This window comes from Erythrobacter crassostreae (genome assembly GCF_019204045.1).
Taxonomy (GTDB): domain Bacteria; phylum Pseudomonadota; class Alphaproteobacteria; order Sphingomonadales; family Sphingomonadaceae; genus Erythrobacter; species Erythrobacter crassostreae.
The window spans coordinates 1,583,747-1,641,417 of the sequence record NZ_JAGSPC010000001.1; the positions used below are offsets into that span (position 1 = coordinate 1,583,747).

At 57.1% G+C, this 57,671-nt stretch carries 54 protein-coding genes and 1 tRNA gene (2 of these 55 running past the window's edge); 29 read left to right on the plus strand and 26 right to left on the minus strand.

All coding sequences use genetic code 11. The features are described from left to right. Positions 1-366 carry the 3' end of an alkaline phosphatase D family protein gene (locus KCG46_RS07700; protein WP_218404681.1) on the plus strand. Its footprint begins 819 nt before the window's first position, so the window shows 366 of its 1,185 coding nt (coding positions 820-1,185); its start codon lies off the left edge, out of view; the stop codon is at positions 364-366. A 3-nt stretch (positions 367-369) separates the two neighbouring features. On the opposite strand, the gene KCG46_RS07705 is transcribed toward KCG46_RS07700, so the two are convergent. Together KCG46_RS07705 and KCG46_RS07710 are read right to left on the minus strand one after the other, a co-directional pair. Beyond that, positions 370-1,128 carry an SDR family NAD(P)-dependent oxidoreductase gene (locus KCG46_RS07705; protein ID WP_218404682.1) on the minus strand — a complete coding sequence of 253 codons (759 nt, stop codon included), beginning with the start codon at positions 1,126-1,128 and terminating at the stop codon, positions 370-372. A gap of 32 nt (positions 1,129-1,160) precedes the next feature. Next, positions 1,161-2,630 carry a sigma-54-dependent transcriptional regulator gene (locus KCG46_RS07710; RefSeq protein WP_218404683.1) on the minus strand — a complete coding sequence of 490 codons (1,470 nt, stop codon included), beginning with the start codon at positions 2,628-2,630 and terminating at the stop codon, positions 1,161-1,163. A 254-nt stretch (positions 2,631-2,884) separates the two neighbouring features. Here KCG46_RS07710 and KCG46_RS07715 point away from each other — a divergent pair, with 254 nt between their 5' ends. The 15 genes from KCG46_RS07715 to KCG46_RS07785 all read left to right on the plus strand — a co-directional run bounded on the left by KCG46_RS07715 (position 2,885) and on the right by KCG46_RS07785 (position 15,754). Further along, positions 2,885-3,007: an aa3-type cytochrome c oxidase subunit IV gene (locus KCG46_RS07715; RefSeq protein WP_218404684.1), complete on the plus strand. Its 123-nt coding sequence runs from the start codon at positions 2,885-2,887 to the stop codon at positions 3,005-3,007. A gap of 16 nt (positions 3,008-3,023) precedes the next feature. Continuing rightward, positions 3,024-4,145 (plus strand): NAD(P) transhydrogenase subunit alpha, encoded by a 1,122-nt coding sequence (locus KCG46_RS07720; protein WP_218404685.1) that lies wholly within the window; start codon positions 3,024-3,026, stop codon positions 4,143-4,145. Further along, positions 4,142-4,573: a hypothetical protein gene (locus tag KCG46_RS07725; RefSeq protein WP_218404686.1), complete on the plus strand. Its 432-nt coding sequence runs from the start codon at positions 4,142-4,144 to the stop codon at positions 4,571-4,573. The genes KCG46_RS07720 and KCG46_RS07725 overlap by 4 nt, the downstream gene beginning before the upstream one ends. Continuing rightward, positions 4,573-4,854: an NAD(P) transhydrogenase subunit alpha part 2 gene (locus tag KCG46_RS07730; RefSeq protein ID WP_218404687.1), complete on the plus strand. Its 282-nt coding sequence runs from the start codon at positions 4,573-4,575 to the stop codon at positions 4,852-4,854. Before KCG46_RS07725 ends, KCG46_RS07730 begins: the two co-directional genes overlap by 1 nt. A gap of 3 nt (positions 4,855-4,857) precedes the next feature. After that, positions 4,858-6,315: an NAD(P)(+) transhydrogenase (Re/Si-specific) subunit beta gene (locus KCG46_RS07735; protein WP_218404688.1), complete on the plus strand. Its 1,458-nt coding sequence runs from the start codon at positions 4,858-4,860 to the stop codon at positions 6,313-6,315. Between the two features lie 7 nt (positions 6,316-6,322). After that, positions 6,323-6,715, plus strand: coding sequence for a hypothetical protein (locus KCG46_RS07740; protein WP_255551822.1), 393 nt, complete (start codon positions 6,323-6,325; stop codon positions 6,713-6,715). 75 nt (positions 6,716-6,790) lie between these two features. Further along, the gene (locus KCG46_RS07745; protein WP_218404689.1) at positions 6,791-7,981 is read left to right on the plus strand and encodes a parallel beta-helix domain-containing protein; all 1,191 of its coding nucleotides are present in this window, start codon (positions 6,791-6,793) and stop codon (positions 7,979-7,981) included. Then, a complete protein-coding gene (locus KCG46_RS07750) occupies positions 7,978-8,997 on the plus strand; it encodes an SO2930 family diheme c-type cytochrome (protein WP_369410177.1) in 1,020 nt (339 codons plus the stop codon). Before KCG46_RS07745 ends, KCG46_RS07750 begins: the two co-directional genes overlap by 4 nt. Next, on the plus strand, positions 8,994-9,962 hold the full coding sequence (locus tag KCG46_RS07755) for an alpha/beta fold hydrolase (protein WP_218404690.1): 969 nt from the start codon (positions 8,994-8,996) through the stop codon (positions 9,960-9,962). The genes KCG46_RS07750 and KCG46_RS07755 overlap by 4 nt, the downstream gene beginning before the upstream one ends. A gap of 96 nt (positions 9,963-10,058) precedes the next feature. Next, the gene (locus KCG46_RS07760; RefSeq protein ID WP_218404691.1) at positions 10,059-10,763 is read left to right on the plus strand and encodes an aspartate/glutamate racemase family protein; all 705 of its coding nucleotides are present in this window, start codon (positions 10,059-10,061) and stop codon (positions 10,761-10,763) included. A gap of 334 nt (positions 10,764-11,097) precedes the next feature. Beyond that, on the plus strand, positions 11,098-12,282 hold the full coding sequence (locus KCG46_RS07765) for a deoxyguanosinetriphosphate triphosphohydrolase (RefSeq protein WP_218405367.1): 1,185 nt from the start codon (positions 11,098-11,100) through the stop codon (positions 12,280-12,282). Beyond that, entirely contained in the window at positions 12,275-13,027 is a 753-nt protein-coding gene (locus tag KCG46_RS07770) for an NAD(P)H-binding protein (protein ID WP_255551823.1), read from the plus strand. Before KCG46_RS07765 ends, KCG46_RS07770 begins: the two co-directional genes overlap by 8 nt. Further along, positions 13,027-13,473 (plus strand): ABA4-like family protein, encoded by a 447-nt coding sequence (locus KCG46_RS07775; protein ID WP_218404692.1) that lies wholly within the window; start codon positions 13,027-13,029, stop codon positions 13,471-13,473. The genes KCG46_RS07770 and KCG46_RS07775 overlap by 1 nt, the downstream gene beginning before the upstream one ends. A 102-nt stretch (positions 13,474-13,575) precedes the next feature. Beyond that, complete coding sequence (locus KCG46_RS07780) at positions 13,576-15,141, plus strand: long-chain-fatty-acid--CoA ligase (protein ID WP_218404693.1); 1,566 nt, start codon at positions 13,576-13,578, stop codon at positions 15,139-15,141. A 13-nt stretch (positions 15,142-15,154) separates the two neighbouring features. Continuing rightward, positions 15,155-15,754 carry a DUF938 domain-containing protein gene (locus KCG46_RS07785; RefSeq protein ID WP_218404694.1) on the plus strand — a complete coding sequence of 200 codons (600 nt, stop codon included), beginning with the start codon at positions 15,155-15,157 and terminating at the stop codon, positions 15,752-15,754. 8 nt (positions 15,755-15,762) lie between these two features. Here KCG46_RS07785 and KCG46_RS07790 read toward each other — a convergent pair whose 3' ends face one another. Both KCG46_RS07790 and KCG46_RS07795 read right to left on the minus strand, forming a co-directional pair. Further along, positions 15,763-15,894, minus strand: coding sequence for an entericidin A/B family lipoprotein (locus KCG46_RS07790; protein ID WP_218404695.1), 132 nt, complete (start codon positions 15,892-15,894; stop codon positions 15,763-15,765). Between the two features lie 57 nt (positions 15,895-15,951). Further along, on the minus strand, positions 15,952-16,863 hold the full coding sequence (locus KCG46_RS07795; protein ID WP_218404696.1) for a DMT family transporter: 912 nt from the start codon (positions 16,861-16,863) through the stop codon (positions 15,952-15,954). 84 nt (positions 16,864-16,947) lie between these two features. Here KCG46_RS07795 and KCG46_RS07800 point away from each other — a divergent pair, with 84 nt between their 5' ends. Beyond that, positions 16,948-17,196, plus strand: a complete 249-nt coding sequence (locus tag KCG46_RS07800; protein WP_369410178.1) for a hypothetical protein — start codon at positions 16,948-16,950, stop codon at positions 17,194-17,196. A 10-nt stretch (positions 17,197-17,206) separates the two neighbouring features. On the opposite strand, the gene KCG46_RS07805 is transcribed toward KCG46_RS07800, so the two are convergent. Both KCG46_RS07805 and KCG46_RS07810 read right to left on the minus strand, forming a co-directional pair. Further along, entirely contained in the window at positions 17,207-17,419 is a 213-nt protein-coding gene (locus KCG46_RS07805; RefSeq protein WP_218404698.1) for a hypothetical protein, read from the minus strand. A 20-nt stretch (positions 17,420-17,439) separates the two neighbouring features. Next, positions 17,440-18,975: a TadA family conjugal transfer-associated ATPase gene (locus KCG46_RS07810; protein ID WP_218404699.1), complete on the minus strand. Its 1,536-nt coding sequence runs from the start codon at positions 18,973-18,975 to the stop codon at positions 17,440-17,442. A 193-nt stretch (positions 18,976-19,168) separates the two neighbouring features. On the opposite strand from KCG46_RS07810, the gene KCG46_RS07815 reads away from it, so the two are divergent. Further along, on the plus strand, positions 19,169-20,362 hold the full coding sequence (locus KCG46_RS07815) for a glycosyltransferase (protein WP_218404700.1): 1,194 nt from the start codon (positions 19,169-19,171) through the stop codon (positions 20,360-20,362). Positions 20,363-20,373: 11 nt separating this feature from the next. Here KCG46_RS07815 and KCG46_RS07820 read toward each other — a convergent pair whose 3' ends face one another. From KCG46_RS07820 to KCG46_RS07835, 4 genes are all read right to left on the minus strand, one after another. Beyond that, positions 20,374-21,255, minus strand: coding sequence for an FkbM family methyltransferase (locus tag KCG46_RS07820; protein ID WP_218404701.1), 882 nt, complete (start codon positions 21,253-21,255; stop codon positions 20,374-20,376). A gap of 132 nt (positions 21,256-21,387) precedes the next feature. Next, positions 21,388-22,317, minus strand: coding sequence for a hypothetical protein (locus tag KCG46_RS07825; protein ID WP_218404702.1), 930 nt, complete (start codon positions 22,315-22,317; stop codon positions 21,388-21,390). A gap of 7 nt (positions 22,318-22,324) precedes the next feature. Next, positions 22,325-23,995: an ArnT family glycosyltransferase gene (locus KCG46_RS07830; protein WP_218404703.1), complete on the minus strand. Its 1,671-nt coding sequence runs from the start codon at positions 23,993-23,995 to the stop codon at positions 22,325-22,327. A 2-nt stretch (positions 23,996-23,997) separates the two neighbouring features. Then, entirely contained in the window at positions 23,998-25,023 is a 1,026-nt protein-coding gene (locus KCG46_RS07835) for a glycosyltransferase family 2 protein (RefSeq protein WP_218404704.1), read from the minus strand. Positions 25,024-25,204: 181 nt separating this feature from the next. Here KCG46_RS07835 and KCG46_RS07840 point away from each other — a divergent pair, with 181 nt between their 5' ends. The 3 genes from KCG46_RS07840 to KCG46_RS07850 all read left to right on the plus strand — a co-directional run bounded on the left by KCG46_RS07840 (position 25,205) and on the right by KCG46_RS07850 (position 30,503). After that, entirely contained in the window at positions 25,205-26,119 is a 915-nt protein-coding gene (locus tag KCG46_RS07840) for a DMT family transporter (RefSeq protein ID WP_218404705.1), read from the plus strand. A 112-nt stretch (positions 26,120-26,231) separates the two neighbouring features. Continuing rightward, complete coding sequence (gene glmS / locus KCG46_RS07845; protein WP_218404706.1) at positions 26,232-28,055, plus strand: glutamine--fructose-6-phosphate transaminase (isomerizing); 1,824 nt, start codon at positions 26,232-26,234, stop codon at positions 28,053-28,055. 39 nt (positions 28,056-28,094) lie between these two features. Continuing rightward, positions 28,095-30,503 (plus strand): putative bifunctional diguanylate cyclase/phosphodiesterase, encoded by a 2,409-nt coding sequence (locus tag KCG46_RS07850; protein ID WP_255551824.1) that lies wholly within the window; start codon positions 28,095-28,097, stop codon positions 30,501-30,503. A 32-nt stretch (positions 30,504-30,535) separates the two neighbouring features. On the opposite strand, the gene purQ is transcribed toward KCG46_RS07850, so the two are convergent. The 9 genes from purQ to infA all read right to left on the minus strand — a co-directional run bounded on the left by purQ (position 30,536) and on the right by infA (position 37,908). Further along, on the minus strand, positions 30,536-31,225 hold the full coding sequence (gene purQ / locus KCG46_RS07855) for a phosphoribosylformylglycinamidine synthase subunit PurQ (RefSeq protein WP_218404707.1): 690 nt from the start codon (positions 31,223-31,225) through the stop codon (positions 30,536-30,538). Beyond that, a complete protein-coding gene (gene purS / locus KCG46_RS07860) occupies positions 31,225-31,476 on the minus strand; it encodes a phosphoribosylformylglycinamidine synthase subunit PurS (RefSeq protein ID WP_218404708.1) in 252 nt (83 codons plus the stop codon). Before purS ends, purQ begins: the two co-directional genes overlap by 1 nt. 230 nt (positions 31,477-31,706) lie before the next feature. Next, a complete protein-coding gene (locus KCG46_RS07865) occupies positions 31,707-34,661 on the minus strand; it encodes a M16 family metallopeptidase (RefSeq protein ID WP_255551825.1) in 2,955 nt (984 codons plus the stop codon). A gap of 234 nt (positions 34,662-34,895) precedes the next feature. Next, complete coding sequence (gene purC / locus KCG46_RS07870) at positions 34,896-35,705, minus strand: phosphoribosylaminoimidazolesuccinocarboxamide synthase (RefSeq protein WP_218404709.1); 810 nt, start codon at positions 35,703-35,705, stop codon at positions 34,896-34,898. A gap of 24 nt (positions 35,706-35,729) precedes the next feature. Next, positions 35,730-35,804: transfer RNA gene (locus KCG46_RS07875), tRNA-Phe, on the minus strand. A gap of 120 nt (positions 35,805-35,924) precedes the next feature. Then, positions 35,925-36,113, minus strand: a complete 189-nt coding sequence (gene yacG, locus KCG46_RS07880; RefSeq protein ID WP_218404710.1) for a DNA gyrase inhibitor YacG — start codon at positions 36,111-36,113, stop codon at positions 35,925-35,927. Continuing rightward, positions 36,110-37,066 (minus strand): ribonuclease E/G, encoded by a 957-nt coding sequence (locus KCG46_RS07885; RefSeq protein WP_218404711.1) that lies wholly within the window; start codon positions 37,064-37,066, stop codon positions 36,110-36,112. The genes yacG and KCG46_RS07885 overlap by 4 nt, the downstream gene beginning before the upstream one ends. After that, a complete protein-coding gene (locus tag KCG46_RS07890) occupies positions 37,059-37,631 on the minus strand; it encodes a Maf family protein (protein WP_218404712.1) in 573 nt (190 codons plus the stop codon). The genes KCG46_RS07885 and KCG46_RS07890 overlap by 8 nt, the downstream gene beginning before the upstream one ends. A 16-nt stretch (positions 37,632-37,647) precedes the next feature. Further along, positions 37,648-37,908, minus strand: coding sequence for a translation initiation factor IF-1 (infA, locus tag KCG46_RS07895; protein WP_218404713.1), 261 nt, complete (start codon positions 37,906-37,908; stop codon positions 37,648-37,650). Positions 37,909-38,128: 220 nt separating this feature from the next. On the opposite strand from infA, the gene KCG46_RS07900 reads away from it, so the two are divergent. Then, positions 38,129-41,326 carry a TonB-dependent receptor gene (locus KCG46_RS07900; protein ID WP_218404714.1) on the plus strand — a complete coding sequence of 1,066 codons (3,198 nt, stop codon included), beginning with the start codon at positions 38,129-38,131 and terminating at the stop codon, positions 41,324-41,326. Positions 41,327-41,382: 56 nt separating this feature from the next. Here KCG46_RS07900 and KCG46_RS07905 read toward each other — a convergent pair whose 3' ends face one another. The 4 genes from KCG46_RS07905 to KCG46_RS07920 form a co-directional block, all read right to left on the minus strand. Next, positions 41,383-42,201 (minus strand): alpha/beta fold hydrolase, encoded by an 819-nt coding sequence (locus tag KCG46_RS07905; RefSeq protein WP_218404715.1) that lies wholly within the window; start codon positions 42,199-42,201, stop codon positions 41,383-41,385. Then, positions 42,201-43,796 (minus strand): WS/DGAT/MGAT family O-acyltransferase, encoded by a 1,596-nt coding sequence (locus KCG46_RS07910; protein ID WP_218404716.1) that lies wholly within the window; start codon positions 43,794-43,796, stop codon positions 42,201-42,203. Before KCG46_RS07910 ends, KCG46_RS07905 begins: the two co-directional genes overlap by 1 nt. Positions 43,797-43,974: 178 nt before the next feature. Further along, positions 43,975-44,394 carry a DoxX family protein gene (locus KCG46_RS07915; protein ID WP_218404717.1) on the minus strand — a complete coding sequence of 140 codons (420 nt, stop codon included), beginning with the start codon at positions 44,392-44,394 and terminating at the stop codon, positions 43,975-43,977. A 30-nt stretch (positions 44,395-44,424) separates the two neighbouring features. After that, entirely contained in the window at positions 44,425-45,612 is a 1,188-nt protein-coding gene (locus KCG46_RS07920) for a BaiN/RdsA family NAD(P)/FAD-dependent oxidoreductase (protein WP_218404718.1), read from the minus strand. Positions 45,613-45,678: 66 nt separating this feature from the next. Here KCG46_RS07920 and uvrC point away from each other — a divergent pair, with 66 nt between their 5' ends. From uvrC to KCG46_RS07945, 5 genes are all read left to right on the plus strand, one after another. Then, positions 45,679-47,622, plus strand: coding sequence for an excinuclease ABC subunit UvrC (gene uvrC, locus KCG46_RS07925; protein WP_218404719.1), 1,944 nt, complete (start codon positions 45,679-45,681; stop codon positions 47,620-47,622). Between the two features lie 217 nt (positions 47,623-47,839). Continuing rightward, positions 47,840-48,895: a BLUF domain-containing protein gene (locus tag KCG46_RS07930; RefSeq protein WP_218404720.1), complete on the plus strand. Its 1,056-nt coding sequence runs from the start codon at positions 47,840-47,842 to the stop codon at positions 48,893-48,895. A gap of 226 nt (positions 48,896-49,121) precedes the next feature. After that, the gene (locus KCG46_RS07935; protein WP_218404721.1) at positions 49,122-50,558 is read left to right on the plus strand and encodes a DUF8370 family protein; all 1,437 of its coding nucleotides are present in this window, start codon (positions 49,122-49,124) and stop codon (positions 50,556-50,558) included. A gap of 128 nt (positions 50,559-50,686) precedes the next feature. Further along, the gene (locus KCG46_RS07940; protein WP_218404722.1) at positions 50,687-51,094 is read left to right on the plus strand and encodes a hypothetical protein; all 408 of its coding nucleotides are present in this window, start codon (positions 50,687-50,689) and stop codon (positions 51,092-51,094) included. 142 nt (positions 51,095-51,236) lie between these two features. Then, complete coding sequence (locus tag KCG46_RS07945; RefSeq protein ID WP_218404723.1) at positions 51,237-52,841, plus strand: AbgT family transporter; 1,605 nt, start codon at positions 51,237-51,239, stop codon at positions 52,839-52,841. A 73-nt stretch (positions 52,842-52,914) separates the two neighbouring features. Here the strand turns inward: KCG46_RS07945 and KCG46_RS07950 are convergent, their stop codons facing one another. Beyond that, entirely contained in the window at positions 52,915-53,526 is a 612-nt protein-coding gene (locus tag KCG46_RS07950; RefSeq protein WP_218404724.1) for a superoxide dismutase, read from the minus strand. Between the two features lie 89 nt (positions 53,527-53,615). Beyond that, on the minus strand, positions 53,616-55,109 hold the full coding sequence (locus tag KCG46_RS07955) for a carotenoid oxygenase family protein (RefSeq protein ID WP_218404725.1): 1,494 nt from the start codon (positions 55,107-55,109) through the stop codon (positions 53,616-53,618). 133 nt (positions 55,110-55,242) lie between these two features. On the opposite strand from KCG46_RS07955, the gene KCG46_RS07960 reads away from it, so the two are divergent. Further along, on the plus strand, positions 55,243-56,058 hold the full coding sequence (locus KCG46_RS07960) for a universal stress protein (RefSeq protein ID WP_218404726.1): 816 nt from the start codon (positions 55,243-55,245) through the stop codon (positions 56,056-56,058). On the opposite strand, the gene KCG46_RS07965 is transcribed toward KCG46_RS07960, so the two are convergent. Then, positions 56,055-57,221, minus strand: a complete 1,167-nt coding sequence (locus tag KCG46_RS07965) for a glutathionylspermidine synthase family protein (protein WP_218404727.1) — start codon at positions 57,219-57,221, stop codon at positions 56,055-56,057. The two genes, KCG46_RS07960 and KCG46_RS07965, sit on opposite strands and share 4 nt — an antisense overlap. Positions 57,222-57,326: 105 nt before the next feature. Here KCG46_RS07965 and KCG46_RS07970 point away from each other — a divergent pair, with 105 nt between their 5' ends. Next, positions 57,327-57,671, plus strand: the 5' portion of a protein-coding gene (locus tag KCG46_RS07970) for a DUF1190 domain-containing protein (RefSeq protein WP_218404728.1). The gene runs 333 nt beyond the window's last position; only the first 345 of its 678 coding nucleotides appear in the window; it begins with the start codon at positions 57,327-57,329; its stop codon lies beyond the right edge, outside the window.

Sequence of the window (57,671 nt, forward strand, 5' to 3'; positions counted from 1 at the left end):
CACAATTACGAAAGTTGGGAAGCGCTGCCGATGCAGCGTGAGAAGCTTTACGGAATGCTGGCGGGCCGCGAAGATAGCGGATTGGTGATGCTTTCCGGAGATCGCCACGCAGGCGGTATCTATGCCGATACGCCGGAGGCGGCGGGCGGTGAGAAGCTGTGGGAGCTAACCAGCTCCTCGCTTAACTACTCGTTCTCCTCCACCGAACGGAACACCGCGCGCGAGCCCGATCCCAAGCGCCTGACAGACTTCATCTCGGAAGAGAATTTCGGCCTTGTCGATATCGATTGGGCTGCCAAAACCTTCACCATGAGCATGCGCGGCAGCGAAGGTGAAGTGCGCGTCTCCGAAACTGTGTCTTGGTAGTCGCTAGAGCGTAAAGCCGCCGTCGGACACCATGACGTGTCCGGTCAGGTTCGAGCCTGCATCGGACAGCATGTAGAGGATGTTGTCCGCGATCTCTTCGCTTGAGGCGAAACGTCCAAGCGGGGTCGTAGATGACATGGTTTTGATAGTGGCTTCGCGGCCTTGCGCCTCGACTGAACGTTTGAAATCGTCCGAGCTTTCCCAGATCGCCGTATCGACGCCGCCGGGAGCGATTGCGTTGACGCGAATGTTGTTCGGCGCGCCTTCGAGTGCGGCGATACGCGTCAGATGCGAAACGGCGGCTTTCGCTACGCCATAAGGACCAATGCCCGCGATGGGCTTTAGCCCGGTTGAGCTGGATGTGATAACCGCGCTGCCGCCTTTGTCCTTCATCGCCCGCATGGATGCGCGCATGGTCAGGAAAACGCCGTCGAGATTGATGTCCATCACGCGGCGCCACTCGGCAAAATCAAGTGCGGCAACCTGTCCGTGCCCGCCGACACCGGCATTGGCAATGGAATGATCAAGACCGGTAAGACGCGGCTCCAGATCATTCCAGAGCGCTTCGTTGGCGACGCTGCCGATAACATGCTCGACTTCGCAATCAAGATCGAGCGCGGCAAGGCCTGCTTCGTTGACGTCGAGGAGGATCAGTTTCGCCGCGCCGCGCGCAGCAAGAGCTTTCGCGCAAGCAGCGCCGATGCCGGAACCCGCGCCTGTGACGAGGGCGGTGCGGCCTTTGAAATCTTGAATATCAGTCATGGCCACCGCGCTAGGCGGATCAGGCAGGTCGATCAAGCAGCGTTATCAATGCCCAGATCAGACAGCTTGCGATACAGCGTCGAACGCCCAATACCGAGCCTGCGAGCAACCTCCGTCATGCGGCCGCGATAATGGCCGATGGCAAGGCGAATTACATCTGCTTCAATCTCTTCGAGCGGGCGCAGATTGCCGTCTTCCGTATAGAGCATAACGCCGACACCCTCATGGATGCTGGAGAGCGGGTCGCTTGCAACTTCACCGAGCATCTCGGACAATTGCGGGAAGCTTTCCGCGTTTAGCGTTTGGCCTTCGCAATAGACAGCGGCACGGAATAATACCGATTGCAATTGGCGCACATTACCCGGCCATTCATAGGCAGACAGGAGCGCGAGCGCGCTTTCCGATACAGACAAATGTTTCAGTCCAGGCTGATCCCCGATGCGGCCCAGGAAATGGCGTGCAAGCGCGGGAATGTCGCCGGTCCGCTCTCGCAAGGGAGGAAGAGCGATACGTGTCGCGCCGATTTTTGCAGCAAGCGCCGGATCAAAGTGACCAGCATCAACCAACGCGCCAAGCCCGATATTACTCGCGCACAGGATGCGCACATCAACTCTAAAGCCGTGCGTTGCGCCAACAGGACGGACTATACCGCTGTCAAATGCTTCCGCGAGACGAGCCTGAAGCTCAGGCGTCAAGCGGTCGACTTCATCAAGCACCAAGGTTCCGCCATCGCAGTGCTGCAACGCGCCGATTTGACGGTCAAACGCTCCGGGAAAGGCATTGGGCTCATGGCCGAAGAGGACAGATTCGATAGAATTAGGCGGGACGCTGCCGACATTGATAATTCGGAGTGACTCGTTGGCGCGCGGGCTGGCGGCATGCATTGCGCGCATCAGCATTTCTTTACCCGTACCGGATTCGCCTTCGATCACGGCATGGCCGTGGCCGCGTGCAGCCTTGGCCGCTTGGGCAAGGGCGGTGCGGAACTTAGGCGCAGTGCCGATCATCGCGTCGAAATCGAGCGTGGCCGACATCTTTTCAGTCAGCGGCGCAAGCTCATCACGCGGTGTTTCGCGGGTGGTGACCGTGCGCAGGGCCTCCATCAAACGATCTGGCGAGACTGGCTTGACCAGATAATCGCTCGCACCGGCGCGCATCGCTTCGACAGCGAGCAGCGGCGACGCGCTGGTCGTCAGCATCAAGATCGGCAGAGCTGGACGGCGTTCTTTCAGCTCTGCGATAAGCGAACAGGCATCGTCCCCGGGAACCCACTGGTCGAGCAGGATCGCAGAAAGCTGCATCCCCTCGCGGGTGCCAAGCATGGCAATTGCTGTCTCAGGGTCACTGGCCACAATTGTGCGCCAGCCTTCGCGCGCGGCGATGGCCGAGATCAACCGGCTTTGCGCCGGCTCATCATCAATGAGCATGACCAGACGCATATCGCCGGAATTTTCCGGGCCATCATCAGGCTGTGCTTCAAGGCGCGAGTCGATATCCGCCATAGGTTCGCCGCGTGTCCTTTACCCTCCCCAGCATTCGTCCCAGGGTGAAACGTGCATTCTCCATAGGCACGCGGAGTAAAGACGATATTAAGGCTGACGCGGATCGCGGATCATTTTTGCAAATTTCGGGGTTTTCCGCGCGAAAACGATGGCGGACTTGAGTGAAACGGTCTGGCGCGATACGGGGGCAGTTCAACTTTCCGGCAACTTTTCGCCGGGTTCAACGTTAGGGATCAAACGGGAGCATCCTAGCTATGGCTACGAACGATATCGATAGTGCAAACCAAACCTACAGCGGCTTTATCAGCTCGTTGAAGTGGGCAGTGCCACTGATCGCGGTCATCACACTCTTCGTCATCATGCTAATCGCCGAATAAAGGCAGATAAAACCACGTGAAAATTGCTGTCCTGAAAGAACGCGCAGCCGGGGAAACCCGGGTTGCCGCATCGCCTGAAACGGTCAAGAAATTCATCGCCTTGGGCAATGAATTTGCAGTTGAGGCGGGGGCAGGGGCATCCGCAGCGATCACTGACGAAGCCTATGCAGAGGCCGGCGCGAGCGTCGCCGATGCCAAAGCGGTGGTGAAGGACGCAGACATTGTTCTGGGCATTCAAGCACCTGAAGTTACGCTGTTAAAAGGCGCGGCAAAAGGCGCGTGGGTCGCGGCTTTGTTCGATCCGTTCAGCAAGAAAGACCTTGTCGAGGCATACGCGAAGGCGGGCTTTGAGGCGCTTTCGATGGAATTCATGCCGCGCATCACCCGCGCGCAATCGATGGATGTGCTTTCGAGCCAATCCAACCTTTCCGGCTACAAATCGGTGATCCATTCGGCTGACGTATATGGCCGCGCGTTCCCGATGATGATGACGGCGGCGGGCACAGTGCAAGCTGCGCGCTGCTTTATCATGGGTGTCGGTGTAGCCGGGCTTCAGGCGATTGCCACAGCCAAACGCCTCGGCGCTCAGGTTTCCGCGACCGACGTGCGCTCCGCCACGAAAGAACAAATTCAAAGCCTCGGCGCAAAAGCGATCTTCGTTGAAGATGTCGCTGGCATCGAAGGCGAAGGTTCTGGCGGTTATGCCACCGAAATGAGCGACGAATACAAAGCCGCTCAGGCTAAGCTGGTTTCCGAACACATCGCAAAACAGGACATCGTGATCACGACCGCTCTGATCCCGGGCCGCGCTGCGCCGGTTCTCATCACCGACGCACAAATCGCTACGATGAAAGAAGGCAGTGTGATCTTTGATCTTGCAACAGCGCAAGGCGGCAATGTCGAAGGATCAAAGCCGGATGAGGTAGTCGTAAAGCACGGCGTCAAAATCATCGGCTACGCCAACACACCGGCGCATCTCGCAGCAGACGCATCGGCGCTGTTCGCGCGCAATCACTTCAACTTCCTCAGTGCGTTTTGGGACAAGGAAGCAGGCAAGCCTGAACTCGATGACGAGATCGGCGATGCCGTGCGCCTGACCAAGAATGGTGCGGTTGTGAACGAGAGGTTGAACGGATGAGGGCGCTCTCGGCGACCTGTTTCTTTGCAGCCTTGACGATGACCGTGCCTGCCCACGCGCATGTCGGCAGCGGTTACTTGGATTACCCGTATTCGCTTGAAGACATTCGGGCCGGCGCACAGCTTCGCGCTGAAGCAGCAATCGTGGTCCCGATCGTCTTTGGCCCTTGCGGTCATTCCCCGGCGATGGATCCGGTGCTCGACCGCTACGCTGAGTTTGTCGAGAGTTTGACTGAGATACGTCAGAAAATCGATCTGGATATCGCGTTGGCGGACTATAACTATCAGATGTCGCTTGTAGATATCGCGTGCCCCGAACCCGAAGCTCCCGAGACGCTGGAACGAGAGAAACTCCAAATCTCTGTTGCCGACAGTGTGCTCGATAGAATGGATGCGCTCGTTGAGCGGCAAACCGGACAGGAACAATAATGGACTTTATCTCAATCCTATCCATTTTCGTGCTGGCGTGTTTCGTCGGCTATTATGTGGTCTGGTCGGTTACGCCCGCGCTGCACACGCCTTTGATGGCGGTGACCAACGCGATTTCTTCGGTGATTATCGTTGGCGCGCTGATCGCGGCGGCTGAGGCCGATAGCGATATTGCCAAATATCTCGGCCTGTTCGGTGTTGTGCTCGCCAGTGTGAACATTTTCGGCGGGTTCGCCGTGACGGAGCGGATGCTCGCCATGTACAAGAAAAAGGAGAAGTAAGAGATGACCTTCTCCATCCTTGCAGGCGCCGCGGACGCCGCCACCGGAACACCCGCATGGGCGATGCTCGCCTATCTCGTATCGGGCGTATTTTTCATCCTCGCGCTCCGCGGGCTTTCCTCGCCAGCGACCAGCCGCGCGGGCAACCGCAACGGCATCATCGGTATGCTGATCGCGGTCGCCACGACCCTGATCACGCATGATATCGCCAACATTGTAGAGATCGCGATTGCCATCTTTATCGGTGCGCTCATCGGGGTAACGGTCGCGCGCAAAATCGCGATGACATCCATGCCAGAACTGGTCGCGGGGTTTCACTCGCTGGTCGGTCTGGCCGCCGTTGTCGTGGGCCTCGCCGCGTGGCTTGATCCGGCCAGCTTCGGCATCACGGATCCGGACAATCAGATCTTTATGGTCAGCCGGATTGAGCTGGGCCTGGGCATCGCGATTGGTGCGATCACGTTCTCCGGCTCGATCATCGCCTTCCTGAAATTGTCGGGCAAAATGAGCGGATCGCCGATCCTCTTGCCGATGCGCCACGTCATCAATCTGGGCACACTTACCGCTATCCTCGCGATGATCGGTATTTACGCTGTGTCGCCAGATGGCGGTGCGGGTGAAGGATACCTAATCATTGGTATCACAGTGCTCGCTTTCATCATCGGTTTCCTGCTGATCATCCCGATTGGCGGCGCGGATATGCCGGTCGTTGTTTCGATGCTGAATTCGTATTCGGGTTGGGCTGCGGCGGCGATGGGTTTCACGCTCGGCAACAGCGCGATGATCATCACAGGCGCTCTTGTCGGTTCGTCCGGCGCGATCCTGTCTTACATCATGTGCAAGGCCATGAACCGCAGCTTCATCAGCGTGATTGCAGGCGGCTTTGGCGCGGATGCAGGCGGAGCCGGAGACGGCGAAGCACGTGAACAGCGCCCCTACAAGCAAGGCAGCGCAGACGATGCGGCCTTTATGTTGGAACAGGCGGAAAAGGTCATCATCATTCCGGGCTACGGCATGGCGGTGGCTCAGGCACAGCATGCTTTGCGCGAAATGGCCGATTTGCTCGAAGCCAAAGGTGTCGAAGTCAAATACGCCATCCACCCGGTTGCAGGACGCATGCCGGGGCATATGAACGTGCTGCTTGCCGAAGCCAGCGTTGAATATGACAAAGTGTTTGAGCTGGAGGATATCAACTCCGAATTCGCTCAGGCCGATGTCGCCTTCATCATCGGCGCGAACGACGTGGTGAACCCTGCGGCGAAGACAGACAAATCCTCACCGATCTACGGCATGCCCGTGTTCGACGTGGACAAGGCCAAGCAGGTGTTCTTCATCAAACGTTCGATGGGCGGCGTCGGCTATGCCGGTGTCGACAATGATGTGTTCTATATGGACCAGACGATGATGCTGCTGTCCGATGCCAAGAAGATGGTTGAAGAGATCAACAAGGCGCTGGATTAAGAGACCTATGGCTGAAGCGACAAAGACACACCCCGTGCGTTTGACCGTTATCCTTTTGGCGATTGTCCTTATCGCTGTTGGTGCTTGGTTTACATTCCGCGATGGCGGATGGCTGAATCAGGTGACGGAAGACCGGGTCGAGGATGCTTTGATTATCAACGGTGTTCCTTTGCCCATTGCCGAATGCATGGCCCCAAAACTGACCGAGCGGCTGTCTATCGGACAGCTGCGCTCGCTCGAGAAACTCGCCCCAGCTGAGGGCGAAGAGAGCGTGCCGACCAGCCTTTCGGGTGCGCTTGACCGGCTCAACCGCATTGAAGACGCCGAAGCCGTAAAGCAGCTTGCGGTTGTCGGTGCGCGGTGCGGTTCTGAGAGCCTGCTGCGCGGGCTTTCATTGTAACGACGTAGCGCTGCAGGGCACTTGCCAATTCCCATGCCTTTGCGCAGAGTGCGCGCGAGGGATGGGAGACTTCATATGATCAGAATGACCGTAGCCGCGTTGGCGTTTTGCAGCGCCGCGCCAATTCTTGCCGAGACGCACACCGTATCAGCCGGCGAAGGCGCGCAGGAGCGACTGCAAGAGGCGCTGATCCTTGCCGAGCCGGGCGATGAGGTCGTCCTCGAAGCGGGACGCTACACTCTCACCGACGGGCTAAGCCTGGATGTTGACGGCGTGACATTGCGCGGCGCGGGCATGGATGCCTCGATCCTTGATTTCACCGATCAGGCTGGATCGGGTGAAGGGCTGCTGGTTACTTCTGACAACGTCACGTTGCGTGATTTCGCGGTTGAGAATGCCAAGGGTGACGGGATCAAATCCAAAGGCGCTGACCAGATCGTTTATCACGCATTGCGGGTCGAATGGACCAATGGTCCGGACGCGAGCAATGGTGCCTATGGCATCTATCCGGTCGAGGCATCGAACATTCTCGTGCAGGACAGTTACGTGCGCGGTGCATCCGACGCGGGTATCTATGTGGGTCAATCAGAGAACATCGTCGTGCGCCGCAACCGCGTGGTTGAAAACGTCGCCGGGATTGAGATTGAGAACAGCAACCATGCAGAGGTGACGGAAAACCTCGCGACCAAGAACACCGGCGGCATTCTGGTTTTCGATTTGCCCGGCTTGCCCAAAGTCGGCGGCGGGGATGTGCTGGTTGCTCGCAATGCGGTGATCGACAACAACACCGATAACTTCGCGCCAGAGGGCAATATCGTTGCCAGCGTGCCCGCGGGAACCGGCGTGATGGTAATGGCAAACACACGGGTACAGGTGCTGGAAAACGCTCTGGTCAACAACTCAACCTCGCATGTCATGTTGATCGCTTATAGCCAGCCCTATGACGATGATCGCTATCAACCGCGCCCGGTGCAGGTTGAATTGCGCGACAACATTTATGGTTCCGGCGGCAATGCCCCCGATTTTGCCGGCGGAGACATGATCGCCGCTGCGATGGGCGGTTCCTTGCCGCCGGTCCTGACCGATGGCCTCCATCAAAACCTTGGCAGAAATGATCAGGTGCCCATTCTGACCCTTGGCTTGACCAAAGTGGGGCAACCCTTTGCTGAAGCGCAGCCCAGTCTGCTGCGGCCTGCTCCGATCACCTCAACATGGACAAATGATCCGGTTGTGCTGCCTGAAGAAATGGAAGCGCGTCTGAAGTGAAAAAATCGCTGCTGATCTTTGTAGCTGCGGCGGCTGCGCTGGCTGGTTCGATTACTGTCAATGCCACAGTGATCGATGAGCCTGCTGTCAATGATGCGGCCATTTTGGAAGGCATGCCGCGTACTCTTTCGGAATTCCGTTTCTTTACGGACGGGATGATCCATCATCCCAATTATCAGGTCACTGGATATGAGTTGAACACGCCGCTTTACTCAGATGGCGCGGACAAATTGCGGTTCGTCTACCTGCCGGAAGGGACAGTGCTGATGGGCGAAGGTGGGGGCCTGCTCAAATTCCCCGTTGGAAGCGCGATTATCAAGACCTTCGCGTTTGGTGAGGGCGAAGATCGCCGTCTGATCGAAACGCGTGTTCTCCTCCACCGGACAACCGGATGGGTCGCGCTGCCATACCGGTGGAATGAGGATCAGACCGATGCAAAGCTGGCATTGGCGGGCGCGCGCATCCCAATGACGCGGCCTGATGGCGAAGAGATTAGCTACCGCATTCCGAACAAGAACCAGTGCAAGACCTGCCACAGCAAAGACGGTGAAGTCATTCCGATCGGACCGAAGGCGCGCAACCTGCCAAGCGAATGGCTGGCGCAGATGGTTGATACGGGGCACTTATCGGCGGTGCCGAGCGGTAGCGACGTGCTACCACACTGGACCGACCGTGAAGGCGCCGAAACGGCTGATTTGGCCCGCGCTTATCTGGATGTGAATTGCGCGCATTGCCACCAACCGGGAGGCGGGGCGTCCAATTCGGGTCTCGATCTGCGCTGGGAACAGTATGATCAGACAAAGCTGGGCATTCGCAAACCGCCAGTCGCCGCCGGACGCGGGGCGGGCGGACATGCGGTTTCGATCGCGCCCGGAGATCCCGACGCGTCTATTCTGGTTTACCGAATGAGCTCGACCGAAGCGGGGGTCGCAATGCCTGAATTGGGCCGCTCTACCAATGATCCGGACGGGATTGCGGTGGTCCGCAAATGGATTGAGGAAATGCCTGCATCATGAAATGGCTCGTTCGAATTCTCGCAGTGCTTGCCGCGCTGCTTGTCATTCTGTTTTTCATCTTCCGCACGCCGGATACGGATGCCGCGGAAATGCGCGCGAAGTATGGCGGCGAACCCTCGCAGTTTGTTGCAATCGGCGATGGTGTAACAGTGCATCTTCGCGATGAAGGGCCTCGCGATGCCCCTGTCATCATGCTGCTGCACGGCTCCAATTCAGACCTGCACACATGGGATGAATGGGCCGCTGACCTATCGGAGACTTACCGCGTCGTCCGGTTCGATCAGGTCGGCCACGGCCTTACCGGACCCGATACGAGCGCGGACTACATCCGAGCGAATTATGTCGCGGACATCCGCGAGGTGGCCGATGCTTTAGGGATCGAGAAGTTCGTCCTTGGCGGCAATTCAATGGGCGGCAAACATGCGCTCACTTTTGCTGTGACTTATCCCGACCGGCTGACCGGGCTGGTGCTGGTTGATGCAAGCGGCGGCCCGATGCCAAGGGAAGAAAAGGACGACGACGATAGCGGCAATATCGGTTTCACCATCGCAATGACGCCCGGCATCAACAAAATCGCCGAGCAGATCACTCCGCGCAGTCTGATTGCGCAAAGTCTTGATCAATCTGTCTCGATCAAATCGGTCGTCGATGACGCGATGATTGATCGGTATTGGGAATTGCTGCGCTATCCCGGAAATAGGGCGGCTACGATGGCCCGTTTTGGCGTCGAATATGAACCGCTGACCGAAGCTGAAATCGCGGGTGTTACGGTGCCCACATTGATCCAATGGGGGGATGAGGACCGCCTGATCCCGCTTTCTGCGGGCGAGTGGCTTGATGCAACAATGCCAAGCAGCAGGCTTATTGTTTACCAGGGGATCGGACACCTTCCCCAAAAAGAACATCCCGACCAAACAGCGGCAGATGTGAGAGAGTGGCTCGCTGCCATGGAGCCTGCGGCTTAGACCTCTTCGAAACTTTGGTGCTGCGGCCTATAGACGGCATGCGCGCTTCGCCGCTAAGTCCGTGATCTGAAGACCTCGGGACTTAAGGAAGCATATTTGCGCAAACTTGGAATTATCGGCGGCATGAGCTGGGTGTCGACCGGTATTTATTACGAGCGGATCAATCGGATCATTCAAAAACGCGCAGCACCCATGGCGAGCGCGCCATTGCTGATTGAAAGTGTCGATTTTTGCCAGCTCTATGCGCTTCGTGAAGAGCAAGACTGGAACCGTGCATCCGAAGTTCTATCGGAGAGCGCAAAGCGGCTCGAAGGTGCAGGTGCAGAAGCCCTGCTTATCGGCGCGAATTCAATGCACAAGGTCTATGATGATGTGGCCGAGGCAGTGGATATTCCGATCCTGCATATCGCCGATCAGGTTGCCCTTTCGATTAAGCAGGCCGGACATAAACGGGCTGCACTTATCGGCACGCGCAATGTTATGACGGAGAGTTTCTATCGAAAGCGGCTGATCGCGCATGGCATCGAATTGATGCCGCCGGATATGGCCAATGTCGAAGCGCTGCACGGGATCATTTACGATGAGTTGATGCTGGGCAAGGCGACCCGCGATGCAGAGCGTAAGCTTAAGACGATAATCACGAACAAGGCGCAAGACGGGGCCGATGCTATAGTTTTGGCATGCACCGAACTTAACCTGGTGGTGGATGTGCATGCCAATGTGTTGCCGGTGTTCGATTCCACGCGAACGCACTGCGAGGCAGCGGCTGACTGGATTCTTGGGCAAAAGCAGGCTGACTAGTCTGCGCGCACCAATTCGCGAACGTCTGTTCGTCCCAATGCTATACCGTGTTGCAACATTTTACTTTGTCCTGATGCATAGCTCGACTAAAGAGCTGGGTAAGGATTTGGCATTCTTCAATGTACAAAATCCGGGTCCTCGGGTCGCTAAGACAGAGGTCCTGGGGCCGTTTTCCACCCCCCCAATGCACCCGGAAGACGGCCCCATTCTCTTTTTCGCGAAAAACTGATCGACAATGATCTCGACAGGGCGAGCGCTGTCCACGGCAATCCCACTGGGTTGCTGATCTGTTCCCGTTGAGCGGCGAAGCATCGTCACCTAATCGGGTGGGGTGATAAACCGTGCACCCTACGCTGCTGACCCGCACAATCATGGCGGGCGTGAATTTCAGCCTCAACGGCGTGCGGGCGAAGTGCAAAGCGGCGGCGAGATGCGCGGCCCACGCAGCGACTTTCAGCGTGACCGTGACCGCATCATCCATTCGATGAGCTTTCGCCGGTTAAAGTCTAAAACGCAGGTGTTTATTGCCCCCGACGGGGATCACTACCGGACCCGCCTGACGCACAGTCTTGAAGTGGCGCAAATCGGCCGCGTTCTGGCGCGCACGCTGGGCCTTGATGAAGATCTGACAGAGGCGCTTTGCCTCGCGCATGATTTGGGTCATCCACCATTTGGCCATGCAGGAGAGGCGGCCCTGTCCGATGCGATGCAGCGGCACGGCGGCTTTTGCCACAACGCGCAGGCGCTGCGGACGGTGATGCGGATCGAGAATCCGTACCCTGCAAATGATGGCTTGAACCTGACATGGGATTTGCTTGAAGGCTTGGCCAAGCATAATGGTCCAGTGAATGCGCCGAATTGGGCGCTGGCGGAGCTTGATGCGGCGTTCCCGCTTGATCTGGGCAGCTACGCCTCGCTTGAGGCTCAAATCGCGGCTGTTTCCGATGATATCGCTTATGACAATCACGACATTGATGATGGGCTGCGTGCAGGCTTTCTTGATCTTGATGATTTGATGGAATCTCCATTCCTCCAAGACCAATGGCACGCGGTTGAAAAACGCTTTCCAAATGCTCCGCGAGATCGTTTGCTAAGGGAATTGGTGCGGGACCAGATCGGCTTGATGGTCAATGATGTGATCGAGCATACGGCAGAGCAAGTGAAAGGCATCGGGTCAGTCGAAGAGATACGCGGTGCCAATCGCCAGCTTGGCGGGTTCTCACCGGAAATGGCGCAGCATGAGCGGACGTTGAAGGCGTTCATGTACAAAAAGCTTTATTACCATCCCGAACAAGTCAGCGCGGCAGAGCGTGCGCGTGATGTTATCGCGCGATTGTTCGCCGCGTATTCGCAAGACGCAAAGCTGATGCCCGCCGATTGGCAGGCGCGCCTTCCCGAACAAGACCCGCAGCGCGCCCGCGTTATCGCAGACTTTATTGCGGGCATGAGCGACCGGTTTGCCATGATGGCGTGCGAGCAGATTTACGGTGAACGGCCACAGGGGCTTAGCAATGTCTAACCTGCGCTCAAGAGGCCCCGAACGCCGCACAATGGGGCAAAAAGCACCCGAACGCATCGGGATGGTAGGTGCAACCGGATTGATCGGGCGGCGCGTCATCCAGATATCCAGCGCTAGTGATATGGCGCGCATTGTGGGGATCGCGCGGCGTGAATCCGTTTTGCCCGAAGGTGCGCGGATGGAGATGTTCGTCGCCGAGCCTGAAAAATGGGGTGAGGTGTTCGAAGCGGTAAAGCCGCGCGCTTTGATTTGTGCGCTGGGCACCACTTGGAAGAAAGCCGGGCGAGACGAGGAAGCCTTTCGTGCGGTTGATCAGGACCTGATTTTAAAGACCGCAGAAGCAGCGAAAGCGGCTGGCGTAGTCAATATGGTGCTGGTCAGCGCCGCAGGTGCTAATCGCCAATCCAAATCCTTCTACATGCAAGTGAAGGCCGAGACAGAGGATCTGGTTTCGAAGGTCGGGTTTAAGCGGCTGGACGTGCTGCGCCCTGGCTTGTTGCGCGGAGCGCGCGCGGGTGATTTCCGCTTTGCAGAGAAGGTGGCGATGACGGTTGCTCCTTTGATCGAGCCGCTGCTGCCTTCAAGCTATGAAATGTATCATTCGATTGATGCAGACATCGTAGCGCAGGCGGCATTGGGCCTGGCCATGCGGCGCGCAGCCGGGCGCTTCACCCATGATAACGAAGCAATGAAGCGCGCTGCGAGAGAATGGCGCGCCAAAGCCGAAAAAGACGAGGAAGACTGATGGATTGGAGCTTTGTCTTTAACGCGGTGAATGTCATAGCGCTCATCGCGTGGACCGGCTTGATCGCGCTTCCGCGTTGGCCTGCGCTGCTATCGGCAATTCTTTTTCTCGGCGTCGGGGTGCTTTGCCTTGTCTACACCGTTTTGATGATCAGCGTCCTGACCGGGTTCATACCAGCAGGCGAGGGCGGGGCGGATTTCACCACAATCGAAGGCGTTCGTTCGATCTTTTCCAGCGATGTCGGTGTCACGATCGGCTGGGCGCATTATCTCGCATTTGATCTGTTTGTGGGAATTTGGATCGCACGCGACGCGGATGCCAAGTACTTCTCACGCTGGTTTCAGGCACCGATACTGCTCGCAACTTTTCTGGCGGGGCCCATCGGCTTGTTTATATGGTTGATTATAAGAGAACCGCGTTCGCGCGCATCAGGCCGCTGGTCCTGAAACCCTCCAGATAACTGGCGGGTTTGCTAACCCGATTGATTGCTAGACTGGCGGCTCAAAACCCGTATCTTCCTCTACAAAGAGATTGTGGAGAGAGATATCATGAGCAACCCGTTTCATCACGATTTGACGCATTTTGATGACGTCTTGCGGTTTTGGGTGAACGAACGCCCCGATGCCACTGCTCTTGATCAGGAGGGCCGGAAAACAAGTTACCGCGAGCTTGAAGAGAACACCCGGCGGATCATCGCTGTGTTTGAAGCGCACGGCGTTGGCAAAGGCGACCATGTCGCATGGCTTGGCAAGAACAGCGATCTCTATTGCCAGCTCTATATCGCCTCGGCGCGAATTGGGGTTGTTGTTGCACCGGTCGGCTGGCGATTGGCCCCGCCAGAGATTGCCTATATCCTCAAAGACACAGGCGCCAAGCTGGTCCTTGCGGGCGAAGAATTTGTCGAAACAGCAAAGACCATTGCGCACGGACTGCAAACCAAACCGACCGTTATTGGGGAGATGGAAGCACGCGCAGCCATTGCTGCTCAAACCCCGGCGGAGGGCTTTTCCAAGGCGGATGATGGCGATCCGGTTCTCCAGCTTTACACATCTGGCACGACGGGCAATCCGAAGGGCGTAATGCTCTCGAACGGAAACCTGTTCGCGCTTCGAAATCCGGGCAATGCCGCGGACCTTCCGTGGAATCACTACAACACCGACGATTGCATGCTCGCGGCCATGCCTTGTGCGCATATTGGTGGGACCGGTCTGATCAACATCGCGATTGCCAATGGTATCCGATGCCGCGTGGAGGCCGAGTTTACACCTCTGGGTGTGCTCGAAGCGATTGAAGAGGGCGCGACCCACATGTTCATCGTGCCCGCGGCCTTGCAAATGGTGGTGCAGCACCCGCGCGCGGCAGAAACCGATTTCTCGAACCTGCGCTACATGCTTTATGGCGCAGCTCCAATGCCGCTTGAACTGCTTAAAGAGGTGGTGCGGACTATGCCGGATACCGGTGTGATGCAGGTTTACGGGATGACGGAAACAACCGGCACGGTAACGCATCTTCCGCCCGATGATCATTCGCTGGACGGCAACGAACGCATGCGTTCGGCGGGTAAAGCTGTTCCCGGTGTCGAAATTGAAGTGCGCGGGCCCGATAACAAGCCGGTGCCGGTCGGCGAGATTGGCGAAATTTGCGTCCGCTCACCAACGAATATGGCAGGGTATCACAACCTTCCAGAGGCGACAGCGAGCACCATCGATGCCGAAGGTTGGGTCCACACTGGCGACGCGGCGATCATGGACGATGATGGCTATGTCTACATTCAGGACCGGATCAAAGACATGATCATAACCGGCGGCGAAAATGTCTATCCGGCAGAAGTGGAAAGCGCGATATATGGCCATCCTGCCATTGCAGAGGTCGCCGTGATCGGCATCCCCAGCGAAAAATGGGGCGAGGAAGTAAAAGCCTGCGTCGTGTGCAAACCGGGCCACGATCTCGATGTGAATGATGTGATCGCCTACACTCGTGAACGGGTTGCGCCTTTCAAGACGCCCAAAAGCATCGATGTAATTCCTGAAATGCCGCGTAATCCATCAGGCAAAATCCTGCGGCGGCAATTGCGAGCCCCTTATTGGGAAGGGCAAGATCGGCAGGTTAGCTAGGGCGCTATAAGCGATGAAAAAGCACGCACCCGCGACCGAGCGGAACCGCAAAGCCATTGCCGATATTCTTGCGAAAGAACTGCCATCATCCGGCGTAGTGCTGGAAGTGGCAAGCGGATCGGGTGAGCACGCGGTCTATTTTGCCGAGCGTTTTCCTCAGCTTGATTGGCAGCCAAGCGATTTTGAGAAAGAGGCGCTGGCGTCAATCATCGCGTGGCAGGATGATCGCGAGCTTAGCAATCTGCGCTTTCCGACTGTGATTGATGCGTCGAAACCTGCGGCTTGGGAGGTGAAAAATGCTGATGCAATTTTGTGCAGCAACATGGTTCATATCACCTCGTGGCAAGCGACAGAGGGGCTGTTTGCCGGTGCTGCACAAATCTTGGGCGGCAAAGATTTGCCGCTTATTCTCTACGGCCCATTTTTTGAGCAGGGGATCGAGCCAGCCCCATCAAACCTTCAATTCGACGCAGGGCTACGTGATCGAAACCCGAGTTGGGGCATACGCAGTGCTGAAGAATTAGACAGGCTGGCGCTAAGCCATGGCTTCACGCGAAGCGCTCGTCATGAAATGCCTGCAAACAATCTGATGCTGGTGTATCGCAGGAGCTGACGAAAAGCTTAGTCGATGGCTTTTTCGCCAGCTTCGCCAACCGATTTTATATCTTCGCCCAGACCTTTGACGGTGTTGCAGGCGGTCGCCGTCATAGTGAGGGCGGCGAGTGTCGCGGCGAGAAGTGTTTTGCGCATCATATCTGCTTTCCAAAAATAGCTATGTACGCATCCTATCCGTTCACCGCCTTTATGTTCCTATTCTGCGATAGGTTGAGCCTTGCTTCGGGCTAATTGCCGCTCCCTCCATGCAATCAGCAGACCTGACCCGATGATAAGCGGCGCGCCGAGCCACAATGTTGTCGAGGGCGCGCGATCAAACACCGTAAATCCGTACCACGTTGCCCATAGGAGTGATGTGTAATCGATCAGCAGGATCACACCGGCAGAGCCGAAGCGTAGCGAGCTAGTCAACAAGACCTGCGCCAGCGCACCCGATAGCGCCATCGCAACGATAATCCCCCATGTTTCCGCATCATGCGCACTGGCGAAAAACGGCATCGCGATCAGAAACACTGGTGTGGAAAGCGCGGTGAACCAAAAAATGATGCTCCACGGGCTCTCGGTTTTGTTGAGGTCTTGAATCTGGAAACTGATCATGGCGACCATAGCAGCGGCGCAGAGCGCGACGACCACGCCGAACACGGTGATCTCGTCCCCCATGCTTCCCGGCTGCATGATGACCAATACTCCGCAAAACCCGATGAACACGGCGGCTGAACGATACAAGCCTACCCGCTCTCCAAACATGGTCACGGCAATAACGACAGCAAAGAACGGAGCCGTATAAGAAAGCACAGTCGCCTCCGCCAGCGGCAGCAGCAGCACCGCGCCATAGACAAAGAACATGCAGAAACCGCCGAGCGCCGAACGCGCCGCGTGGCTTTTGATCCGTCTGGTGCGCAGAGTGGCAAGCTTTCCGAACGCGACCAGACCAGCCGTAATCAGCACGAAGGTGATGAATTGCCGCCAGAAAAGCATCTCGACCAGATGGACACCGCGCGTCCCGCCAAGCTTCACCAGCATGCCCATGGTCGCAAAAACCACAGCCGTCATCAGCCGCAATCCGATAGCGAGCAAAGGGCGGGGGCGGGCAACTGATCCATCCATGAATGGCGGGCTTTAAGGCGAAGCAGGGATTGCGCAAGCATGGTAAGTGTTGCGCACGCGCGGGGCATGGCTACATGCGCACTCGTGACACACTTATGGGTCCAGTTTGAATTGCTGAGCGATGCAGCGCAGCTTGCCATTGCCGGTGGCGGTTTCTGGGTGCTCGCTGCCTTTTGTTCGGTTATGGAACGGCTGCGCAACAGGAAACGCGATGTCTCCCAGCTGGAACGGGTTGGCTTTATGCCTTGGACGACGCTGTTCGTACTGTGCGCGATTATCGGTGGCGGTTGCTTAGCGATGAGCCTGCCGGTTGTGCTTGGTAGCTTGGTCTAGTTTCCGTGCTCTAGGAGCTCACGGCCATCAACTTAATCGCCAGGAAATCAACGGACAACACCGCCAAGCCAACGATTGAGGCGAACAATACCCAAACTTTTCGCATCTTTGAACGGTCTTCTCCAAAGCGGCGCTCGACCCACAATGCCGTCGCTGCCATCGGCCCAATGGTAAATGCAACCAAAGTAACCGAAAACCAGACTGGAAGCTCGATCTCTGTCACTACGCACGCCGAAGCCGTTCTTACAAACAAGCCTCAAGATACGCCTGATCGAAACCGTACTGACGCGCTTTTTCAAGCGTGTAGGGACGCAGGCCTGATGCACGGAATTCACCGATGATCTTACCGTCGTCGCTCTCGTCCAGATATTCGAACTTGAACAAGTTCTGCGTCACGATCACGTCGCCCTCCATGCCGATAACCTCGGTGATGTCGGTTGTGCGGCGTGAACCATCGCGCAGACGTTTTACCTGAACGATAATATCGACCGATTCAGCGATCTGGGTTGAAATCGCTTGTTTCGGGATCTTGATATCGCCCATCAAAATCATGTTTTCCATACGGCCAAGGCATTCGCGCGGGCTGTTGGCGTGAAGCGTACACATAGAACCATCGTGGCCCGTGTTCATAGCGGCGAGAAGGTCGAAACATTCTGCCCCGCGAATCTCACCGAGAATGATCCGGTCAGGACGCATACGCAGGGCGTTTTTAACAAGGTCACCAATCGTAATCGCGCCTTGCCCTTCAAGGTTAGGCGGACGTGTTTCAAGCGGCAGCCAGTGCGGCTGCTGCAAACGAAGCTCGGCAGCATCCTCAATCGTGAGAACGCGCTCACCCGGGTCGATCATTTTCGACAGGGCGTTAAGCATGGTCGTTTTACCCGAACCCGTACCGCCGGAAATCACGATGTTCATCCGCGATGCGCCAGCGATTTTCAGGGCCGTACACATCTTCTCGCTCATCGAACCGAAGTCCTTGAGCATGTCGAGCGTGATCGGCTTTTCGGAGAATTTACGAATCGAGATCGCAGTGCCGCGCAGTGACAGAGGCGGAACGATGACGTTCACACGTGAACCGTCTTTCAAACGGGCATCGGCAAGCGGTGTGGTTTGGTCGACACGGCGGCCAACCTGGTTCACGATGCGCTGGGCGATCTGGAAAAGGTGCTGTTCGTCGCGGAACTTAATCGGCGCGATAACCAGCTTACCCTTTTTCTCGATGTAGGTCTGATCAGGGCCGTTGACCATGATATCGGAAATGTCCGGATCATTCAGCAGCTCTTCAAGCGGACCAAAGCCCAGCAGTTCATCGATGAGAACTTTTTCGAGCGCGAATTGCTCACGGCGGTTCAGTGTGACCTTAAGCTCGGCCAACACTTCCATGATGATCGGACGGAATTCTTCCGACAGCTCTTCTTTGGACAGAGTTGCAGCGGCTTCGGGATCAACACGCTCGAGCAGGCGCGGGAGCACCTGTTCTTTAATCTTGTGGACGCTGGCTTCGAATCCGCCTTGTTCTTCCTGAACATGGGTGGCGTTCATGCGCTCGGTCAGGCGCTCCAAAGCCTCTGCAGTTGTTTTCGGCTTACCGTTTCCGGCGGAGCTTTCTTTGGATGCAGCAGGCTCAGAGCTTGGCGCGTCGCCTTCGCCGGGTAGGGGCGGGAATTGCTCTCCGCCTTTGGCGTCTTCACCGGAGCTGCCGCCGCCCTTCATAGGACGGGCAACGCCAAATGCTGGACGTCCGCCGCCCGCGCCACCTTTTTTACCGAATGCGCTCATTCCAAGCCCCCCAGGGGAAAATTCTCAGTTTGGGCGCTACGCTTTTAGAGCGAACGGCGCCTCTCGAAGTTTGGTGAATAAATCGGAAACCTTATTTTTTTCCTAAATTCCGCTTGTAGGTGAACACTCTTTTGCCAGCAGAGCGGTGTCAGGGTTGCCCACGATCCATTTGTACCGTGCGATTGCGCCCCGAATGCCTTCGGTCTTAGAGTCGAAGGGAGATCAGGATACCGGGACTTTCATCGCCGCCATGGCCGCAAAAATAATCGCATTCGGGGGGTATGACACGCGCAAGCCGCGGGTGCGCCTGTTGATTGAGGCGCTGCGGCGAAAGGGCGCTCTGGCGGAAGAGATCCATGTTTCAGGCTGGAAGGATGTTCCGCAAACCAACATACCTTCGCGCATCGCTTTTGTTAAAGTTCTGCTGAAACTGATCATTGGATACCCCCGCGCGCTGTGGCGTCTTGCGAGAAGCGAGAAGGGCGTGGCGGTGCTTTTGCCCTATCCTGGTATTGTAGAAATTTTCGCAATTGCGCCGATTGCCAGACTGATGCGGCGGCAAGTCGTGCTCGACGCATTTCTGCCGATTTATGACACCGTCGTTGTCGATCGCGCGTTGGTGAAATCGCGCGGATTGATCGCCAAACTAATCTGGTGGTTTGAACGAACCGGATTGAGGCTCGCCGACATCATTCTGGTCGATACGGACAGCCATGGGGAATATTTTGCGCAGGAATTCGGATTGGATCATGGCCGGTTTCAGACGGTCTTGGTCGGCGCGGAGAGCCATTTCTCACCTGGCGCAAACAGCGATCCAGTCGAGGATTTGTTGGGGCCGCGCGATGATCGCCCGATTGTACTTTTTTACGGCCAGCTAATCCCTTTGCACGGCGTGCCGACGATTATCGAGGCTGCAAAGCTGTCACGGGGCAAAGGCGCGCGCTGGGTTATTATCGGACGCGGCCAGTTGGAGCCGGTGATGCGCAAAACCATGGCGAGCGAGGGTGGTTCTGCCATAGAGTGGATCGAATGGGTGGATTACGAGCGGCTGCCATCAGTGATAGCGCGCGCCGATATCTGCCTGGGCGTGTTCAGCTCCTCAGACAAAGCCGCGCGCGTCATTCCGAACAAATTGTTTCAGCAGCTGGCAGTTGGCAAACCGGTGATCACTCGCGACAGTCCCGCAGTCGATACGCTCGCGAACGAATTCCCTGCTACTTTGCGCACGGTACCAGCTGATGATCCGCAAGCTTTGGCAGACGCAGTTGATGCAGCGCTGAAAGACAAAAACGCACTGGCACCCCTGCCGCAGCAGTCGCTGAGGGAGCTTAGCCCTGATGCCGGTGTCGATGCGTTGGTCAGCCGGCTCCGGATAACCGGAGTCTAGCCAAGGACATATCAGGGGCGTTCAAAGAACAGTTCGAATGTCCCGCGGTCGCCTTCCTTGATTTGGTCAAGAAATGAACCTTCACGGATCAGCGACATGCCCGGACGGTCATACTGGATGACCAGCGAAGGCTTCAGGCCGCTTTCTTCGATATTGTTCAAGACTTCGCGGATCTCGTCCTCGTTCAAAAGGCTGCCGTGAAGCTCGATAAAGAGGTGACGGATTTTCTTGAGCGTTTCCTTCGCGCCGCGCAGCACTTCAAGCTCGAAACCTTCAACGTCCATTTTGATGAATGTCGGTGTCTCGTTGGCCTCGGCAAAAGTATCGATCCGGTGACAATCGACTTCGATGAAATCGGTTGGTGAACCCGGGTTTTCTTTGGCTGTGTGCCAGTTTGAAAGCTCGGATGTGAAAAGCTTCAGCTTGCCGTCTTCCTCACCGAAACCGGCATGCTGCACTTCGATGTTATCGTAGCCGTTCAGCTCAATATTGCGCTTTAGGCGTTCAACATTTTCGGGATGCGGTTCGATCGCGTAGATCTTTTTACAGCGGCTCGCTTCCATCAAAGCATAATATCCAATGTTCGCACCCACTTCGAGGACGACATCGTCTTCACGCAGGATGGACATGATGTGGCCAGTCGCGACCGGTTCACGGATGCTGTCGAGCAAAAGATCGCGGTCGAGGCCTTCTTTCTCAGGCATCAGTTCCATTTTTGAACCAAGGATTGTGCGCACTTGCGGGCCTTTCAGGCCCATCCGCGCAAAGTCTTTGCGGCGTGATCGATCTTCCCAGCGGGCGCGGGTGAAGTTCACCGTACGCTCCAACGTGGGTTGAATTCCGCGCGACTGCACCATTTCGACTGCGGCGCGAATTTCGTTGGCGTATTTCATCGATCAATCAATCCTGTTCAATTTCCAGCCCATGGGGGCAAAACCTATATTGCCTGTTAACCATAAATCGTTGCCAAAAAGGAAACAGAATTCGAACTTGTGAAATTCTGGGCTTTCACTCGGTAAGCGATTTTACGCAGCGGCCTTTTCAGTCTTTGGCAAAAACGTGATGATCGCCGTGGCGATACCGCTGACGGCAAAGCCGATCAGGCGGTTAATAGCGACAGCAAGGAATGCAGCTTCGGGTGGTATTGTCGAAAGGGTCGCAATCGCGGCGGCGACCGCCTCGCTAATGCCGAGCCCGCCTGGAGCGATCGCTGCAGCGGACCCGAGGATGGCTGCGAAGACAAAAGGGTAGAGGTCGAAAAACGCGATAGGGACGCTGATCACAAGAAAGCCTGCAAGAATACGCAGGCCCGCAATGCCAAGTCCGACAATCCGCATCGCCAAAGCTGCCATTGCTAGAGGAAGACCGGCTTTTGCCCATAGCCATCCGGTGCATGCAACAACGCCCGCTAGGCCTCCGCATGCGATTAACAGCGCAATTGGTCCATCAAGGCCGAGGGCAAGACCCGCTGCCAGTGCAGCGCATGCCACCCAAAGAAGTGCATTGATCATGACGTGAGCCGCAGCGTTCGCGGCTCCCGAGCCATCACGAACTAGCGCGCCGCCCCGTACGATTGCTCCGCCGGGGATCGGCAAAAATTCGGCAAACTGCGCGACACAGGAAACTTTGAAAGCAGGCCAGAACGCGATGTTTTGACCAGCGCCGCGCGCCATAACCATAAAATTGAGCGCGCCGTAGAGGAACGCGATGGGAATGATCAGTCCGGCAGAAAGCAGGATGTAGGGAAGCGACAGGTCGCTCGCCCGCAGGTCCAGACTTGCTGCCGAATAGGCCAGCCCGCCAACGAACACGGCGACGGCGACAATGACAATAATCGCACGGTATTTGCTGGCAAAGCCCTGCAAGGCTTTCAGCATGGCGACCAAACGGCCTGCCAAGCCATTGGCGGCGCTGGTTGCATCGTGAGGAGCGGAGATGACAGGTTCTGTCGTCATAGCGGGCTTAGAACGCCGTCCAGTAAGCATCGGGCGGTGTCATTTCAGACGGTGTGTATCCTTCACCCCACATCAAACCTGCGTCACCGCCGGAAGGATTTTCAAGAGTGTAGCTTCCGCGATCAAGAGTAACAACAGAGCCGTCCGACCATTCGCGACCATCAATCACGAGTGTACCAGTGACGCTGTATGGACCGGGGACGAGCACGTCCCATTCTTTTGTTTCGCCAGCGCGCAACTGTTTGCCGGCCAGAAAGATATCACCCCAAAACCGGACATATGTGCTCGCCAGCGCATCTGCATCGTCAGGGTGGAACGTGCTGCTGTCCGTGCCAAGGATAGCCTTCGAAAATTCGCGGTTGTTGTCGAGCAGGAAAGGCACGGGTGTTTCGCGCATTGTCTGGAGCAGGGTGGGCTCACCAGCGGCAAGATAACGCTCCACGCCGAAACCAGTGCGGAAGGTGTTCTGTTTCGGGAAGGTCGCGATCATGCCGCAGCAATCGAAATAATTGACCGGCTTCTCGAACGTCTGGTGGACGCCGTTCACCAAGACTTGCTGACGCTCGGTCACGCCGCGCGCATCCACGGCCCAGATCATCAGTGCGCTGCCTGCAATGACCGCCGCGATCAGTGCTTCGCTGTAGCGCTGCGCAATCATGCGGAAAGCCCATACGGTCACAATCACCACCGGAGGCAGGATGAACGGATAAAAGTAGGGAAGAGAATTGCGGTAAACCAATGGAGTGAGAACCGGGAGCCACATGGCCGCCAAAGCGACTTTGCGCTGCCAGCTCATCGTGTCCCTTGCGATCACCCATGGAGCAATGACGATTGCAATCGCGAGCGGCAAAGCGGTGAAAAGAGCCTTTCCTGCTGCGCTGAGATGGGGGCTTGATGCGAGACCTAGCATCCCGCTTGAGGAACGGCCAAGAGTGCCCGCTGCCGCTTCGCGCGCCTGATCGGCAAACTCGCTTGAGTGCAGAGTATAGAGGATCGCAAATGTGGCGAGCGCGATGGCGCCGGCGGCGATCCAGCGAAGCGGATAGCGCCAGTCAAAGCTCTCTTCTTCCCAGCGATATAAAGCGAGGCCCGCAAAGGCGGGTGCCCAAAGGACGAATTTGATCGTCACCATAGCGGCAATTCCGATTACGACGCCTAGCGCGACAATCGCGAGCAATCGCAACCGTGTAAGAGCGGCAATCGCAAAGCCAGTTGTTAGAAAAGCGGCAACAATCGGATCAACACGAAAGGCCGTGCCGTGCTGGAGCACGAACCCTGCGCCAAGATACGCGGCAACCGCGATAATTGCTGTGCGGCGGCTCGCAAATTTTTGCGCCGTTAGAAAAATGCCTGCCGATGTCACGACAAGGCATGCGAACATGAACATCCGCGCGATGATAATATGGTCGATGGAATTGCCCGGCATCGCCGGAAGCCACCACGCGAAAAAGCGGGTGTGGATCGTTTGCAACGGCTGGATAAACTCGCCGCGCGCGACAACTTCGACCTGACTGTAAAACCAGAATTCATCCCAGTTGATCGAACGGCCGAACACCATGGAAAGATGCATCGCTGCCAGGACGCCAATCAGCGCATAAAGCCACACGGCCGAACTTGCCGCCGGAAGCGAAAAGCCCGGGCGAACAGGTGTTTCAGCCGTGGTCGCGGCGGCGGGCATGATCAGAAGGCTTTGCGGCGTTCTGGAGCAGTTTCGATACCCTCAAGGGACACTTCTGTCTCTTTCTGTGCCTTCTCAATTGCTTCGAGTTTTTCGTCCATCCGGCGCAGTTTCAGGATACTGGCTTCCATCAATTTGCGGTTGGTCGCGATAAGATCGGCGAGGATGCCAAGCGTCGCAACCAGCACTCCAACGGTCAGCAAGGCGCCGCCGATGACCAGCGATTGGATGTGGCCATCACCTTGGCCGTTCACAAAAAACCAAACGAAACGTGCCATCGGCAAAAGGCCGACAAGTGTCAGCGCCGCGCCAAGCAATGTAAAAACCCGAAGCGCGTTGAATGTCGTGTAAGCGCGGGTAATCGTCATCCCTTGCGACATGATGAAGCGAGGGATCGACTTGAACAGGCGAGAAGGGCGGGTCGCGCTGTTGGTCCGGATTGGGACCGACTTGATAGCGAGCCGTTTGCGGCCCGCCTGGATCAGCATATCGGTGGTGTAGCTGAATTCAGTGGTGATATTGATGCGTTGCACCGCATCGCGCGTCATTGCCCGGAAACCGCTGACAGCGTCTGTAATGTCAGTGGAACTGAGGGTGCGCACAACGTATGAACCAAGGCGTTGAAGAGCCCGTTTGAACGGAGAGAAATGCGCGTTTTCTGCGACCGAACGATCGCCGATGACTATGTCTGCTTCACCTGCAACGACCGGCGCAACGATGGTGGCAATGTCTTCGCCCGCATATTGGCCATCGGCATCGGTGTTGACGATAATATCCGCGCCTTCGGCAAGGCATTTTTCGACACCGTTGCGGAATGCTTCGGCAAGGCCGCGATTGCGGCGATGGCGGACAATGTGATGCACGCCCCAGCGCCGCGCGATGCCCGAAGTATCGTCAGTCGAGCCATCATCGATGATCAGATATTCAATGATATCAATGCCCGGCAGGCTGCGAGGCAGCTTGGCGAGTGTTTCGGGCAGCACTTCGGCTTCGTTAAGGCACGGGATCTGGATGATCAGCTTTGTCATTACGGTCGGTTTGCCCCCGATGTGCGCGGAAAATGCGCCCAAATTTCGTCTGTCTGACGCCTCGATACCGTGAGGGGTTTAATCAAACGTAAACCATGAACATCAGGATTTGAGCGCGGCCTTGCGTTTCCTGCACTGCGGGTTCACGGCGCGGCATGGTTTTGCAGGATGGAATTTCTCAGTGACAGGTGAAGAGCGCGCAGGTTTGGCCTATGCCGTCGCTGGCTTCGCGACGCTGTCTGTCGGCGATGCGGTTGTGAAAAGCATGGCGGGTGATTGGCCGCCCTACGCGGTCGCGGCTTTGCGTTTTGCATTTGGCGCGATCGGGCTATCCGTTCTGCTGCTCAAGAGCGAAGGCGTAAAGGCGTTCAAGCCGACCAATCCATGGCTACAAGTGGCGCGCGGATTTTGCCTAGCCGCAGCGTCTACGTGCTTCTTTTCCGCGATTTATCTGATGCTGCTGGCTGAAGCGATGGCAATCGGATTTCTTGCCCCAGTGCTGACGCAGCTTCTCGCTGGACCATTGCTCGGCGAGAAGGTCAGGCCTGCGGTGTGGGGCGTGTCTTTGGTGGCACTAACTGGGGTGGCGGTCATTCTTCGCCCGAATTTGGCAGAACTTGGCTGGGCCGCGTTTCTGCCGCTTATATCTGCATGTTTCTTCGCGTTGATGATGATCGCGAACCGCGCGAGCGCGGGGCAGGGCAGCGCCCTTTCGATGCAAGTCTTCATCGCCGGTGTCTGTACGCCAATCTTGATCGTTCTGTGCCTCGGTATCAAAGCGACCGGGGTTCCAGAGCTCGATTTCGGCTGGCCGAGCTGGGATGTGGTCGGCAGGTGCGCAATCGTTGCTGTCACAGCGAGCACCGCGCATTGGCTTGCCTATATTGGTACATCGAAAGCTGGTGCAGCGCAGGTGGCCCCTGCAATCTATGTGCAAATTCTGATCGCGATTGTTTTGGGCTGGTGGTGGTTTGGAGATCGGCCTGATTTGCTAACGTTAGGCGGCGCAGGGCTGATTATTGCAGCGGGTCTTTATCTCTGGCGTGATGGTCTCAACGCATCGAAGCCGGTTGTTTCAGGGCCAAAAACTCGCTGACCACAAAAATTTGCTCTTGCTTCAAGGCTCTGTTCACCAGACATGGTTACGGGGACGGCAATCATAGCGGCGATCACGCGATTTGCGCGCCATTTAGGGGAATTGTTCGAGCATGTGCGGAATTATCGGAATTGTGGGCAACGCACCGGTTGCTGATCGCTTGGTCGATGGTCTCAAGCGGATGGAATATCGCGGCTATGACAGCTCCGGTGTCTGCACAATCGTTGACGGCCAGTTTGTCCGGCGCCGGGCCGAAGGCAAGCTCGCAAATCTGCTTGAGGTGCTGAGTGAGCAACCGGCCACCGGCACGGTTGGCATCGCCCATACACGCTGGGCCACACACGGCGCGCCGACAACTTCGAATGCTCACCCGCACGCAACCGAAGAAGTCGCTCTGGTCCACAACGGCATTATCGAGAATTACAAGGCGCTGCGCGAAGAGCTTGCAGGTGAGAACCGCAAATATGAAAGCGAAACCGATACGGAGGTGGTCGCGCACCTGATCTCTTCCGGAATCGAAAAGGGATTGGACCCGCGCGAGGCGGTTGGAAATGTCCTGCCAAAACTTCGCGGCGCATTCAGCCTGGCAATTGCGTTTCGCAGCCACCCTGATTTGCTCGTCGGTGCGCGGCTCGGTTCTCCGCTCGTGGTCGGATATGGTGATGGCGAGATGTATCTTGGTTCAGATGCGCTGGCGCTTGCGCCTCTAACCCAGAGGATTGCTTATCTCGAAGAGGGCGACTGGGTGGTTATCACCCGCGACGGCGCCGAAGTTTTCAATTCCCGAAATGAGCCGGTAGCGCGCGAAATTCAGTCCTCCGGTGCTTCCGCCGCTGCAGTAGAGAAGGGCAATTACCGTCACTTCATGCAAAAAGAGATATTTGAGCAGCCAACGGTGGTCGCTCAAACGCTTGGTTCGTATCTGAGGCAGTCGGATCACACGGTCGCGTTGCCGCAGCTCGATTTTGATATTTCCAAGATTAAGCGACTGACAATTGTTGCCTGCGGCACCTCCTATTACGCGGGAATGGTGGCCAAATACTGGTTTGAGCAGTTTGCACGCGTACCTGTCGATATCGATGTGGCCAGCGAGTTCCGCTATCGCGATCCTGTGCTGGAGGATGGCGGATTGGCGCTGTTTATCTCGCAAAGCGGTGAGACGGCAGACACGCTCGCCGCGCTGCGCCATTGCAAGGCTGAGGGGCAAACAATCGGCGTGGTTGTGAATGTCCCGACCAGTACAATGGCGCGCGAGGCGGACCTGCTGTTGCCGAGCCATGCGGGCCCCGAAATCGGCGTTGCGTCGACCAAGGCATTTACCTGCCAGCTTGCGGTTCTGGCCGCTTTGGCAGCGCATATGGCCGTGAAGAAAGGTCTGATGAACCGCGAAGAAGAAGCAGAAGTGGTCAAGCATTTGCTTGAGGCACCGGCTGCTCTCAACGCGGCGCTTAATCATGATGATAATATTGCCAGCATGGCACACTTGATTTCACCAGCGCGCGACGTTCTTTATCTGGGCCGCGGTCAGGACTATCCGCTTGCTCTCGAAGGCGCGTTAAAGCTTAAAGAAATCAGCTATATCCACGCAGAGGGCTATGCCAGCGGAGAAATGAAGCATGGCCCCATTGCTCTTATCGATGATGATGTTCCGGTCGTGGTGATTGCACCATCGGGTCCGCTGTTCGAAAAGACCGTTTCCAATATGGAAGAGGTGCGCGCGCGCGGCGGGCAAGTCGTTCTGATTTCGGATGCAGAGGGTATCAAACAGGCTGGCGAAGGCTGCATTGCAACGATTGAAATGCCGGTAGTTCATCCGCTCATCGCACCGCTCGTCTATGCGATCCCGGTGCAACTGCTGGCTTATCACGTCGCCGTGGTGAAAGGCACAGACGTTGATCAGCCGCGGAACCTGGCAAAATCTGTTACAGTTGAGTGATTTAGCAAGGCGAAAAAGAATTGAATAATTGTCGCCTGATTGCCCGATACTTTACGAGGCAATAACCTTTTCAGCGTAACCCGCGTGACTGTGAGCGATCCGGTTTCTTCCTCACAGGTGGCGCAATCCAACCTGTCTGCATCTGCTGTCCTCGGTTTCAAGAACCGGGGCGATGCAGAATGGGTCCGTTTGCGCGGGCTGCAATTCTCGGCTCTGCCAAGTCAGACGATCCGGCGTGTCTACGCTCATGGGATCATGGCGATCCTCGTTGCGTATCTGTATTTCAGCCATATCCCGATCGTTTGGTTGGTGGGCTGGCTTGCCGCGTTGGTTTTGATCAACCTGCGCGGAACTCTGTTTGACCGGTCGCTGATAGACACCGATCGGCGGTCGGTTGAGGCGGCCGAATACACTAGGCAAACAATCACTTCCGTGGTGTCTGGAATGCTGTGGTCGGTTCCGATCTTGTTTTTCGCCCCACTAGGGACGGATGCCGATATGGCGGCACTGCTTGTCATCACAGGCATGCTGGTGACCGGCGCGATAGTGTTTTACCCTGCCGCTCCGGCAAGCGTGGCAGCCTCTACCTTTATTCTCGGCGCCGCCACGATCACTCATCTTGTGTTGTCAGAGCTATGGGTGCTGGCAGTGGCCAGTACGCTGTTCACGATCACAGCTTTGGTGGGTTCGATCACTGTTGGCCGTACTTTCCTGCTTGCCCGCTTGGCAGAGAGCAATCTCGCTGAGAAGGAAGAGGTCGTGTCGCTGCTGCTGCGAGAGTTTGAAGAGAACGAAGCAGACTGGCTTTGGGAAGTGGACACCAACAGGCGGCTGCGTTCAGTCAGTCCGCGTTTTGCATTCGCTCTCGGCCTCCCTCAAGCCGCGGTCGAGGGGCAATCGCTGATGCAGATGATCACGCAGCCTGATTGCGGGCCATCCGACTATGCGCCCAGCCTGAGAGAGCTTGCGGAAAGCCTTAAGGCGAGAGAGAATTTCTCAAATCTGATCGTCAATGTCTACTTGAACGGACGCGAGCGTTGGTGGGAGCTTTCCGGCACACCCATGCGGGATGAACGCGGCCGGTTCATCGGTTTTCGCGGCGTTGGTTCTGATGTGACTGAAAAGCGGGAATCGAGCGAGAAAATCGCCTATCTCGCGCGCTATGATACGCTTACATCCTTGCCAAACCGATTGCAGGTTCACGAAGCATTGGGTGACGCGCTGCGCTATGCAGAGAAGTGGCGAACTCGGTGTGCGTTGCTGATGGTGGATCTGGACCGGTTCAAAGCCGTCAACGATTCTCTTGGACATATGACAGGCGACAAACTGCTCGCCCAGGTTTCAGCCCGCCTCAAAGCGATTCTTGGCGAGGGTCAGATGTGCGGCCGACTTGGCGGGGATGAATTCGCGATCGTCGTCCGCGATGCCTCCGATGGCGACAAGATTGATCTCATCTCTCAGAAAGTCATTGCCGCTTTGTCAGAGCCGTATGAAGTCGATCAGCATACCCTTTATGTGGGTGCCAGCGTCGGTTCCGCATTCGGACCGCGAGACGGTGACAGTGTCGAAAATCTCATGCGGAACGCCGACCTTGGACTTTACCGAGCAAAGGATAAGGGCGGCGGTGAACACTGCCGCTTTGAACCTGCTCTGCATGCAACGGCCGAGGAGCGCCGCAGGCTTGAGGCATCATTGCGCACGGCCATTCATGGCGAGGAATTCGTGCTGCATTATCAGCCGGTCGTCGACGCGCGCAAAGAAACAATTGTCAGTTTTGAAGCACTGGTGCGTTGGAACAGTCCAGAGCACGGTTTCGTAAGCCCTGGGAAGTTTATCCCGCTGGCAGAAGATACCCGACTGATCGTTCCGATTGGCAAATGGGTTCTGGAGCAAGCGTGCCTCGAGGCGCGCAAATGGCCAGAGCACGTGAAGGTGAACGTCAACGTCTCGCCAGAGCAGCTGCTTGAGCCAGATTTTCATCAGGATGTGATCAAAGCGATGGCGGCGAGCGGACTGCGCCCCGAACGGCTGGAGGTCGAGGTAACCGAAAGCATCTTTGTGCGCGATGCGGCAACGGCGCGAAACTCGCTTGAGAAGATAATGGCGTTGGGCTGCTCGGTTGCGCTCGATGACTTTGGAACCGGTTATTCGTCACTCGGTTACCTGCGGACGCTAAGGTTCTCTACCATCAAAGTTGACCGGACCTTTGTTCAAGGCGCTGCGCAAAATAGCAATGAAAGCCTGGCGATTATCAATGCTGTGGTCGCGATGGCGAAAAGTCTGAATATGACCACCACGGCGGAAGGCGTGGAAACAGCCGAGGAAGCAGAACTTATCCGCGAAATGGGCTGCGATAAGATCCAAGGGTTCTATTTTGGCAGGCCAATGATCAGCGACGAAGCGCGCCGCTTATTCAAACGCCATCCTTACGAGTTAAAGGTAGGCTAAATCGCGTTTGTGGAGGTAAACCTCCGCTGCGATCAGGCGCTGACGAGAGCTTTGATCACGCTTTCGAAAACACGCCTACCGTCTTCTCCGCCCATCGCGTGATGCGAAGCGGGGGCGATAGCGCGTTCGGGATGGGGCATCATGCCCAGCACCCGGCCATTTTCACTAAGGATACCGGCAATGTCGCGGCGCGATCCGTTGACTGCTTCTTCGTATCGGAATGCCACGCGGCCATCACCCTCAAGGCTGTCCAGTGTCGCTTCATCGGCGAAGTAGTTGCCATCGTGATGCGCCACAGGAATGCGGACGGTCTCACCCTCGCTATAAGCCTGAGTGAAGAGGGATGAGGTGTTCTCGACCTTCAGCGGAACGGTGCGGCAAACGAAGGTCTGTCCGGCATTGCGCATCAGCGCGCCGGGAAGCAGGCCGCTTTCGGTGAGGACCTGAAACCCGTTGCAAACGCCGAGGACGGGAACACCGCGTTCAGCAGCAGCAACGACCGCGCGCATGATCGGGCTTTTGGCGGCCATCGCGCCAGAACGCAGATAATCACCGTAAGAAAATCCGCCGGGAAGGGCGATAAAGTCCAGACTGTCCGGCAAATCGGCGTCGCCGTGCCAGATGCGAACCGCAGCCTCTCCCGTAACGGCTTCCAACGCCACCGCCATGTCGCGGTCGCAATTAGAGCCGGGGAAAGTGATGACGCCAGCTTTGAAAGCCATCAGGCTGTTTCCTTTTCGCCTTCTAGTTTTTCAATCGCGAAATCTTCAATCACCATATTGGCGAGCAGTTTTTCGCACATTGTGTTGAGCGTTTCGTCGGACGTGCCATCGACCACGTCCATCTCGATCATCCTGCCGATGCGCACGTCGTCGACACCGTCAAAGCCCATTCCTTCGAGCGAGTGATGCACCGCGCGACCTTGCGGATCGAGCACACCGGGCTTGAGGCGGACGAGAATGCGGACTTTCATGGGCGATTCCTGCTGAACGAAGCTGTGACTTTGGTCGTCCCTATAGCGTACATGCGGTACCGCGCAATCGCGCGCCGCACCTTGCCCACGGTCCGGAAACGCCGCGTGTTTGCCTTTTGCGCAGTTTGGATTATTGCCAGTCTTCTAATCAGCCTCGGGATCGTACTGAGTTTGAATTGGATCTGGGGCTGGCAGGAGGCGAACTGTCAGCCCTTTTTCAATTGTGCTGACTATTCGGCCTCTTCGCTTTCGCTGGCCGCGCGGGCGTTTTCACCGGGCAAGACCTGGATTTCCACAGACACCGCCGGATCGAGATATTGCAGCGCTTCCGCTTGAATGTCTTCCGGCGTGATCGCTTTCAGCAGATCAGGTGCATCAAACCAGCGCTGCAATCGTTCCGGTTCACTCTGCGCGCGCGCCGCCAATCCCATCCAGCCGCCAAGACCTTTGAGTGCGTTGGCGTAGGATTCAAGCACAGGCTTTCTGGCTCGCTCGACAAGGTCTTGCTCCACCGGAGCATCGCGCAGGTCGGCAATCAAGCCGAGTATCGCAGTTCGCGTCGCTTCGACCTCTGTCACATCGATAGATGCCGATATTGAGAACGTGCCGTAATCATCGTAAATCCGGCTGGTCGAGCTGCCAGCGGACGGCGAATAGGTTTGTCCCAATTCCTCGCGCAGGCGTTCAGTAAGTTCCAATCGAACCACACGCCCAAGGATCGATAGCCGCAATGCCTCGGCGAAATCCTTGTCATCAGTAGTAGGCCAGATCATCCGCAGCAGCGCCTGATCTGCTTCGCCTTCGTGTTCCAGGGTGGAGAGCCCGCGTGCGGCAGTGAAAGTTCGCTGACGAGCCTGTTCGCGCGGCATGAAATCAGCCTCACGTGCTGGCAAAGCGGCCAGCGTCGATGCGACGGATGCAATGGCCGCATCTTCATCAATGTCGCCCACCATCGCGATCTCAATCGCGCCGTTTTGGAGACGGTCGCTGATCGCGCTTTCCAGCTTGGCATAATCGAGCGCGAGATACGCTTCCTTTGGCTGGAGAGAGAACCGCGGATCACCATCCGAAAGCTTCGCCCCAATCGCCGTGCTGTATGCCCGGCCGGGAGTGGAAGTGAGCGTTTCAAAGAAGTTATCGATGCCCTTGCGGAACCGCTCTACGCCTTCGGCGCGGTAGCCCGGATCGGTCAGGATCGCGGCAAACACCTTCATCTGCAAATCAAGATCGCGCGCGGTCGTCGTGCTGCCCATGGTAAAGCCGTCGGCAGAGCTGCCGAACCCGGTCGAAACGCTGCGGCCGGCGAGCACAGTCTGCAATTCATCCACGCTATGCGCACCAAGACCGCCCGATGAAAGCGAATCTGCAAGATAGACCAGCAACGGATCGCCTTTGGTCCGCATCAGATCGCCGCCGTCCACGCGGACGGAAATGCGAATGCGATCTTCGCGAATGTCAGTCTTCTTAAGGTTGAGCTGGACGCCATTGGCAAAGGTGAGTTTGCGAATGCCAAGCTCTTCGTGAGTATCATCGGCGACCACGGCCCCAGCTTCGCCAAAGTCGCTATAGGCGAAGACAGCAGTGCCGGTATCCTCTGGCGCCGCGATGGGCAGAGCCATTCCATCATCAAAAGCCCTGCGCACGCCTTCCTCGCCGCCCTCTGGCGCGGTTCGGCCGGTGAAGCGGATCAATGGTTCATCGAGCGGGATAGCATGGTCCAGAACCGCCTTATGCACCGCTTCCGTCGTGATCGACGGTGCAAATGCCTCAAACTGTTCGAGCGAATAGGTGGGCGTAACGGGGACACGGTCGCCTGATACAAGGCCAAGAGCCTGTCCCATAAAATAGCCGTTGGAGAATGTACTGAAGCCGGAGACTGCGTTCTCGGCGGCAGTTCGGCTGCGTTTCAATTGCTCGTCCACTTCGGCGGTGGTGAAGCCGTATGTGAGGGCTTCATTCACCACCTGAACGGCGGCGAGCATGCCTTTTCGCCATTCGCCATCGACACTGCTGATCCCGATGCCTGTGCTGCGGGCGTCTTCGAATATGCTGCCAGTGCCATAGCTTGCGCCGCGATACGGCGCGTCAGCCTCACGGGCGAGGCGGGCCAGACGGCGGTTGATAATCGCGTACCCGACCCCTCGAACAAATTGCTGTTTGCGGTTGGCAACATTGTCAGTCTCTTCGACCCAAGGGCCAAGGCGCGAAATCTGTACGCTCTCCGACAGCGCGGGATCAAGGTAGACATCCGTCAGCCCTTTTCGCGTAACGTCGATAGGCCCGGCTTCGGGTTCAACCGGTGCCGGTGCAGGTTTCCAGTCGGCGAATTTCGTACGGATCGCGGCTTCCATCACATCGACGGGGTAATCGCCAACAATGACCACCACCGTGTTCGATGGCGTATAAATCCGCTCATAAAGGCCGCGCAACTGTTCTGCGGTCGCGGTCTCAAGGCTCTCAATCGTGCCAATCGGCAACCGGTCGATATAGCGCGCGCCGGGGCTGCTGAATTCATAGCTGTCTTCGCGGTTGCGCTGGGCAAATCCAGCACGGTCGCGGCGTTCGGACAGTACCACGCCGCGTTCGCGATCCACAGCATCCTGAGCGATCGTAAGCTCGCTGGCGGTTTCCCGCATCAGCATGAGCGCGGTATCTAGCAAGGCCTCGTCATTGCGCGGCAGGTTCAGGATATAGGTGATCGCATTCATGCCGGTTGTCGCGTTGGTATCGGCGCCAAACGCCAGACCTTCACGTTCCAGCAGCTTGATCATCTCGCCTTCGGGGATGCCTTTCGACCCGTTGAAGGCCATATGTTCCAGGAAGTGGGAGAGGCCGCGTTCATCCTCATTCTCGTCGAGCGAGCCTGAGTCGATCCGCATACGGACAACGGCGGTTCCTTCGGGGGTGCCGTTCTGCCGGATGATGTAGCGCATGCCATTGTCGAGCTGGCCGAAAGTGTAGCCGGGATCGAGTTCGACATCGCTTTCTTCAAACGCCCATGCGGGGTCATCGGAAACCTCGGCGGCTTCGGTTTCCTGCGCCGCAAGCGCAGATGTCAAAGCAAAATTGGGCAAAGCGAGCAAAAGCCCGGCAGCGAACACACGTGCAGTCGATTTCATATTGTTTGGCAGTACCTTCTCATCCCCGTAAGGTGTGCAGCTTAACGCCTTAATCCACGCTGTCATTTGTTTGTTTGCGCCCTCAGGTGCCGGGCGCGGGCCATCCGGCCCGCTTGGCTACGCCGCATTGGCGGCGGCGCGCAGTCGCGCTTGCGGAACCTATCGGTTCCGAAACAGTGCGGTCTTTAGAGGAAAACTGCGGAGCACGGCGCGAAGCGCCGCAAGGGCGCCCGCCCGCCTGCAGGCTTGTCAGGGCCGAGGAAATCGCACGCCGGATGGCGTGCGTAAAACCAATAAATCCTACTTCTTGGGGGTAGGCGCTGGCGTTCCGCGAAGGCGCGTGCGGTGGCTCGACAGGTCGAGCACTTCGCCCGGATTGCTGTCTTCATCGTGCAGCAAGCCGAGACGCCGCGCGACCTCACGGTAGGCTTCCTCCTCACCGCCCAAATCGCGGCGGAAGCGGTCTTTATCCAGCTTTTCGCCCGATTTCATGTCCCACAGACGGCAGCCATCCGGGCTGATCTCGTCAGCCAAGATGACGCGGCTGAAATCGCCATCGTACAAACGGCCAAATTCGAGTTTAAAATCGACCAGACGGATATCGATAGCGGCAAACATACCGCTCATGAAATCGTTGACGCGGATCGCCATGGAAGAAATGTCGTGCATCTCTTCGTTGCTGGCCCATTGGAAACACGCAATGTGTTCTTCCGCGACGAGCGGGTCACCCAGCGCGTCGTCTTTGTAGCAATATTCGATCAGCGTGTGCGGCAACGGCTCGCCTTCTTCCAGGCCAAGCCGTTTGCAGATCGAGCCTGCGGCGACATTGCGCACGATCACTTCGATCGGAATTATCTCCACCTGACGCACCAATTGCTCGCGCATGTTGAGGCGGCGGATAAAGTGCGTCGGGATGCCGATATGCGACAGGCGGCTGAACACGTGTTCGCTGATGCGATTGTTGATCACACCCTTGCCGTTGATTGTGCCTTTTTTCTCGGCGTTAAAGGCGGTGGCGTCATCCTTGAAATACTGGATGATCGTGCCTGGCTCAGGACCCTCATACAGGATCTTGGCTTTGCCTTCGTAAATCTGGCGGCGACGGGACATGTGTGAACCCCCTTGTTCAGCGAATGGTGCCCGGGGGCGGATTTGAACCACCGACACGCGGATTTTCAATCCGCTGCTCTACCCCTGAGCTACCCGGGCATTCGCTGCGGCGTCGATCTATCCTGAATCGGTCAGACCGGCGAGCAAATGAGAGCGGGCCTATGGCGAACCCTCGCGCGCTTGGCAAGAGGAAATGGCCATAAACCTGCGGTTGTTTCTTCAGTCTTGCCTGTCCCAATCGGCGCTCGCAATTTCCTCGGGCGAGGCAGGGCGGGCAGGAACGGCGTAACCATCGCCAAACCACTTGGCGAGATCGCGGTCCTTGCAGCGCGTTGAGCAGAATGGTGTGTGCTCTTCGCTGCGCGGTTTTTTGCAGATGGGGCAGGGCTTTTGAGGCTTGGTCGTCATTGAGCGATTATCTGGGCCTGAGCGGCCTCTAGCGCAAGGGATGGGTTCGTTTCAATCCGCACCTCTTTTCCTGTCCGCCGCGACAATTCGATCAGCCATTCCTCTTTGAGCTTGGCTTTCAGCGCGGGATGAACGGTCAACAGCAGCACCCGTCCACTTCCCTCTGCCATCTCAGCGCGGCGCAGAGCCACGCGCGCGCAGGCACCAACACGCGAAGCCTCGAATCGGTGCAGCAATGATGGCCCTTCGAGCCGCGCGACCAATTGTACAAAGCCAAAGCCATTCATCGCGGTGCGTTCATGCGGCCAATTCGATAGAGCCGCTTCAAGTGCGGCATCGACTTGTTTTCGGCCAAGCTTGTCCTGAATGGTTGGGAAATCGATCCCGATCGAGCCGCCGATATCGAACCATCTGAGCGCTTCAGCGATTGCGGGCACTGCTGCCAAGGCAAGTTCGCGCGGGCTGCCTGCGCCATCGATATCGATCAGGGTCATTGCGGGCGAGGTGCTGATAAGCAGCGATCCGCCGGAAAAGTCGATTTGGGCAGAGGATGCCGCGTCCCACACGTCTTCCCACATTCCGCAGGGAAAGCGTCTGACGGTTTCTCCTTGAGGCAAAGGATTTGTGGTCGGTTGTTCAGAATCTTCTACGAACCGAGCCTGAGCCATTTTCAATCGCCCGCGCTCCGCTATGGGTGCGCGCGTGATTTGCAAAGCGAACTTTGCGCCTTCGGTTAGATCAGAAGGTAAGCGGTCAACCAAAACTTCGGTGCCATTTCCCAACACCGCTGTTCCGCGCCGCGATCCCGATGCTTTGGAGGCAAGGTTCGCACCGTCGATCTGGCCTGCAAAACACTCGCCGGGCCAGAAGAGTTTTGCACCGACAACCTGATCGTTCTCGATCAGCAAAGCGCGGCTTTCACCGATGCCTTCTTCGATCAGCCATTCAGCCAATGGGAAAGCCCGCCGATTTCAACAGAGCGCGGGTTTCATAGAGCGGCAGGCCCATCACGCTGGAATGGCTGCCTCTGATCCACTGGATCAAGCCTTCTGCAGCACCCTGGATCGCATATCCGCCCGCTTTCCCGCGCCATTCATTGCCCGCAAGATAAGTACTAATCTCTTCGGGGCTCAATGATTTGAACCGAACGATGTTCTCACTGAGCTTGGCTTTCACCGACCCGTCGGGCGCTTTCAAGACTACGCTAGAAAGCACAGTATGCCGCCTGCCGGATAGCAGTTCGAGGCACGCTCGCGCTTCGCTCTCTTTTTCGGTCTTGGGCAATATGCGCCGTCCTGCGGCCACCACAGTATCGCCAGCCAGCACAAATCCGGGGGCGCTGATCGCCGCGGCTTTCTCCGCGCCCATGCGCAGAGCATAGTCGCGCGGGCGTTCCGCCGAGCGCGGCGTCTCATCGATATCTGCAGGCGAGATAGCGTCAGCCGTCAGACCTAGCCGCGCAAGAAGATCGCGCCTGCGCGGACTGGCCGATGCCAAAGTCAGGTGAAGGGCGCTCATCAGCGCACCTTACAATTTATGGTGTCGGGCCGGGGCCCTGACCTGGGCCGCCGCGACCGGGCATAAAGCGATAGGTGATGCGCGCCTTCGTCAGATCGTATGGGGTCAGCTCGCAAAGCACTTCATCACCCACGAGCACGCGAATGCGGTTCTTGCGCATTTTGCCTGCGGTGTGGCCGAGCACTTCATGGCCGTTTTCGAGCTCTACCCGGAACATCGCATTGGGCAGCAGCTCAACGACGCGCCCGCGCATTTCGAGGAGTTCTTCTTTGGCCATGTAATCCCTTAAAGTTGTGACGCTTACAAATTGCGCCGGTCGATACTGGCGCGGCATTTAGCGATGCGATCGCCAAAAGGGAACCCTTCAACGATATTTGCCTGATTGGACCGGAACTGGATGCGATACCGTGGGTTCATATTCCAAACCGTAACAAGCGGTGCAATCCGATACAATTCAGGCGCTTGTTTAGGGCAAGTGTTTCCTCGAAGGGGTAACAATGATCCTCTCTCTATCCTCTCGCGCGAAATTGCGCACCAGTGTTTGCGGCGCATCTGTGTGGATGGGCTTGGCCGCTATGCCAGCGCTCGCTCAGTCTGACAGCGCCCCTGTCGAAGCGGAAGAGCCTCGCAATGAAGCGGGTACGGGGACCGGTGAAATTGTCGTGCGTGCAGAGCGAATTCGCGGGCAATTGGACGTCGAGCAAGCTCCACTTTTAGAGCTCAATGAAGAAGATATCGCTGCCGAAGGCGTAACATCGATTGCCGATCTTATTACGCAAATTTCCAACCAAACCGGCTCTGCGCGTGGCCGCGGAAGCGGCGGTCGTCCCATCATTCTGATCAACGGCATCCGGGTTGGTTCATTCCGCGAATTTGCCAACTATCCTCCTGAAGCACTGGAACGGGTTGAAGTCTTTCCCGAAGAAACAGCGCAGCGTTTTGGCTTTGCACCTGATCGGCGTGTTATCAATCTCATCCTCAAAGAGAATTACAGCAATGCAGAGGTCGAGTTCGAGTTCGAAGGGCCATCGCGCGGCGGATATCATCGGCGTGAGCAAGAGCTGGGTTTCCTCCAAATCGCAAATGGCGGGCGGATAAATGTAAATTTCGAAGCAAACGATACGTCGCTGATGACCGAAAGCGAGCGCGACATTATCCAGACTCCAACGTCGGTGTCGGATGTTGCCGGTGATCCGGGGCAGGCGGGTTTCCGCAGCTTGATATCGGATGGCCGCTCTCTCGAAGGCAATTTGAGCTGGGCGAAAGCATATATCGACAGCGGCACATCGGTCAGCGCCAATTTGAATTATGATCGCAGTGACAGCCGGTCGCTGCGCGGCTTAAACTCGGTCACTCTTACGGATGCCGCCGGGAATAGCGCTTTCCGTGTGTTTGCGGACGATACACCGCTGCAACAGATCAGCTCGACCGATACTCTGTCCAGTTCCGGTTCTCTGACCAAACGCGTCAATGCGTTCCGCCTCACCAGCACATACGATGTAAGCTACTCGGCAACGGCTCAGGAAATTGATCAGCGGTTCGACACGAGTGGCTTCGAAGCGTCGGCATTGCTGGGCGATCTAGCCATTGATGCTGCGTTGCCATCGGGCGTTACAACGCGGTTTGATACGGCGGACACGCGCAACATCGCGTTCAGCACGCTCAACACGCTGCGCGGTCCTCTTGCGAACCTTCCGGGCGGCGAATTGCTGGCGACTTTTGATATCGGTTATTCGTGGACCAACCTGCAAACATCGGATTCCCGGTCTTTTCAGGATGTGTCTCTGACGCGCGGTGACCTTTCGACCGGCGTGAACCTGACCATTCCGATCACCAGCCGGAGGAACGGTTTTGCAGATGCTCTGGGCAGCTTCACGTTGAACGCGCAAGTTGGCCTCGATAACCTCTCAGATTTCGGAACGTTGGGCGATTACACGCTAGGCCTGACTTGGGCTCCTACAGACAAGCTCAACCTGTCTGCTACCTATATCCAGCGCGAGGTTGCACCATCGCTTTCCGCGCTGGGCAATCCCGAGATTAGCTTCGTCAACACGCCGGTGTTTGATTTCACCAATGGCGAAACGGTGCTGGCAACGGTGATAACCGGCGGCAATCCTGATTTGTTGGCAGAGACCCAGCGAGACTGGAAATTCGCGGCGAACTGGGAATTGCCGTTCGTGGACAACACGCGTTTTACGGTCGAGTATATCCGCAATCGCTCCGATGATGTGACACGGGGTTTCCCGAATATCTCGCCGGAGATCGAGGCGGCATTCCCGAACCGTGTTACGCGCGATACTGCGGGCCAACTGCTTGCGGTTGATACGCGATCTGTGACGTTCTCCGAAACCCGCGCTGACCGTATCCAGTTTGGCCTGTTTACCCGCGGCAGCATCGGCGCAGGGCAGCGCGGTGGCAGACCTGGCGGGGGTCGTCCCGGTGGCGGTAGACCGCAAGGCGCGGCGTCCGGAGGAGGCGAAGGCGGCAGTTCCGGTACGCAGCAGCCTGCTACACGGCCAGAAGGACAGGGCCGACCCCAAGGTGGGCCTCCAGGTGGCCGCCAAGGTGGTCCGCCAAGTGCAGAGCAGCGCGCGGCGTTTATGGAATTCCGTACGCGCATCTGCGCCGATGATGGTCTCGACGTGCTGACACGCTTGGTCGAGGCAGTCGAGAACGGCGAAGACCTCTCCACAATCGTTCCGGGCTTTGATGCGCAGCGTTTTGAACGCCTGCTGTCGCGCGTCCGTGATGAAAACGGCGATGTTGATCCGGAGCGACTCGCAGCTGTGCGCGAGCGGATCTGCAGCTTTGACCCTACCGAAATGGGCGGGCGCGGTCGCCGTGGAGGACCTCCCGCAGATGGACAAAACGACGCACCTGACGGCGAGCGGCCTCAAGGTTTCGCAGCCTTCCGCGCGATCGCCTGCGGTGAAGATGGTGCCGCCCGCATCCGCGCTTTGATTACCCGTATCGAAGCGGGCGAAGACGTTTCTGGCGAACTTCCCGGCTTCGATCCCAATATGGCCGGTATGATGCTGGGCCGCCTGCGTGATGAGAACGGCAATATCACGGACGAGCGGATCGCCGGTCTGCGCGAGCGTTTCTGTTCGAATGAGCAAACCGCGAGTGGCGGGCAGGGCGGACAAGGTGACGGGCAAGCGCGAGGCGGTGGCGGGTCTCCAGCAGGTTTCAATCCATTGGCACGCGGTTCGCGGCCAGGTTTCCGCTACTTCCTCTCGCTCAACCACACGATCGAGCTCGAAAACGAGATCATCATTGCGCCCGGCCTCGCGCCGCTAAACCAGCTTGATGGCGATGCCACGAGCGCGTTTGGCTTGCCTAGGCAGAGCACCCGTTTGGAAGGCGGCATTTTCGGAGCGGGTGTCGGAATGCGCGTTTCGGGCCGCTACACCGGCGAGACGCGCCTCAACGGTTCAGGCGTTGCGGGCAGCAGCGATATCTTCTTTGAAGACTTGCTACGCTTCGATCTGCGCGTGTTCTCGAATGTCGGGGAGCTTGTCGGCAAGAATGAAGGCGTGCTCAAGAATCTGCGGATCAGCCTTCGCGCGGACAACATTTTTGATGCGCGCCAGCAAATTACGGATGAGAACGGCGATACGCCGATCAATTACCAGCCATTCCTGATCGACCCGACAGGACGTTTCATCGGGATCGATATCAGGAAGTTGTTTTAAATCTAGCACTGTGGCGGCGAGGCCTCGGCCTGCGCCCCACGTGCGAGGTCCGATGACTATTTCAAGCTAGTCTTCGGAAACATGATGCGCTGATGCGGCTTGGGAAGGAACGGCGACCATTCGCCTTCTTTTTGAGCCAGCCTGTCAGCCAATGCGACCATGACGCTGGGGTTTACGCCAAGGCCGCAATGGCTCGCATAAACCTCGATGTTCTCGAACGGCTGGGTTTCGTGCCCCTTATGCGGATGCTGAACGCTGCCGCGCCAGTGAACGACGCCGTCCGTCTTAGTCCAGATCGATGTGGTCGGCACAGGCGGCGCAATGTCTAGACCTTCAAACTGGCCGCCGCGCAGTTTTTCAGGCTCTTCGCCGTTGAAGAGCTTGAACAGGCGCGCCGCGTTGGTGTGGTTCCTATCATCCGAGATCGGGCTGCCGAGGCTAATGACCTGACGGACTTTCTCCGGATGCAATTTCGCGAGTTCCCGCGCGAGCACACCGCCAAGGCTCCAGCCAACAAGCGAGACTTTGCGTCCGCTTGCTTTGTGCTGACGGGTCAACTGGTGTTCCAGTTTAGAGAGCAATTCTTCATTGACGCGAACATTGCGCCCGGCTTCCCAGCCATGCGCATCATAATTCAACCGTTTCAGCAGGCGCCGCATCGGCACAGTCGAGCTGTTCGTTGCCATGAAACCGGGCAATGTCAGCACCGAATGTCCATCGCCTTTGGCAAGGTTCATCAGAAACGGGCTGGTCGCGTAGAACGCGCCAAGTTCGAAGAAGGCGCGGCCTTCGGCGAGGGTCCAGAACCGGTTAGGCGGAACTGCTGCTGGCAATTCTACTCCGCCGGCGTGCGCGCTGGGTGCCATGCTTGCCATTATTTCGTCTCCTTCGACTTGCGACCGATTGTAGTTGTTGGTTTGCGTTTTGCAGGCTTTTTGCGCGCCGTGCTTGTCTTTGCTGGCGCCGCCTTTTTCGCTGGTATTGTCTTTGTAGCAGGGGCTTTCCTAGCCGGCGCTTTACGGGCCGCAGGCTTAGCTGCAGCGGGCTTTGACGCAGTCTTCGCATCCACCGCTTTTGCCGCAGCCAGCAGCTCTTCAAAGCTTTCCTGCAGGCATTCCGAATAGAATTCTGGGTCCGGCATGATGTCGCGGCACGCCGTGAAGCTGATATAGGCTTCATCGACATAGCTTTGCACGACATGCGCGAGGCCCAGACCATCTGTTAGACAGATCAGCGACAGAGCCATGCTCTCCATCCGCGCGCCTGAAGAATAAATGTGAACGGGCGGGCCGGGCACGTTCGTCACAACAGTGTTGAATGGCATAGCAAGCTTGTGTGCGATGCTCACGCGGCTGAACAATTGCGCGCCCAAGGCCATATAGAGCAGCGGATTGATCTTGCTGACCTCTGTCATAGTGCGAGCACCCAGCGCGTTTGTCATCGCTTTGGAATTGCTAGTCTGGCCAAAGACGTATTCGAGCCGCTCTTTCGGATCGGAAAGATGCGTGCCGAGCGGCGCTACCATCGCTGCGACCTGATTGCCCATATCGCCTTTCTCGTCCTTATCCCGGACAGAAATCGGCGCCATGGCTGTCATGGTCGTTTTCGGCAGGTCGCCCTTGGCTGTCAGATATTTGTTCAACGCGCCGCCGATGATTGCAATCGCAACATCGTTCACTTTCGCTTCCGGAAGAAGCGCGCGGATCGCTTTGACATCGGCCAGCGGGAAACTGGCCCCCTCGACAACACGGTGCGCCGAAATTGACCGGTTAAAGCGGGTGCGCGGCGGCACCATGTCCGTGCTCAATTTGAACTCGCGCGTGACCAGCCCTTTGATCGCGCTGGCGACACCGGGCACGGCCTGCGCCGCAACCTGCGCCTGTTTAAACGGGTTCAGGATTGCGTTGACGTAGGATTTGCCGAGCAATTCGACCGGACCCGGCACTTTTTCCGGCTTCCACTCATCGGGAGTGTTCGGCGCAGCGGTGCTGGGCGTGACGGTGTGGAGCGCCTCCATCAGGTCGATCCCGCTCATCCCGTCAATCGCGGCATGATGAACCTTCGTTACAAACGCAAAACATCCCGGCGGATAGTCGCGCACATTGTCGAGCCCCTCGATCACGGTGAATTCCCACGGAGGACGGTTCAGATCGAGCGGGCGGGCGTGGATACGCGCGGCTTGAATGCAGAGCTGACGCCAATCGCCCGGTTTCGGCAGCGCGACGTGGCGGACATGATATTCAAGGTCGAAGTCAGGATCCTCGATCCAGTATGGATAATCGAGGTCAAACGGCACGCGCACGAGGCGTTGGCGCATGGTTTTTGAAAGCTGCATCCGGCTTTCGATAAAGCCGAGAATATCCTTGAACCGCACAAAGCCGCCAGGGGCGGTCTCCGGATTGTAAATCAGGACGCTGCCGATATGCATCGGCGAATTTGGCGATTCCATCGCGACAAACGATGAATCCATGCCTTGCAATTGGCGCAAGGGTTTCTCCTGCAATCGAGCCAAGAACTGACCCGTTTCGGCCCGTTTTCAGGCTCTGTTACCGATGGGTAGGTGTGTTTCAGTCCCGTGACAACCTCACGCGCACGGAAGTGTTGCCGTTTCAACAGCTGCATTGAAACTTTCGTGCGTGCGCTTTCGGTTATCCGGTCACAGCCTTGTCGCTACGCCACCATCCTGCAGCGGAAAGGCTTCGCGCTGGAGAGAGGCCTGCAAGAACCAGCAGCCCGGCTAGAATGCCAAGGTTCTTGATGAAGTTTTGCGTTTCGCGCTCGACCATATTCTCGGCCACGCCCCAAAAGCCATGCAACATCACGTTGACCAGCACGATATAGACCACGCAGCCATAGGCAACGAGCTTCACATGGCGGCCCGTAATGAGCAGCAGCCCGCCGATAATATTCGCCGCTGCGGCAATCCACATCAGCGGCTGTGCAAAGGCGATATTGTGGCTTTCCATGTAAGCAATCGTTTGCGCTGGCGCGGTGACTTTCATCAGACCGGGCAGAAGAAAATACAGCCCCAACAGAATGCGTCCAACTGTTATGCTTGCCTGCGACATGTGATCCCCTTTTGTATTTTCCGGCCCGTTCTATGCCAGCGCTTCACCGCAGGCAACGCCGCTCGCCCATGCCCATTGGAAATTGTACCCGCCAAGCCAACCGGTGACATCAACCGCTTCACCGATCGCATAGAGACCGGGTACTTTCTTGGCTTCCATCGTTTGAGACGACAGTTCGGCAGTCGAAATGCCGCCAATCGTAACTTCGGCCTTGGCAAAGCCTTCTGTTCCATTCGGCGAAAACCGCCAATCGGCGAGCTGCGCGCCCGCACTTCGCAGGTCTTTGTCAGGCACATTGCTGAACTCGGTTTCAAGACCGATCCGGTCTGCCAATGCATCCGCGAGCCGATCGGGCAGGTGGTGCCGCAGCACCGTGCGCAAATTGGCGCGCGGGTAATCTTTCTTGAGGCCGATCAGCCATTCCGCGTCGGCTTCTGGCAGGAATTTGATCCCGATCTCTTCCCCGCTGCGCCAATAGGATGATATTTGCAGGATCGCCGGGCCTGATAGGCCGCGATGAGTGAACAAAGCAGCCTCGGCGAACTCTGCTTTCTTTTTACCAGCGCCAGCGCGCGCGGTGACGGGCGCGGATACGCCTGAAAGCTCGCGGAACAGGACATCATCGCCGCCAAGGGTAAGCGGGACGAGCGCAGGGCGCGGCTCAACAACTTTCAATCCAAACTGTCGCGCCAAATCATACGCAAATCCGGTCGCGCCCATTTTCGGGATCGAAGGCCCGCCCGTCGCGATCACCAGCTTTGGCGAGCTGTACATCTGCTCGCTTGCCATCACCGCAAACTGACCACCTTTGTGTTCGACGGCGGTCACTTCAGCGTCGCAGATAACATCGACATTCTCTTCAGGGCATTCATCGAGCAGCATTTGCACGATCTGCATTGCGGACCCGTCGCAAAACAATTGGCCCAATGTCTTTTCGTGAAAGGCGATCTCGTGCCGCTTCACAAGGTCGATAAAGTCCCGCGCGGTGTAACGGGCGAGGGCGGATTTGGCGAAATGCGGATTGTCCGAGAGGAAGTTCCCCGCTCCGGCATTCACATTGGTGAAATTGCAGCGCCCGCCGCCCGAAATCAGGATTTTCTTGCCCGGCTTCTCCGCCTTTTCCAGCACGGCCACGCGCAGGCCTTTTTGCCCAGCTCGCGCCGCGCACATCAGGCCCGCGGCGCCCGCGCCCAGAATTATTACATCGTATTTTTCCATATAGGCTGGCGATAGGCGCAGTCTGCCTCATTGCCAACGGGCGGGTTCAGACCCTATTTGAATGCCATGGCCAAAACCCCGGCAGGCAAACCATCAAATCCGCACGGGGCCGAGCGTTTCAACGAGGAACGCGCGGCCTACACCGTTGCGTCTGCGCAGCCGAATTTGGAGGCCGGTGTCGAGGCGATCCGTGACACGGTCAAAACGCTAAAGCCCGTCCCCGGCGTTTACCGCATGATCGATACGCGCGGTGATGTCCTGTATGTGGGTAAGGCCCGCTCGTTAAAGGCGCGGGTGGCCAATTACACGCAAATCAATGGTCTGACGGGCCGGTTGCAGCGCATGGTGAGCCAATGCCGCAGCATGGAGATTATCACCACCAATTCGGAGGCGGAGGCGCTGCTGCTCGAAGCGCAATTGATCAAGCGGTTTCGCCCGCCGTTCAACGTGCTGCTGCGCGATGATAAGAGCTTCCCGTTTATTCTGCTGCGATCCGACCACGCTTTCCCGCGCATTCACAAACATCGCGGCGCGCGCAAGGCGAAGGGGAATTATTACGGCCCCTTTGCGAGTGCAGGCAGCGTCAACACCACGCTCAACGCGCTGCAAAAGCTGTTCTTGCTAAGAAATTGCACCGACAGCTTCTTCAACAACCGCGACCGGCCATGCCTGCTGTACCAGATCAAGCGGTGCTCTGCTCCGTGCGTCGGTCGTGTGAGCGAGCATGACTACGAGGCGCTCGTCAAACAGGCGAAGGATTTCCTCGCTGGTAAGTCGGGGCAAGTTCAGGCGGACCTTGAACGGCAGATGGCGAAGGCTGCGGAAGACCTCGATTTCGAGACCGCTGCTATTCTGCGGGACCGTCTGCGCGCGGCGACTTTCATCCAAGGCAGCCAAGCCATCAACGCTAGCGGCGTAGGGGACGCGGACGTGTTCGCGCTGTCTTCAAAAGGCGGGCACATCGCGGTGCAGGCGTTCTTCATTCGCGGCGGGCAAAACTGGGGGCACCGCGCATTCTTCCCCAGCCACACGAAAGACGTGGAGGAGGATCAGGTTCTCTCCAACGTCATGCTGCAGTTCTACGAAGAAGTGCCGCCGCCGAGCACAGTTCTGGTCGACCGCGAACTGCCCGAAAGCGAGCTGATCGGAGCGGCCTTGTCCGAAGTGGCCGAAAAGAAAGTGCAGCTTTCTATTCCGCAGCGCGGCGACCGGCGCAGGTTGATGGAGCAGGCCAGCCGCAACGCAGTCGAGGCGCTGGAGCGGCGGCTGGCGGAGAGGGGCACGCGCGCGAAAATTGGCCGTGAGATGGCCGACTTCTTAGAACTCGATGCGCCGCCGGAGCGGGTCGAGGTGTACGACAACAGCCATATTCAGGGTGCAAAAGCCGTGGGCGCGATGGTGGTTGCGGGGCCGGAGGGCTTCGAGAAATCGCAATACCGCAAATTCAATATCAAGACCGCGCAGACCAATGACGATTTCGGCATGATGCGCGAAGTGATGGAGCGCCGCTTTACCCGCGCGATGAAGGATGATCCCGACCGTGAGCGGGATGGCGTGTGGCCCGATCTTGTTCTGATCGACGGGGGCAAGGGGCAGATGAGCAGCGTGCAATCTGTGCTGGGCGAGCTGGGCATTGACGATGTGCCGGTGATCGCCATAGCCAAGGGGCCGCATCACGGGCGTGAGGGGCGCGAAGTGTTCCATTTTACCGATGGGCGCGAGAAGACGCTGCCGACCAATTCGCCGCTATTGTTCCACCTGCAAAACCTGCGCGATGAAGTGCACCGCTATGTCATCGGCGCGCACCGCGCGAAACGCAGTAAGGCAATCACCGCCAGCCCGCTGGATGAAATCCCCGGCATCGGCCCCGCGCGCAAACGCGCGCTGCTGCTGCATTTCGGCACGGCGAGCAAGGTTCGCGCTGCCGCGCTAGAAGACCTACAACGCGCTCCCGGTGTCAGCGAAAAGGTTGCGCAGCAGGTTTATGATTTTTACCATGCAGGCGGCTGAAAGCCCCTTGCATTAATGGCTGACTTGCAAATTTTACATCTTTTCCCTTACTGCAAGCCGCAGTTGACAGGCGGTCACTCATACTCGACACTCATCGGTGGGATTATCGCTGAAATAAGAGAATCGACCGTTTGAGCGTGCGATGTCCAGATAGAACATCAAAGCGAGCGGTTAGATTAGGCGTAAGGTATCCCGGCGACAGTCAGGGAGTGGGAAAATGTCGTTAGAATTTCAGGCAGCCGAAACCGATCCGACCAACTGGATCGGCAGTCTGGCTTACCGCAGCAAAGCTACCGCTGATTTGTCAGCGACCGAGCTTCAAGGTCTAACGTCGAATGCGCGCTTGCGAAATCGGAAGTGCGGGGTCACCGGCATGCTCATCCATCAGGATGGGCAATTCTTCCAGAAACTCGAAGGCCCACCTGCAAGCCTCAAGCATATTTGGGCGTCGATCAGTCAGGATCCGCGCCATGACGATATCGAGATGTTAAGCGAACATATCGTTCCAGCCCGCCTGTTCAGTGACTGGGATTTATTGGTCTACAACAGCGCCAATGCCTCGCCCGCTTTCGGTGGGGAACTCGCGGAAAACAGCGGTTTGTTCTCCAAAGTGCCCAAGCTGGTCGATCTTGCGCTTGGCGGCGATGATATCGGAACCAACACATTGATCGCTTCCCTTGCCGAGAAAGGCTGGAACGGAGATGCGATCCTTGCTCAATTGATTGAGCCGACAGCGCGGGCATTGGGCGATGCGTGGTTGGCCGATGATTGTACCGAGCTGGACCTCACCATGGGGCTAAGCATGTTGCAGCTGGCTGGCCATGCCGTTCGCCACCGGCCAACGCCAGAGGCTATACGAGAAACCAAATACAGCATCCTACTGGCCACTGCGCCCGGCGAACCGCACATGCTTGGAACATCAATGCTGGCTGATTTGTTCACTGATGCGGGCTGGCATGTTGATATGGCATTCCCCGGAAGCGACGAGGCGCTTGCCAATCAACTGGGCGCGCAGCAGCCCGATGCGCTGGATATCGGCATGTCAGAGGCGCTTTCCCGTGAGCACACGCTGGCCACTCTGCGTGAGACGATCCAACAAAGCCGCGAGGCTTCGCCTGACCATCTTACGGTTGTATCCGTTGGTGGCCGCATGTTCGCAGAGGCAGCCGCGACTGCGGCATCCGTTGGCGCGGATCACGCGCGCGATTCCGTAGTGGGAACAACCGTGCGGATTGCCGAACTGATCAGACAGAAACGGCAGATTCGCCCCTAGTGGAAGGCTCGATTTTGGCAGGAGGGCTAGGTTTTCTTGCGCCGCGATGACCTGCGCTGCTGCTGCATTTCGCAACGGCGAGCAAAGTGTGCGCGGCGGCGCTAGAGGATTTGCAGCGAGCGCCGGGTGTGAGCGAGAAAGTGGCGCAGCAGGTCTATGATTTTTACCATGCTGGGGGGTGAGGAGGAGATTTGGTTTCGCTCGAAATTTGCTCTAGAAAATAGATATGCCAAAACGCAATTTAAGAAACCCGGTTCTATTCAGTAGTCATTTTGGGATTGATCCCGACAAACTAGCTTCGGCAGGACTGCTCGACCCTATTCTTAATAGCGACACCCAACTTTTTATTGATCCACTATTAGTACGGAAATCCGACAATAAGCATATCCGTAAGTCAGGGAAAGACGAGCTTTATCATTCCCTAGGTAAGGTGGTACGATTATTGACCATCTCGAAGGATGAGGGGGACGCTGCTTGGATAGGAGCATTCGAAGCACTGGATCTACGTGAGCGGCCAGAAACCGGATTAGGATACGGGTCTTCAAGTCGAAGTGGTAGCTCGCGTCCGCCGGAGCTACGCCACGCGATTTTGAGGACAATCAAAGAAATTATCAGTCTGGGTGTCAATGACCTAGATATGATCCCGTTCATGCCAGCGTTCCAAGACGACGTAGGAGCTGATACCCTTAGTGACCTAGCAACAAATGCTATGTTGCCGACGCTTTCCAAGCTCACCGAGAAATTTTCTAAGAAGCATGATCTAGCAGCTCGTAATTGGGGAGCGAGGTACGGAAAGAGGAAGCTACCAGCAAACCCATTTGACGACAGATATCCCATCATTTCGGTCCCTCGCGATTTATTGCGGGAGCTGCCTATCGCTACAGATTGGTCGGACGTCAAACGAGTGATTTCTACAAATCGAGAGCTTCGCGAGAACATCAATTTGATGTTCGGCAATATAGCAAAGGTAACTGTCTCGCAGCGCAAGGCTGCGCTCAAGAAGGCAGCTCTACAATCTGATGAGTTGTTACAGAAACTGATATCAGCGGTCGCCGCAGCAGCCGATAGTTACGACGAAAAAGCGGATCTCGATGGCATATTTATTTTCCGCCAGCTCCTAAACTCAAACCACAAAGCCTTCAGAAATCTAATTTCTGCTCCGAAGGGTACGGACAAATCTGACCTTATGTCTGTGGTTCTGGCGATCATCACGGTTTTTCAGGACCTCATCGAAAAAAATGACCTTTGGAAATTGCTTTGGCATTGTGATCGCCCGCGGAAAGAACGTGCGGCCCAATTGGTGTTCTTTGGGATTGCCAAAATTCTATGTGCCGCGAACAACATCGATATCAATCCGGAATCTAACAGTGGCGGGGGTCCCGTAGACTTTGCTTTCTCGCGAGGCGCAAAAGAGAAGCTTGTGGTGGAAATTAAGCTATCGAAAGGTCAGGTGGTCGCTGGCTATCGGAGGCAATTAGAACGCTATAAAGCCGCCGCTGGCACAAATCTGGCTGTTATGCTCATCATAGATGTGGGTGGAATCGGGCGAAAGCTACGCGATATCGAACATTTGGCCGAAAAGGCTCGTGAGAGTGGCGATAGAGCCTCAGAGATATTTGTTGTGGATGCTAAGCCACAAAGGAGTGCGAGTAAGCTACGGTAATCAGCCGCTGTCCACCCTTTCCTACACCTCCCATCCGTGCCTTAATCTTGCGGATGCCCGCCCGCATTCCTCCACTTAAGCTCCCGCCATTTCACGCCGTTCAAACCCGCGCTCGCGCCGATGGGTGAGTGCCTATGCTTCAGGCGCGCTTTATTGGCTATCTGGCGCAGATCCGCTCGGTCTCGGATGCGGCGCTGGCTGTCGGCATGGCGCGGGAAGGCGCGTATCGGCTGCGGGGCCGCGACGGGGCGGAGGGTTTTGCTTCCGTTTGGGATATGGCGCTGGCGCGGCGGGATACGGGGGAGGGGCTTGCGCAGTTGGCTGCGGCGCGGCTGCGCGCTTTGGAGGCGCTCGCGCCTTTGCGAAAAGTCACACATGCGCAGCTTGATTGGCGGATCGAAAGCGGCAAATTTCAGGTTGTTCTGAAACGCGGGCGGTTCGATAGTGTGCTCCATTCCCCTGATAATAATGCGCTTTTGTGCGCGATGCGGCGGGCGGGGATGGTTGATCTCAGCGCGATGCGGATGCCGAAATGAGCGAGCGCCTCTTCATCCGCGACCCCGTTTCGTGTCAAGCAAACCCTTGCCAAGACACTTGCCAAGAGAAGCGCGGTCTTTATCGGTCTGTGTTCATCTTTGCCCGATTATTGCGGGCCATCCCAACTGACCGGAGCAATCCATGAGCGAGCTTCCCGCCACGACCGACGAACACACGCAGGTTAAGCGCAACGCCTTTACCCGCTTCCTTGACGGGGTGGAGTGGCTCGGAAATCTGTTGCCGCATCCGGTGACTTTGTTTGCACTGCTGGCGGCCGGTATCGTTTTGCTGTCCGGTCTGCTCGGCTGGATGGGCGTTGCGGTTGAGGACCCAAGACCGCTTGGCGCAAAGGGGGTGGCCGAAGACGGCATGATCCGCGCGATCAGCCTGATGGATGGTGACGGGGTGCGGCGTATCTTCACCGGCCTTGTCGACAATTTCACCGGTTTTGCCCCGCTGGGCGTGGTGCTGGTCGCTATGCTGGGCGTGGGTGTGGCCGAGAAATCCGGACTGCTCTCTGCCGCCGTGCGCGCCATGGTGCTGGGTGCGCCAAAGCATCTGGTGACGGTCGCGATTGTGTTTGCCGGTATCATTTCGAACACCGCATCCGAGGTTGGCTATGTGGTGTTGATCCCGCTGGCTGGCGCGATTTTCTATGCGTTGGGCCGTCATCCGCTCGCCGGTATGGCGGCGGCATTTGCCGGTGTATCGGGCGGCTACAGCGCGAACTTACTGATCGGTACAATCGACCCGCTGCTTGCCGGTATTACGCAGGAAGCCGCCCGCTTGATCGATCCGGAATACACGGTTGTCGCGACTGCGAACTGGTATTTCATGGTCGCATCGACATTTCTGATCACGATCATCGGTTCGCTGGTGACGATCTATATCGTTGAGCCAAAGCTGGGCGCCTATAATTCCGAGGATGCCGACCCCACCATTCTGGATGACCGGATGATGGACGAGGTTTCACCGGTGGAACGCAAAGGGCTCCGCTGGGCGGGTATCGCCTTGCTGGGTGTGTTGGCGTTTATGGCGCTGACGCTGGTCCCCGAATGGGGTATTTTGCGCAATCCTGAGAGCGGTGACCGGATCGACAGCCCGTTTTTTGACGGGTTTGTGGTCTGGATCCTGATCTTCTTTGTCACGCTCGGCTATGCCTATGGACGCGTGGTGGGCACGATGAAGACCGACCGCGATGTGATTGACGCCATGGCGGCGGCTTTGTCCTCGCTCGGACTCTATATTGTGCTGGTGTTTTTCGCCGCGCAATTCGTAGCGTTTTTCGGCTGGACCAATCTGGGCGCGATTACGGCGGTGACGGGGGCAAACTTCCTTGTCGAAACTGGCATGACCGGCCCGGCGGTGTTTTTCCTGTTCATCCTACTATGCGCTGTGATCAACCTGTCGCTGGGTTCTGCCAGCGCGCAATGGGCAGTGACCGCGCCGATATTCGTGCCGATGCTGATGCTGATCGGATACTCGCCTGAGGCCATTCAGGCAGCCTACCGGATCGGGGACAGCACAACCAACATCATCACGCCAATGATGAGCTATTTCGGGCTGATCCTCGCCTGGGCGACGCGGTATGACAAGAATCTGGGCGTCGGCACGCTGATCGCGATGATGCTGCCATACTCGATGTTCTTTATGTTTTTCTGGTCGATATTCTTCTATCTGTGGACATTCGTGCTGGGCATTCCGGTTGGGCCGGGTTCACCCACATATTACACGATGCCGGGATAGTTTGTCGGCACAGAAAAGCCCGGCCTGTTTTAACAGCAGACCGGGCTTTTGAAGCTTTTAAATAAGCCGGTTGTTACGCCGGATATGTCCAAGTCGAACCGCGGGCGAGGTTTTCGCTGGCGAAGGCCCAGTTGAGCTTGTGATCAACAACCGCGTCCAGATAAGCTGGGCGTTTGTTCTGGTGATCAAGGTAATAGGCGTGTTCCCATACGTCGATCGTCAGGAGCGGGTTGAAACCGCTGTCGGCAAGAGTGTCACCATCGTGGGTTTCTTCGATCGAAAGCGTGCCGTCTTTCTCAGCGAGCCAGACCCAGCCGCTTGCAAAGTGACCGGCACCGCGATCCTTGAGCTGCTTCTTAAGCTCATCGACTGAGCCAAATGCAGCGTCGATCTTCGCTTTGAGATCGTCGGAAGGAGCGCTTTCTTCTGCGGCCATTGAATGCCAGTAGAATGCGTGGTTCCAGCTTTGCGCAGCGTTGTTGAACAGTCCCTGATTGCTCCCACGAGCGGCGGCCACGATGTCTTCCATTGACTTGTCCGCGTGATCGGTGCCGTCAATCGCAGCGTTCATCTTGTCGATGTAGGCCTGATGGTGCTTTCCATAGTGGAACGACAGCGTGTTTGCCGAAACGGCCGGTTCAAGTGCGGTATCGGGATAGGGCAGGTTGATCAGTGTGAATGCCATTTTTGGGCCTCTCTGTTTGGAAAATGTATCTTGCCTAAGCAACGCGCCGCCGCGCTAAAAGTTTCGAGATTGTCTGGCAATCCCTGGCGTTAGGCCGCGAAACTCGCGCGTTTGAAATCCATGTCGCTTTTCAACTGGGAATGCTCGACCCATGTCGAGTGCACACCGCTGGAAATTTTGTGCGGCAGGCGCGCGCGGCAAATCGGGCCTTTGGTCACATCGCTGGCATCAAGGATCGCAAGCTCTGAAGTGCCGGTATTCTCGTCGATCAGGAACGTGATGAGATAGCCGTCATCTTCTGATGTTGCGTTCTTGCGCGGTACCACCGGGCTCTCGCTGGCATAGACACCGTCGGGCAATTGATAAACCTGCTCATCACCGCTGTCGGTATCGTGGCGGACATATCCGTTGAACAGGAACCATCCGGGCCGTGTGGTGGTGGACCAGATGTACCGACTTTTGCGCATGAGATAGTCAGGATTGATCATGCCGAACTCGACGATCTTGTCGCACAGCCGCTCTTCGGTCGTTTCGCCCGTTTTCAAATTGAACCGCCAGCGATGAAGACGGCTTTGGAAAGAGTGTTCGTCAACATAGGCCATCATGTGGCTGTATTCGCCCGCTTCCTTAATCGGGTCGGGCATTGGCTTATCCTGATAATACCCCTCTAAGACTACTTCATCGCCCTGTTCATAGGCATTGGTCCAATGAAGAACGTAAGTTGGCGAGGCTTCGAACCAGCGGATGTCTTCCGGCTGACCATGGCGCGGAATTAGAGCGAAACGGGTTGGGACACCTTCGTGAATGCGCGCTGCGTGGATGTCGCGTTTGAGCAGCTCCTCATCCCAGAACAAGGGCATATCGTTCAGGATCGACCAATTCTTTGTGATCGCCATATCATGCGGCAGGCGCGGGCCAGACAACGGGATGGGCACGTAATGCGCAAGCTTACCCGCACGGTCGACCACACCGTAATGCATGTACGGGACATGCTTTGAGTAATTGAAGAACATCATCTCGCCGGTCGTCTCGTCCACTTTCGGGTGAGCGGAAACACCGTCAATCGGCCCCCAAGAGGCTTTTCCGAGGTTCTCCAGCGTGACCGGATCCATCTGCCATGCCTCGCCGCATTGATAGAGCGTTGCAATTGCTGTTCCGGCGTGGACGATGATGTCGGTGCTTGCGGTGTCTTTCAGGCTGCCATGCGCGCCAAAACCAGGGCGTTTGGATAGAGCGGGAGGGTCCATTAATCCGCCCCATAGCGCCCCGCCAGCGATCTGTTCCTGCGTAAAGCAGTGGGTGCGGATGAAGCGGTTGCGATAGCTGGCCTTGCCGCCGCTGATATTGACCTGATGCACCATCGCATCGCCATCGAATGGATGATGGCGGCCGAGAGGTTGATGCACCGGGTTTTCGGTGTTGCGCAGATAAATCCCGTCAATATCTGCCGGAATTTCACCTTCGATCACCTCCAACTCGTCCACATCGGCCTCTTCATGAACAGGCGTCCATGGTCCGGATAGATACGGGTGATTGGACGGTTCAAGCGTCGTTTTGACCGGCGGCTGGCGAGTGGTTTGCATTGGTGTCTCCTGCGCTAACCCTAACCGAGAGAGCGCACAGGGCAAGCCCGCCAAAATATTGGCAATTTGACCTTGATCAATGCGCAAGGCGGGGTGTGCGGCCATTCTTCTCCACACAACAAGGAGAAGCCCCATGAAATCGATCCTCGTTCACGCCGCTGATGATAGCGCAATGGAGTCCCGTATGCAGGTCGCACTCGACATTGCGCGGGCAACGGGCGCACACATCACATTCCTTCAATCTGTTAGCTACGAAGTCTTCGCACCCGGCGATTTTTATGGCTCGGCGATGGCTGCCGCGCTGCCCCAAATCAAACAGGCAGCCGAAGATTTTCGATCAAAGACCGAGGCTGACCTCGCCAATGAGGACGCGGTTTGGGAATGGAAATTTCTGTATGGCATGGCGGAAGCCCGTTTGCTGGAGCAATCCGCGCTGCATGATCTGATCATTGTCGGTCCGCACGACATTGGTGAAGGAGGCAAACGGCCTTCGCGTATGGCAGGAGAATTGGCGCTTAAAGCACCCGTGCCCGTGCTCGTTGTGCCTGACCAAGCGAAACGGTTCGATTTGAGCGCGCCTGTTTTGGTCGCGTGGAATGGCTCTTCAGAAGCCGGCGTTGCGCTTCGCGCTGCGGTCCCGCTGCTCAAATATGCGAGCGACGTGTTCCTTGCCTGCGTGTCGGAAGAGAAGAGCCGCGAACGCAGTGATTTCCGTCTGGATGAGGGCGCAAAATATCTCAGCCGTCACGGTGTCGAAGCGGAGATCATTGAGATACCGCGCGACAAGCAAAAGGTTGCAGACACGCTGTTTGCGGCGGCAGAAACGCGTGGTTGCTCGATGATGGTCATGGGCGCTTATGGCCATTCAAGGCTGGCGGAGCTGCTGCTGGGAGGAGTTACCCGCCGATCGCTAACTGATCCGCGCCTGCCGATATTCCTGGCGCATTAGCCCAAGATAATATGCGGCAGGAACCGCGCGAGATCGCGGGTGATCGGGCTGGCATCTTCGCGGATGGACATGCCAGCCGGGTCATCACCGACCACCCAGCTGCCTATGACCGCATGGTTCTCGCCGTGGCGCGCGATCGGGGCGTATGCCTGAATGATCGCACCTTCCTCGCCATATCCTTGCTCTGGTCCCTTATGGTGCTGTGAGCCGTCGAACAGCTCAATATCTGCGCCCTCGCGGCTGAAGAATGGCTTGGTGACATGCGCATCGTTTAGCATCGCCTTGGCCGCTTCTGTGCCTGCGACCGCGGCTGGCAACAGGTTGCGGTGGCCCTTATGCCGATCCCATAGAAGGGGTAGCATCGCCTTGTTTGATAGGATTGCCTTCCACGCCGGTTCGACGAATGTGGTGTTCGACTTTGCCACCTGCTCAGCAAATTCTTCGCGCATCATGTCTTCCCACGGATACAGCTTGAAGATCGCGCCGATTTGATAGCCTTCGGGATCGATAAACTGCCCACTCTCGTCGATACCGACATTGTCGATGCCGATAAAGCGCGGTTCCAAGCCGGCCTGGCCTGCAACATCCTCGAAATAGGCAACAGTTGCGCGGTCTTCGATATGCTCCGCAACGGCTGAAAAATGGACGAGGCTGCCAGCGGTGAACATCTGTCCGAAACGCTCGACCAATGCTTCGTGCAGACGGTTGAACTGATCGCTTTCCGCCGGAAGCTCTCCTGCGGCGATTTTGTCCTCCAACCAACGCCACTGAAAAAATGCGGTTTCGTAGACGCTGGTTGGGGTGTCAGCGTTAAATTCGAGCAGTTTTGCAGGACCGCTGCCATCATAGGCAAAATCAAACCGGCCATAGAGCGAGGCCTCGCCGCTGCGCCATGAATTGGCGATGATGTCCCACATGGATCGCGGTATCGCCAGCTTCTCCATCAGTTCCTGAGAAGCGCAGGCATCGTCGACCAGCGACAGACACATTGCATAAAGTTCGGTCGTGGGGTCTTCGATTTCCTCCTCGACCTCTTTTAGGGTGAACTGCCAACAGGCACGCTCGTCCCAATAAATTTCGCCATCTACGTGGTGGAATACAAAGCCGTTTGCCTCGGCAATCGCCTGCCAGTCAGGCCGTTCATCCATGTTTCTACGCTGCATATGTCTCTCATTTGGCAGTCGAAAAAGCGCGAGTGCAACCTTGTGATAACCATTTGCGTCTAAGCCAACACTGATAACCGCGTGGACGGGGGATATGTGATGGTAATGCCGGTAGTTTCAAAGCGTTCGAAGCGCTCTTCAAAGGTCGCTTTGACCACAATGGCCGCGATTGGCGGCGGAGCGATGCTTTCTGCGTGCGGCGGTGAGCCTGCTGCGCCTGTAGCAAATGCGATCACGAAAGACACGAACCAGACCGAAGTTCAAGTTTTTGAAAACATTTTTGCGTGCGCCAAAGAGACCGGCAAGACCCGCGAAGAATGCGATCAGATGCGTCAGGAAGCCTTGGCGAAAGCTGACGAGGAAGCTCCGCGCTTCGCGGCTTTGCAAGATTGCGAAGCCCAGTACGGCGCGGGCCAATGCGTTGAAGCTGCCGCTGGCACGGAAGAAACC

Bases quoted from the DNA above. Each gene is read 5' to 3' on its own strand.
- KCG46_RS07735 (WP_218404688.1), top strand. From the start codon at position 4,858: ATGACCTTCTCCATCCTTGCAGGCGCCGCGGACGCCGCCACCGGAACA.
- uvrC (WP_218404719.1), top strand. From the start codon at position 45,679: ATGGCCAAAACCCCGGCAGGCAAACCATCAAATCCGCACGGGGCCGAG.
- KCG46_RS07785 (WP_218404694.1), top strand. From the start codon at position 15,155: ATGAAAAAGCACGCACCCGCGACCGAGCGGAACCGCAAAGCCATTGCC.
- KCG46_RS07820 (WP_218404701.1), bottom strand. From the start codon at position 21,255: ATGAAATACGCCAACGAAATTCGCGCCGCAGTCGAAATGGTGCAGTCG.
- KCG46_RS07710 (WP_218404683.1), bottom strand. From the start codon at position 2,630: ATGGCGGATATCGACTCGCGCCTTGAAGCACAGCCTGATGATGGCCCG.
- KCG46_RS07755 (WP_218404690.1), top strand. From the start codon at position 8,994: ATGAAATGGCTCGTTCGAATTCTCGCAGTGCTTGCCGCGCTGCTTGTC.
- KCG46_RS07945 (WP_218404723.1), top strand. From the start codon at position 51,237: ATGAGCGAGCTTCCCGCCACGACCGACGAACACACGCAGGTTAAGCGC.
- KCG46_RS07815 (WP_218404700.1), top strand. From the start codon at position 19,169: ATGCCTTCGGTCTTAGAGTCGAAGGGAGATCAGGATACCGGGACTTTC.
- glmS (WP_218404706.1), top strand. From the start codon at position 26,232: ATGTGCGGAATTATCGGAATTGTGGGCAACGCACCGGTTGCTGATCGC.
- KCG46_RS07715 (WP_218404684.1), top strand. From the start codon at position 2,885: ATGGCTACGAACGATATCGATAGTGCAAACCAAACCTACAGCGGCTTT.
- KCG46_RS07965 (WP_218404727.1), bottom strand. From the start codon at position 57,221: ATGCAGCGTAGAAACATGGATGAACGGCCTGACTGGCAGGCGATTGCC.
- KCG46_RS07775 (WP_218404692.1), top strand. From the start codon at position 13,027: ATGGATTGGAGCTTTGTCTTTAACGCGGTGAATGTCATAGCGCTCATC.
- KCG46_RS07780 (WP_218404693.1), top strand. From the start codon at position 13,576: ATGAGCAACCCGTTTCATCACGATTTGACGCATTTTGATGACGTCTTG.
- KCG46_RS07865 (WP_255551825.1), bottom strand. From the start codon at position 34,661: ATGACAGCGTGGATTAAGGCGTTAAGCTGCACACCTTACGGGGATGAG.
- KCG46_RS07830 (WP_218404703.1), bottom strand. From the start codon at position 23,995: ATGCCCGCCGCCGCGACCACGGCTGAAACACCTGTTCGCCCGGGCTTT.
- KCG46_RS07890 (WP_218404712.1), bottom strand. From the start codon at position 37,631: ATGAGCGCCCTTCACCTGACTTTGGCATCGGCCAGTCCGCGCAGGCGC.
- KCG46_RS07810 (WP_218404699.1), bottom strand. From the start codon at position 18,975: ATGAGCGCATTCGGTAAAAAAGGTGGCGCGGGCGGCGGACGTCCAGCA.
- KCG46_RS07745 (WP_218404689.1), top strand. From the start codon at position 6,791: ATGATCAGAATGACCGTAGCCGCGTTGGCGTTTTGCAGCGCCGCGCCA.
- KCG46_RS07960 (WP_218404726.1), top strand. From the start codon at position 55,243: ATGAAATCGATCCTCGTTCACGCCGCTGATGATAGCGCAATGGAGTCC.
- KCG46_RS07795 (WP_218404696.1), bottom strand. From the start codon at position 16,863: ATGGATGGATCAGTTGCCCGCCCCCGCCCTTTGCTCGCTATCGGATTG.
- KCG46_RS07930 (WP_218404720.1), top strand. From the start codon at position 47,840: ATGTCGTTAGAATTTCAGGCAGCCGAAACCGATCCGACCAACTGGATC.
- purC (WP_218404709.1), bottom strand. From the start codon at position 35,705: ATGTCCCGTCGCCGCCAGATTTACGAAGGCAAAGCCAAGATCCTGTAT.
- KCG46_RS07740 (WP_255551822.1), top strand. From the start codon at position 6,323: ATGGCTGAAGCGACAAAGACACACCCCGTGCGTTTGACCGTTATCCTT.
- KCG46_RS07705 (WP_218404682.1), bottom strand. From the start codon at position 1,128: ATGACTGATATTCAAGATTTCAAAGGCCGCACCGCCCTCGTCACAGGC.
- KCG46_RS07950 (WP_218404724.1), bottom strand. From the start codon at position 53,526: ATGGCATTCACACTGATCAACCTGCCCTATCCCGATACCGCACTTGAA.
- KCG46_RS07910 (WP_218404716.1), bottom strand. From the start codon at position 43,796: ATGGATTCATCGTTTGTCGCGATGGAATCGCCAAATTCGCCGATGCAT.
- KCG46_RS07900 (WP_218404714.1), top strand. From the start codon at position 38,129: ATGATCCTCTCTCTATCCTCTCGCGCGAAATTGCGCACCAGTGTTTGC.
- KCG46_RS07825 (WP_218404702.1), bottom strand. From the start codon at position 22,317: ATGACGACAGAACCTGTCATCTCCGCTCCTCACGATGCAACCAGCGCC.
- purQ (WP_218404707.1), bottom strand. From the start codon at position 31,225: ATGGCTTTCAAAGCTGGCGTCATCACTTTCCCCGGCTCTAATTGCGAC.
- KCG46_RS07920 (WP_218404718.1), bottom strand. From the start codon at position 45,612: ATGGAAAAATACGATGTAATAATTCTGGGCGCGGGCGCCGCGGGCCTG.
- infA (WP_218404713.1), bottom strand. From the start codon at position 37,908: ATGGCCAAAGAAGAACTCCTCGAAATGCGCGGGCGCGTCGTTGAGCTG.
- purS (WP_218404708.1), bottom strand. From the start codon at position 31,476: ATGAAAGTCCGCATTCTCGTCCGCCTCAAGCCCGGTGTGCTCGATCCG.
- KCG46_RS07955 (WP_218404725.1), bottom strand. From the start codon at position 55,109: ATGCAAACCACTCGCCAGCCGCCGGTCAAAACGACGCTTGAACCGTCC.
- KCG46_RS07835 (WP_218404704.1), bottom strand. From the start codon at position 25,023: ATGACAAAGCTGATCATCCAGATCCCGTGCCTTAACGAAGCCGAAGTG.
- KCG46_RS07905 (WP_218404715.1), bottom strand. From the start codon at position 42,201: ATGGCAAGCATGGCACCCAGCGCGCACGCCGGCGGAGTAGAATTGCCA.
- KCG46_RS07790 (WP_218404695.1), bottom strand. From the start codon at position 15,894: ATGATGCGCAAAACACTTCTCGCCGCGACACTCGCCGCCCTCACTATG.
- KCG46_RS07935 (WP_218404721.1), top strand. From the start codon at position 49,122: ATGCCAAAACGCAATTTAAGAAACCCGGTTCTATTCAGTAGTCATTTT.
- KCG46_RS07915 (WP_218404717.1), bottom strand. From the start codon at position 44,394: ATGTCGCAGGCAAGCATAACAGTTGGACGCATTCTGTTGGGGCTGTAT.
- yacG (WP_218404710.1), bottom strand. From the start codon at position 36,113: ATGACGACCAAGCCTCAAAAGCCCTGCCCCATCTGCAAAAAACCGCGC.
- KCG46_RS07730 (WP_218404687.1), top strand. From the start codon at position 4,573: ATGGACTTTATCTCAATCCTATCCATTTTCGTGCTGGCGTGTTTCGTC.
- KCG46_RS07770 (WP_255551823.1), top strand. From the start codon at position 12,275: ATGTCTAACCTGCGCTCAAGAGGCCCCGAACGCCGCACAATGGGGCAA.
- KCG46_RS07725 (WP_218404686.1), top strand. From the start codon at position 4,142: ATGAGGGCGCTCTCGGCGACCTGTTTCTTTGCAGCCTTGACGATGACC.